Origin of the sequence: Phaeacidiphilus oryzae TH49, from assembly GCF_000744815.1 — a bacterium.
In the GTDB taxonomy this organism is placed as follows: Bacteria; Actinomycetota; Actinomycetes; order Streptomycetales; family Streptomycetaceae; genus Phaeacidiphilus; species Phaeacidiphilus oryzae.
On record NZ_JQMQ01000005.1, the window covers coordinates 6,727,300 to 6,783,855 of the forward strand.

49 protein-coding genes and 1 pseudogene (2 of these 50 cut by a window edge) are annotated in these 56,556 nt (G+C 74.3%); 34 read left to right on the forward strand and 16 right to left on the reverse strand.

Annotation, left to right across the window (positions count from 1 at the left end):
• Window positions 1-586: the 5' portion of an ABC transporter permease gene (locus BS73_RS33625; protein WP_037578103.1), read on the reverse strand. Its footprint begins 404 nt before the window's first position; only the first 586 of its 990 coding nucleotides appear in the window; it begins with the start codon at window positions 584-586; the stop codon falls past the left edge of the window.
• A gap of 84 nt (window positions 587-670) precedes the next feature.
• Window positions 671-2,242: a glycoside hydrolase family 1 protein gene (locus BS73_RS33630; RefSeq protein ID WP_084704558.1), complete on the reverse strand. Its 1,572-nt coding sequence runs from the start codon at window positions 2,240-2,242 to the stop codon at window positions 671-673.
• A 176-nt stretch (window positions 2,243-2,418) separates the two neighbouring features.
• On the opposite strand from BS73_RS33630, the gene BS73_RS33635 reads away from it, so the two are divergent.
• Entirely contained in the window at window positions 2,419-3,474 is a 1,056-nt protein-coding gene (locus tag BS73_RS33635; RefSeq protein WP_051941302.1) for a LacI family DNA-binding transcriptional regulator, read from the forward strand.
• Between the two features lie 474 nt (window positions 3,475-3,948).
• On the opposite strand, the gene BS73_RS33640 is transcribed toward BS73_RS33635, so the two are convergent.
• Window positions 3,949-5,049 carry a polysaccharide deacetylase family protein gene (locus tag BS73_RS33640; RefSeq protein ID WP_235215618.1) on the reverse strand — a complete coding sequence of 367 codons (1,101 nt, stop codon included), beginning with the start codon at window positions 5,047-5,049 and terminating at the stop codon, window positions 3,949-3,951.
• A 370-nt stretch (window positions 5,050-5,419) separates the two neighbouring features.
• Here BS73_RS33640 and BS73_RS33645 point away from each other — a divergent pair, with 370 nt between their 5' ends.
• Window positions 5,420-5,980, forward strand: a complete 561-nt coding sequence (locus tag BS73_RS33645; protein WP_063837200.1) for a hypothetical protein — start codon at window positions 5,420-5,422, stop codon at window positions 5,978-5,980.
• Between the two features lie 291 nt (window positions 5,981-6,271).
• Here the strand turns inward: BS73_RS33645 and BS73_RS33650 are convergent, their stop codons facing one another.
• The gene (locus BS73_RS33650; protein ID WP_051941304.1) at window positions 6,272-7,603 is read right to left on the reverse strand and encodes a hypothetical protein; all 1,332 of its coding nucleotides are present in this window, start codon (window positions 7,601-7,603) and stop codon (window positions 6,272-6,274) included.
• A gap of 135 nt (window positions 7,604-7,738) precedes the next feature.
• Between BS73_RS33650 and BS73_RS33655 the strand changes: the two genes are divergently transcribed.
• Entirely contained in the window at window positions 7,739-8,254 is a 516-nt protein-coding gene (locus tag BS73_RS33655) for an NUDIX hydrolase (RefSeq protein ID WP_051941305.1), read from the forward strand.
• 32 nt (window positions 8,255-8,286) lie between these two features.
• Here the strand turns inward: BS73_RS33655 and BS73_RS33660 are convergent, their stop codons facing one another.
• The 3 genes from BS73_RS33660 to dhaK all read right to left on the reverse strand — a co-directional run bounded on the left by BS73_RS33660 (window position 8,287) and on the right by dhaK (window position 10,447).
• On the reverse strand, window positions 8,287-8,709 hold the full coding sequence (locus BS73_RS33660; RefSeq protein ID WP_037578107.1) for a PTS-dependent dihydroxyacetone kinase phosphotransferase subunit DhaM: 423 nt from the start codon (window positions 8,707-8,709) through the stop codon (window positions 8,287-8,289).
• A gap of 67 nt (window positions 8,710-8,776) precedes the next feature.
• Complete coding sequence (gene dhaL, locus BS73_RS33665; RefSeq protein WP_037578108.1) at window positions 8,777-9,424, reverse strand: dihydroxyacetone kinase subunit DhaL; 648 nt, start codon at window positions 9,422-9,424, stop codon at window positions 8,777-8,779.
• 33 nt (window positions 9,425-9,457) lie between these two features.
• Window positions 9,458-10,447 carry a dihydroxyacetone kinase subunit DhaK gene (dhaK, locus tag BS73_RS33670; RefSeq protein WP_037578109.1) on the reverse strand — a complete coding sequence of 330 codons (990 nt, stop codon included), beginning with the start codon at window positions 10,445-10,447 and terminating at the stop codon, window positions 9,458-9,460.
• Between the two features lie 161 nt (window positions 10,448-10,608).
• Here dhaK and BS73_RS33675 point away from each other — a divergent pair, with 161 nt between their 5' ends.
• The 5 genes from BS73_RS33675 (at window position 10,609) to BS73_RS40210 (ending at window position 20,433) form a co-directional block, all read left to right on the forward strand.
• A complete protein-coding gene (locus tag BS73_RS33675; protein ID WP_037582437.1) occupies window positions 10,609-11,805 on the forward strand; it encodes an acyl-CoA dehydrogenase family protein in 1,197 nt (398 codons plus the stop codon).
• 121 nt (window positions 11,806-11,926) lie between these two features.
• The gene (locus tag BS73_RS40585; RefSeq protein ID WP_322987318.1) at window positions 11,927-15,118 is read left to right on the forward strand and encodes a serine/threonine-protein kinase; all 3,192 of its coding nucleotides are present in this window, start codon (window positions 11,927-11,929) and stop codon (window positions 15,116-15,118) included.
• Window positions 15,119-15,172: 54 nt separating this feature from the next.
• On the forward strand, window positions 15,173-16,279 hold the full coding sequence (locus tag BS73_RS33685; RefSeq protein WP_037578110.1) for an NAD(P)H-dependent flavin oxidoreductase: 1,107 nt from the start codon (window positions 15,173-15,175) through the stop codon (window positions 16,277-16,279).
• Window positions 16,276-17,982, forward strand: a complete 1,707-nt coding sequence (locus BS73_RS33690; RefSeq protein ID WP_084704559.1) for an acyl-CoA synthetase — start codon at window positions 16,276-16,278, stop codon at window positions 17,980-17,982. Before BS73_RS33685 ends, BS73_RS33690 begins: the two co-directional genes overlap by 4 nt.
• A 333-nt stretch (window positions 17,983-18,315) precedes the next feature.
• On the forward strand, window positions 18,316-20,433 hold the full coding sequence (locus BS73_RS40210) for a CHAP domain-containing protein (protein ID WP_051941307.1): 2,118 nt from the start codon (window positions 18,316-18,318) through the stop codon (window positions 20,431-20,433).
• Between the two features lie 266 nt (window positions 20,434-20,699).
• Here BS73_RS40210 and BS73_RS33700 read toward each other — a convergent pair.
• From BS73_RS33700 to BS73_RS33710, 3 genes and pseudogenes are all read right to left on the reverse strand, one after another.
• A pseudogene (locus tag BS73_RS33700) lies at window positions 20,700-21,035 on the reverse strand (helix-turn-helix domain-containing protein); the annotation flags it as partial.
• A 208-nt stretch (window positions 21,036-21,243) separates the two neighbouring features.
• A complete protein-coding gene (locus BS73_RS33705) occupies window positions 21,244-22,638 on the reverse strand; it encodes a dipeptidase (protein ID WP_037578111.1) in 1,395 nt (464 codons plus the stop codon).
• A 130-nt stretch (window positions 22,639-22,768) separates the two neighbouring features.
• Window positions 22,769-23,359, reverse strand: a complete 591-nt coding sequence (locus tag BS73_RS33710) for a TetR/AcrR family transcriptional regulator (protein WP_037578112.1) — start codon at window positions 23,357-23,359, stop codon at window positions 22,769-22,771.
• Between the two features lie 117 nt (window positions 23,360-23,476).
• On the opposite strand from BS73_RS33710, the gene BS73_RS33715 reads away from it, so the two are divergent.
• Together BS73_RS33715 and BS73_RS33720 are read left to right on the forward strand one after the other, a co-directional pair.
• The gene (locus BS73_RS33715; RefSeq protein WP_051941309.1) at window positions 23,477-23,905 is read left to right on the forward strand and encodes a nuclear transport factor 2 family protein; all 429 of its coding nucleotides are present in this window, start codon (window positions 23,477-23,479) and stop codon (window positions 23,903-23,905) included.
• Window positions 23,895-24,326 (forward strand): nuclear transport factor 2 family protein, encoded by a 432-nt coding sequence (locus tag BS73_RS33720; protein ID WP_051941310.1) that lies wholly within the window; start codon window positions 23,895-23,897, stop codon window positions 24,324-24,326. Before BS73_RS33715 ends, BS73_RS33720 begins: the two co-directional genes overlap by 11 nt.
• Before the next feature lie 75 nt (window positions 24,327-24,401).
• Here BS73_RS33720 and BS73_RS33725 read toward each other — a convergent pair whose 3' ends face one another.
• Window positions 24,402-25,301, reverse strand: a complete 900-nt coding sequence (locus BS73_RS33725; protein WP_235215619.1) for an ornithine cyclodeaminase family protein — start codon at window positions 25,299-25,301, stop codon at window positions 24,402-24,404.
• Window positions 25,302-25,617: 316 nt separating this feature from the next.
• On the opposite strand from BS73_RS33725, the gene BS73_RS33730 reads away from it, so the two are divergent.
• Window positions 25,618-25,896 carry an antibiotic biosynthesis monooxygenase family protein gene (locus BS73_RS33730; protein WP_235215765.1) on the forward strand — a complete coding sequence of 93 codons (279 nt, stop codon included), beginning with the start codon at window positions 25,618-25,620 and terminating at the stop codon, window positions 25,894-25,896.
• Between the two features lie 12 nt (window positions 25,897-25,908).
• Here the strand turns inward: BS73_RS33730 and BS73_RS33735 are convergent, their stop codons facing one another.
• A complete protein-coding gene (locus tag BS73_RS33735; RefSeq protein ID WP_037578115.1) occupies window positions 25,909-26,316 on the reverse strand; it encodes a PPOX class F420-dependent oxidoreductase in 408 nt (135 codons plus the stop codon).
• A 271-nt stretch (window positions 26,317-26,587) separates the two neighbouring features.
• Here BS73_RS33735 and BS73_RS33740 point away from each other — a divergent pair, with 271 nt between their 5' ends.
• From BS73_RS33740 to BS73_RS33785, 10 genes are read left to right on the forward strand one after another with little or no spacing between them, the layout of a single operon-like run.
• Window positions 26,588-27,637, forward strand: coding sequence for a hypothetical protein (locus tag BS73_RS33740; protein WP_037578117.1), 1,050 nt, complete (start codon window positions 26,588-26,590; stop codon window positions 27,635-27,637).
• Between the two features lie 49 nt (window positions 27,638-27,686).
• Window positions 27,687-28,976, forward strand: a complete 1,290-nt coding sequence (locus BS73_RS33745; protein ID WP_037578119.1) for an FAD-dependent oxidoreductase — start codon at window positions 27,687-27,689, stop codon at window positions 28,974-28,976.
• A gap of 9 nt (window positions 28,977-28,985) precedes the next feature.
• The gene (locus BS73_RS33750; RefSeq protein ID WP_084704562.1) at window positions 28,986-30,524 is read left to right on the forward strand and encodes an MFS transporter; all 1,539 of its coding nucleotides are present in this window, start codon (window positions 28,986-28,988) and stop codon (window positions 30,522-30,524) included.
• Window positions 30,521-31,357, forward strand: a complete 837-nt coding sequence (locus BS73_RS33755) for an FAD binding domain-containing protein (protein WP_037578120.1) — start codon at window positions 30,521-30,523, stop codon at window positions 31,355-31,357. The genes BS73_RS33750 and BS73_RS33755 overlap by 4 nt, the downstream gene beginning before the upstream one ends.
• Window positions 31,354-33,747, forward strand: a complete 2,394-nt coding sequence (locus BS73_RS33760; RefSeq protein ID WP_051941311.1) for a xanthine dehydrogenase family protein molybdopterin-binding subunit — start codon at window positions 31,354-31,356, stop codon at window positions 33,745-33,747. The genes BS73_RS33755 and BS73_RS33760 overlap by 4 nt, the downstream gene beginning before the upstream one ends.
• Window positions 33,744-34,244, forward strand: coding sequence for a (2Fe-2S)-binding protein (locus BS73_RS33765; protein ID WP_037578122.1), 501 nt, complete (start codon window positions 33,744-33,746; stop codon window positions 34,242-34,244). The genes BS73_RS33760 and BS73_RS33765 overlap by 4 nt, the downstream gene beginning before the upstream one ends.
• Entirely contained in the window at window positions 34,241-34,930 is a 690-nt protein-coding gene (locus BS73_RS33770; RefSeq protein WP_037578124.1) for an SRPBCC family protein, read from the forward strand. Before BS73_RS33765 ends, BS73_RS33770 begins: the two co-directional genes overlap by 4 nt.
• Before the next feature lie 38 nt (window positions 34,931-34,968).
• Complete coding sequence (locus BS73_RS40815) at window positions 34,969-36,510, forward strand: isochorismatase family protein (RefSeq protein ID WP_084704563.1); 1,542 nt, start codon at window positions 34,969-34,971, stop codon at window positions 36,508-36,510.
• A complete protein-coding gene (locus BS73_RS33780) occupies window positions 36,503-36,997 on the forward strand; it encodes a MarR family winged helix-turn-helix transcriptional regulator (RefSeq protein WP_037578125.1) in 495 nt (164 codons plus the stop codon). The genes BS73_RS40815 and BS73_RS33780 overlap by 8 nt, the downstream gene beginning before the upstream one ends.
• Window positions 36,998-37,028: 31 nt before the next feature.
• On the forward strand, window positions 37,029-37,820 hold the full coding sequence (locus BS73_RS33785) for a maleate cis-trans isomerase family protein (RefSeq protein WP_037578127.1): 792 nt from the start codon (window positions 37,029-37,031) through the stop codon (window positions 37,818-37,820).
• Window positions 37,821-37,823: 3 nt separating this feature from the next.
• On the opposite strand, the gene BS73_RS33790 is transcribed toward BS73_RS33785, so the two are convergent.
• Window positions 37,824-38,570, reverse strand: coding sequence for a uracil-DNA glycosylase (locus tag BS73_RS33790; RefSeq protein ID WP_051941312.1), 747 nt, complete (start codon window positions 38,568-38,570; stop codon window positions 37,824-37,826).
• A 113-nt stretch (window positions 38,571-38,683) separates the two neighbouring features.
• Here BS73_RS33790 and BS73_RS38000 point away from each other — a divergent pair, with 113 nt between their 5' ends.
• The 3 genes from BS73_RS38000 (at window position 38,684) to BS73_RS33805 (ending at window position 40,117) form a co-directional block, all read left to right on the forward strand.
• Entirely contained in the window at window positions 38,684-38,809 is a 126-nt protein-coding gene (locus BS73_RS38000) for a hypothetical protein (protein WP_037578129.1), read from the forward strand.
• A gap of 142 nt (window positions 38,810-38,951) precedes the next feature.
• Window positions 38,952-39,152: a hypothetical protein gene (locus tag BS73_RS33800; protein ID WP_037578131.1), complete on the forward strand. Its 201-nt coding sequence runs from the start codon at window positions 38,952-38,954 to the stop codon at window positions 39,150-39,152.
• 59 nt (window positions 39,153-39,211) lie between these two features.
• A complete protein-coding gene (locus BS73_RS33805) occupies window positions 39,212-40,117 on the forward strand; it encodes a MerR family transcriptional regulator (protein WP_037578134.1) in 906 nt (301 codons plus the stop codon).
• 28 nt (window positions 40,118-40,145) lie between these two features.
• Here BS73_RS33805 and BS73_RS33810 read toward each other — a convergent pair whose 3' ends face one another.
• Window positions 40,146-41,132 (reverse strand): cation diffusion facilitator family transporter, encoded by a 987-nt coding sequence (locus BS73_RS33810; protein ID WP_037582454.1) that lies wholly within the window; start codon window positions 41,130-41,132, stop codon window positions 40,146-40,148.
• A 139-nt stretch (window positions 41,133-41,271) separates the two neighbouring features.
• On the opposite strand from BS73_RS33810, the gene BS73_RS33815 reads away from it, so the two are divergent.
• Window positions 41,272-41,640, forward strand: a complete 369-nt coding sequence (locus BS73_RS33815) for an ArsR/SmtB family transcription factor (RefSeq protein ID WP_037578136.1) — start codon at window positions 41,272-41,274, stop codon at window positions 41,638-41,640.
• Window positions 41,641-42,037: 397 nt separating this feature from the next.
• Entirely contained in the window at window positions 42,038-42,430 is a 393-nt protein-coding gene (locus BS73_RS33820) for a hypothetical protein (protein ID WP_037578138.1), read from the forward strand.
• A 96-nt stretch (window positions 42,431-42,526) separates the two neighbouring features.
• Here the strand turns inward: BS73_RS33820 and BS73_RS33825 are convergent, their stop codons facing one another.
• The gene (locus BS73_RS33825; protein ID WP_051941313.1) at window positions 42,527-44,101 is read right to left on the reverse strand and encodes a class I adenylate-forming enzyme family protein; all 1,575 of its coding nucleotides are present in this window, start codon (window positions 44,099-44,101) and stop codon (window positions 42,527-42,529) included.
• Between the two features lie 218 nt (window positions 44,102-44,319).
• Between BS73_RS33825 and BS73_RS38545 the strand changes: the two genes are divergently transcribed.
• Complete coding sequence (locus tag BS73_RS38545) at window positions 44,320-44,472, forward strand: hypothetical protein (protein WP_161789734.1); 153 nt, start codon at window positions 44,320-44,322, stop codon at window positions 44,470-44,472.
• An 18-nt stretch (window positions 44,473-44,490) separates the two neighbouring features.
• On the forward strand, window positions 44,491-44,925 hold the full coding sequence (locus BS73_RS33830) for a MarR family winged helix-turn-helix transcriptional regulator (RefSeq protein ID WP_037578140.1): 435 nt from the start codon (window positions 44,491-44,493) through the stop codon (window positions 44,923-44,925).
• Window positions 44,926-45,017: 92 nt separating this feature from the next.
• Here the strand turns inward: BS73_RS33830 and BS73_RS33835 are convergent, their stop codons facing one another.
• Window positions 45,018-48,023: a glycoside hydrolase family 3 protein gene (locus tag BS73_RS33835; protein WP_235215621.1), complete on the reverse strand. Its 3,006-nt coding sequence runs from the start codon at window positions 48,021-48,023 to the stop codon at window positions 45,018-45,020.
• 374 nt (window positions 48,024-48,397) lie between these two features.
• On the opposite strand from BS73_RS33835, the gene BS73_RS33840 reads away from it, so the two are divergent.
• The 6 genes from BS73_RS33840 to BS73_RS33865 all read left to right on the forward strand — a co-directional run.
• Window positions 48,398-49,450 carry a LacI family DNA-binding transcriptional regulator gene (locus tag BS73_RS33840; protein ID WP_456153931.1) on the forward strand — a complete coding sequence of 351 codons (1,053 nt, stop codon included), beginning with the start codon at window positions 48,398-48,400 and terminating at the stop codon, window positions 49,448-49,450.
• 143 nt (window positions 49,451-49,593) lie between these two features.
• Entirely contained in the window at window positions 49,594-50,820 is a 1,227-nt protein-coding gene (locus BS73_RS33845; protein WP_037578141.1) for a sugar ABC transporter substrate-binding protein, read from the forward strand.
• Between the two features lie 20 nt (window positions 50,821-50,840).
• Complete coding sequence (locus tag BS73_RS33850) at window positions 50,841-51,875, forward strand: carbohydrate ABC transporter permease (protein WP_084704565.1); 1,035 nt, start codon at window positions 50,841-50,843, stop codon at window positions 51,873-51,875.
• Window positions 51,872-52,702, forward strand: coding sequence for a carbohydrate ABC transporter permease (locus BS73_RS33855; protein WP_037578143.1), 831 nt, complete (start codon window positions 51,872-51,874; stop codon window positions 52,700-52,702). Before BS73_RS33850 ends, BS73_RS33855 begins: the two co-directional genes overlap by 4 nt.
• 98 nt (window positions 52,703-52,800) lie before the next feature.
• Complete coding sequence (locus BS73_RS33860) at window positions 52,801-54,825, forward strand: glycoside hydrolase family 31 protein (RefSeq protein WP_037578145.1); 2,025 nt, start codon at window positions 52,801-52,803, stop codon at window positions 54,823-54,825.
• 105 nt (window positions 54,826-54,930) lie between these two features.
• Window positions 54,931-56,556 carry the 5' portion of an MMPL family transporter gene (locus BS73_RS33865; RefSeq protein WP_084704566.1) on the forward strand. 606 nt of this gene lie beyond the right edge of the window, so 1,626 of the gene's 2,232 nt are visible here — the first part of the coding sequence; it begins with the start codon at window positions 54,931-54,933; its stop codon lies beyond the right edge, outside the window.

Here is a 56,556-nt window from a genome sequence, read left to right on the forward strand (position 1 = left end):
CGTGCTGCAGGACGCTGGAGATGAACGGCCAGTTCCACCCCGTGGTGAGGGCGGTGCCGTGACCCGCCGTCGTGTAACCGCCGTTCAGCGGGAACCACTTGAGGTAGAAGCCGCCGGTCATCAGCAGCAGCATGGCCAGGATGAAGTAGGGGATGGACTGGAAGAAGGTCGCCGTCGGCAGCAGCGCGTCCAGCAGGCCGCTGCGCTTCCAGCCGGCGATGATCCCCAGCAGGGTGCCGAGGAGGAACGCCAGCACCGTCGCCAGGCCGACCAGGCCGATCGTCCACGGCACGGTGGCCGAGAGCAGGGCGCCGACCGGGGTGTTGCGCGAGGTCGAGGTGCCCAGGTCACCGGTGAAGACGTTGCCCAGATAGGTCCCGTACTGCGCGGCCAGGGACTGGTGGGAGAAGCCGTACTGAGCGGCCAGCGCCTGAAGCTGGCCGGGGGTCAGGGTGGCCGACTTCATGGTGCCGAGCAGGCTCTGCAGGGCGCTGCCGGGGAGCATCCGGGGCAGGAAGAAGTTGATCGTGATGGCGGCGAAGGCGGCGACCGCGTAGAAGCCGAGCCTGCGGAGCAGCGTCGTCATCGTCGGGCTGCCAATCGTGAGAGGAGCAATCGTGTGAAGGGCATTGGTCCCAGGAGCGTTGTGCGGGTGGTCACGAGCAAGGCCTCAGAATGCCGTTCGGGGCAGGGACCGGTCGGTGGGCCGGATGGGCCGTTCGCCGGGCCGCTCGGACCCCTCGGCTGGTTGCCCGGACGGCAGCTCGGCCCGGCGGTCCACCGGCGGTACGGCGTTCTGCCTGGCCGCCAGCGCGTACCAGTGGGCGCTCGCCTTGGGGATCCGCCGCTGGGTCGCGTAGTCCACATAGACCGCGCCGAAGCGCTGGCTGTAGCCGTAGGCCCATTCGAAGTTGTCCAGCAGGGACCACTGGAAGTAGCCGCGGACGTCGGCGCCGTCCTCGATCGCCCGGTGGACGGCCAGCAGGTGGTCGTGGAGGTAGGCGATCCGCTCCGGATCGGCGACCCGGCCCTCGGGGTCGACGTAGTCGTGGAAGGCGGCGCCGTTCTCGGTGACCACCAGGGGCAGCCGGGGGTGGGCGCGGTGGAGGCCGACCAGCAGGTCGTGGAGTCCGGACGGGTCGATGTTCCAGCCCATCGCGGTGACCGGGCCCGGCGGCTGGTGGTGGAGGACGTCCTCGGCGCCGGGCCAGGGCGAGCCGGCCCCGGTGCCGTGGGCGGTGCTCAGCCGCGGAGCCGGGCGGTCCTGTTCGGCGGCCGACGGCGGGGCGGACACCAGGGTGGGGGTGTAGTAGTTGACGCCGAGCTGGTCGATGGGGGCGCCGATGGCCGCGATGTCGCTGTGCTGCACCAGCCGGTCCCAGTCGACCAGGTGGGCGGTGTCGCTCAGCAGGTCCTCGGGGTAGCCGCCGTCCAGGATCGGGCCGGTGAAGATCCGGTTGCCGACCGCGTCGATCCGGCGGGCCGCCTCGGCGTCGGCCGCGGAGGGGGTCAGCGGGCGGACCGCGTGGAGGTTGAGGGTGAGCCCGGCCTCCCGGACGCCGGCCGCGCGCAGCGCCGCCATCCCCCGCCCGTGCGCCAGGTTGAGGTGGTGGGCGGCGCGCAGGGCGTCGGAGGGGTTGGTGCGGCCGGGGGCGTGCACCCCGGAGCCGTAGCCGAGGAAGGCGCTGCACCAGGGCTCGTTCAGGGTGCTCCAGGTCTTCACCCGGTCCGCCAGCGCCTCGGCGACCAGGTGGGCGTACTCGCCGAAGCGCTCGGCGGTCTCCCGTACCGGCCAGCCGCCGGCGTTCTCCAGGTCCTGCGGCAGATCCCAGTGGTAGAGGGTGGCCACCGGGGCGATCCCGGCCTCCAGCAGGGTGTCCACCAGGCGGCGGTAGAAGTCCAGGCCGCGCTCGACGGCCGGGCCGTGGCCGGTGGGCTGGACGCGTGGCCAGGAGACGGAGAAGCGGTAGGCGCCCAGTCCGAGTTCCGACATCAGCCGGACGTCGTCGCGCCAGCGGTGATAGTGGTCGACCGTGATATCGCCGGTGTCCCCGTTGTGCACCTTGCCGGGAGTGTGGCTGAACTTGTCCCAGATCGACGGGGTGCGCCCGTCCTCCGCGACCGCGCCCTCGATCTGGTACGCGGCCGTCGCCGCCCCCCACAGGAAGCCGGGCGGGAAGGAGGGCCAGCCGGGCGGGGCGGCACTGTTTCCCTGGGGTTTGAGCGATTCGACCGAAGTCATGGAGGAGCGCTCCCATCGGAGGTACGCGGATCTTGGGTATGGTGCTGCACATCTCGTGGGAGCGCTCCCACGAGGTTGGCCATAACGGTGCTGCCGGACCGGGCTTATGTCAAGAGTTGAAGCCGGATCAGTTGTCGGCCTGTAATGGGCGACCGGTGGACTGCGAGAGGTGGACGATGAGTCGGACGGATGGCGCCGCCGGGGCCCGTGCGCGGGATGGGGCCGGAGCGCGGCCGACGCTGGAGGCAGTGGCCGAGCGGGCCGGTGTCGGGCGCGGCACGGTGTCGCGGGTGATCAACGGATCGCCGCGGGTCAGCGAGCGGGCGAAGGCCGCCGTCGAGCAGGCGATCGCCGAGCTGGGGTACGTCCCCAACCGGGCCGCGAGGGCTCTCGTCACAAGTCGAACGGACTCGATCGCCGTGGTCGTCCCGGAGACCGAGACCCGTTTGTTTTCCGAACCTTACTTCTCCGAGATAATCCGCGGAGCGGTGGCGGAGCTGTCCGACGCGGACAAGCAGGCGCTGCTGATCCTGGTGCGCACCGAGCGGGAGCGGACCCGGCTGGCCGACTACCTCGCGGCCCAGCGGGTGGACGGGGTGCTGCTGGTCTCCGTGCACGGGCACGACCCGCTGCCGGGGATGCTGGAGCGGCTCGGCCTGCCCACCGTGCTGGGCGGCCGCCGGAACGACGCCGAGACCTTCAGCTACGTCCACGCGGACAACGTGGGCGGCGCGCGGGCGGCCGTCCGCCACCTCGCCGGCCGGGGGCGGCGGGTGATCGCCACGATCACCGGCGACCTGGACCAGGAGGGCGCCAGGGCCCGACTGGACGGCTGGCGGGCGGCGCTGGCCGAAGCGGGGCTGGACGCGGACGACTCGCTGGTCGGCGTCGCCGACTTCAGCGAGCGGCAGGGCGAGGCGGCGATGCGCGAGCTGCTGGCGCGGCGGCCGGAGCTGGACGCGGTCTTCGTGGCCAGCGACGTGATGGCGGCGGCCGCGATCCGGGTGCTGCGGGCGGAGGGGCTGCGGGTGCCGGAGGACGTCGCGGTGGTGGGCTTCGACGACTCCTTCATCGCCCGCCACACCGAGCCGCCGCTGACCTCCGTCCGGCAGCCGACGGAGGAGATGGGCCGGGCGATGGCCCGCATCCTCCTCTCCCAGCTGACCGACCCGGAACGGGTCCATGAGCAGGTCGTCCTCGGCACGGAACTGGTGGTGCGGGGCTCGGCGTGACGAAACGGCGGCCGCGAGGCCGCGGCCGCGGCTGCGGTCATCGGCTCGGGGGCTGCGCCTGCGCCCCCGTCGTCGGCCGGACCGGTCGGTGGCGGGCGCCTGGGCCGGGGCGAGGCGGGTGCGCCGACGGGGCGGGTGCGCCGACGGGGCGGGTGCGCCGGTAGGGCGGGCGCCACGACAGGGCGCTGCGCCGACAGGGCGCTGCGCCGGCAGGGCGGGTGCGCGGGACGGGCGTGCGGCGGGGGCCGGCGCGGAACTCGGAGCGGGCGCCGACCGGGGCACCGAGAGCGGGCCGAGGCGGCCGATGGGCCGTGGACGTCGTCGGCACGGCTGGGGGTGGCCTCGGCGGTGCAGGAGAGGTGGCCGGGGGGCGCCGTCGGGGCGGTGGTGTTAGGCCGGGGACGGGCCCGGTGGGGCTGCGGTCTGCGGGCCGGCGCGGGGGGCGGGGCTGGGCCCCAGGGCGCGGGCGCGGGGTCAGGCGGAGCGGCCGGCGGGGGGCTGGAGGCCGGAGAGGATGTTGTCGAAGCGGCGGCGCGAGGTGGTGGACTGGACCCGCAGGCGGCTGATCCGGAACGGGTCGGGTGACCCGTCCGCGGACTCGCGGTGGTCGAAGAGGGCGTGGTCGTCCAGGAAGGCCGACCGGTAGCCGAGTTCGCCCAGCACCGCCGCCGCCCGCGGATCGGCCGCGCCGTCCGGATAGGCGAAGGCGGTCGGCGCCGTGCCGGTGAGGCGGGTCAGCGTGCGGTGGGCGTCGGTGATCTCCGCGCGGACCGTCGCGTCGTCGCAGCGCGTCAGCAGCGCGTAGGACTGCGACTGGCTGCCGATCTCCACCCCGCCGTCCCGCAGCAGGCCGAGGTCCGCGGCGGTCAGCTGGAGCCGCCCCGGCGCCTGCCGGCGGGTGCTCACCCGCAGCTCGGCCAGCGTCCGGTGCCGGTCCGGATCGGGCATGGCGCGCAACTGCCGCAGCACGTCCGCCGGATCGGCGGACGGCAGGGCGCGGGCGCGTCCGCCGTTCGCGGCCAGGAAGGCCGCCTCCTCCCACCACAGCGGCCGCTCGGTGCCGAGCAGCCCGGCCACCACGAAGGCCACCGCGGGCACTCCGGCCCGGGCCAGCACCGGCAGGGCGTCGGTGACCGCCGAGCGGTGGCCCTGGTCCAGGGTGACCAGCACGGCGTGCGGCGGCAGCGGTTCGCCGCCGGCCAGGGACTCCTCGACCCGGGCCAGCGAGACCGGATTGGCCTGCGAGGCCACCCGCTCCATCTGGGCGCGGAACGACTCCCGGTCGTCCACCCCCTGGTAGGAGAGGACGGCCAGCCGCCTGGCCGCGCGCTTGCGGAGGATCGGCTGCATCGGCGAGCGGCCGAGGAGCGCGCCGAGCCCGCGCCGGCGGGCGAGTATCCCGCGCTCGCCGCGCTCGCCGGGCTCGTCGCCCCAGGTGGAGTCGCCCACCGGCCGGGCCGGCGGCGAGGTCGTGCGGTCCGCCCGTGTGGGGGCGGCGGCAGCGCCGTGCGTCGCCGCGACCCAGGGTGGCGGTGCCGCGGGGCGGTTGGCGGTCATGGTGTTCGGCTGTCGCACGGTTTCCCCTTCCGTCGAGCCGAAGCGACCGCACGGGGTGGTCGGTCGCGTATGCATGACCCGCACCCTCCGACGAAGGTTGTACGCCCGGGGGCGATATCGCGGTTGTCCGCGAGGTCTCCCCATGCTGCGCCGGTCCATCCCAGTCCCTTCGCCGGACCGCCACGCCGGGGTGAAGGCCGGTGAGCGAAGGGTGGGGGTTCCACCAGCGGATTCTTCGAGGATCGTCACGCGGGATCACCGATGGGCGACAAGGAGTGCCCGCCCTCGGCGGCCCCGCCGTAGCGTGGTCGGCGTCAGCGGCGGCGGCCCGGAGAGGGGCGGGTCCGCGGAGCGCGAGCGGGGTGTGGCGAGGCTCGGAGGGAGCGCCATGAGCAGCGGTACGGCATCGGCGGGCGCGCCGGCAGCGGCGGGCGGCGCGATGGAGTGGACGGGGAGCGCGCGCAACTGGTGGCAACTGGTGCTGGGCGCCGTCGCGGGGGTGTGCGTGGCGATCGGGGTGCTGGTGGTGCTGGACGTGCAGGACGCGGCGTCCGGTACGGCGATGGCGATGACCGCCGCCGGCAGCCTGGCGGCGGGGCTGCTCCTCGGGGCCGGCGCGCTCGCCTTCCTCTGGGTGCGGGTCGGCGTGGACGGGGAGGGGGTGACCGTGCGCTGCGGCGCCGGCGGGCTGCCGCGGGCGCGGTTCCGGCTGGCGGATGTGGCGGACGCGTCCCGCGCCGAGGTCTCGCCGCTCACCTGGGGCGGCTGGGGCTACCGCTTCCGCGGGGCCGGCCGGGAGCGGGCGTACGTCATCCGGGGCGGGCCCGCGCTGGTGCTCCGACTCGGCGACGGCCGGCGGGTGACGGTCACGGTGGACGACCCGGACGGCGCTGTCGCGGCGATCGCCGCGGCGCGGGCGGCGACGACGGCCGGCGGCCGCGAGAGCTGATCGGGCGCCCGCTTCCGGGCCCCGGGCCGTGGTCGCGGACCCCGTGCGGTGGTTGCGGACCCGTGCGGTGGTTGCGGCGCCCGTCATCCGCCCCCCAGGCGCTCGGAGTTCGCTTGCGCCGGGGGCACCCGCGCGAGGGCCGCTCGGCGGCACGATGGCTGCGGTGTCCGGCAGCCACCCTCGCCGCCTCGCCGAGAGGCCCGGGTAGGTCCCCTGCGAAGGCCTTTCGACGGTGCGCCGAAAGCACGCACCGGACGCCGAGGGCTTCGGCGCAAGGTCCGCATCCCCGCCCTAGCGGGGCGCGGCGGGTGGTGGCTCGGGGCGGGCGGTGGTGAGGCCGAGGAGGAGGCCGGTGGCGGCGGCGACCAGGGGGGTGGTGAGGGCGTCGGCGGTGGCGGCCTCGACGGCGAGGAAGGTGAGGGCCGCGGCGCCGGTCAGCGCCTGCGGTGCCGGGGCGGGGGCCAGCAGCAGGGCGTACTGGCCCCAGACGTATGCGGCGCCGAGCAGCAGCAGGCCGGGGAGGCCGAGCTGGGCGCCGGCGCGGAGGAGGGCGGGGACGGCGGTGGGGGAGTCCAGCAGTCCCGGGCCGAGGCCGCGCAGCGGGTGCGCGGCGAGCTGCGCGTACGCGGGATGCCAGGCCGGCAGGAGTCCCTGACGGGCGGTCAGCAGTGCCCCGGCGGCGATCGCCGCGCCGAGGGTGCCGAGCAGCAGGATTCCGCCGAGCCGGTGCCGGGCCCGTACGCCGGCCGCGCAGACCAGCACGGTGCCGACGGCGGCGATCGTGCCCGGTGAGAGGCCGGCGGTGAGGGCGAGCTGGGCGGTGGTCAGCAGCGCGACCAGGAAGAGTGCCCGGCGGGCTGCCCAGCGGTCGGCCCGCAGCGCGGCCAGGCAGAGCAGCGCCACGGCGAGTGCGGAGAGCGCGGCCGTGGGCGGGGAGGCGGCGATCGACGGCCGGACGGCGGGTGCCGGGACGGCGTCCGGGGCGAGGGCGGAACCCGTCAGCGCGGGGACGAAAGCCGCCAGGGCGGCGAGCACGGCCAGGGCCAGCCCCGCCGCGGCCGGCGCGGCGGCCGGGCGGACGGCGCCGGCGATCCTGCCCACCGCGAAGCCGGCGGTCGCCGCAAGCAGCGCGATCAGCGGGTCCTCGGGGCGGGCGTCCCGCCCCGCCGAGCAGTACACCACCCAGGATGCGCAGGCGACGAGCAGCAGCAGCCCGGTGACGTCGGCGGAGAGCGGCGGCGGCGCGGGCAGGCTCCTGGGGGCGTGCTGGGCCGCGGGCGGGTCGGGCCCCTCGGGCGGGCCGGATGCGCCCGCCGACGCCGGCGGGTCGGCGGCGCTGGGGCGGTCGCGGGGCGAGGCCGGAGCGAAGGTGCGAGCCGCGCCCGTGGGAGCGCTCGCCGCCTCCCCCGCGCCCTCGTCCGGGGCCGATACCGCGGGCAGCGGCGCCCCGCTCTCCGGCGAATCGTTCCGCCGCCTGCTGTGCGGGTTGTGCCGGCCGCCCGGCTCGTGCGGGTCACCCGGCGTGGGCGGGCCGTCCGGCTCGTGCGGGTCACCCGTCGGGGGAGCGGTGCTCGGCGGGGTCGGTTCGGCGTTGGTGTGCGGTGGTTGATGCATCGTCGACATGCGGCCGTCGCCCCCCGTGCTCCCCGTGCGCGGCGGTCTCGGCCCGTCGGAACGCCGCCTTTCCCACGTTAGCGCCCGGGCTCGCCGGTGGTGTCGCTCCGGAGCCGGGAAAATCCAGCACGTAGGGTCTGGCACATGCCAGTACCTGAATTCGTGCGCGAGCTGCGCCAGATGATCGGCCGGCACCCCCTCTGGATGCCCGGGGTGACGGCGGTCGTGCTCGACGACGAGGGCCGGGTGCTGCTCGGCCGCCGGTCGGACACCGGGAAGTGGGCGCTGATCACCGGGATCCTGGACCCCGGTGAGGAGCCCGCGCTCGGCACCGCCCGCGAGTGCCTGGAGGAGACCGGCGTCGAGGTGGTCGTGGAGCGGCTCACCAGCGTCACCGTCTCCCCGCCGCTGGTGCATGTGAACGGCGACCGCGCGCAGTACCTCGAACTCACCTTCCGCTGCCGGGCGGTGGGCGGCGAGGCGCGGGTGAACGACGACGAGTCGCTGGAGGTCGGCTGGTTCTCCCCGGACGACCTGCCGGCGGACGTCGGCCCGCGCCAGCGCCAGCGCCTGGCGCACGCGCTGAGCGGGGCGGCCGAGGCCTGGTTCGTCGGCGCGGACGGCGAGGCGGACGCGAAGCAGTCGCTCGCCGGCTCCTGAGCGGCCGGCCGCGGTCGGACGGACGGCGGCGGCTACTTCTGGACGCGGTAGGCGTCCTCCGCGGCGTCGATGACGGCGGACAGGTCGCCGCCCGCCGAGGCGGTGACGGTGGCCGCCACCGCCCCTTCCAGGAACGGCGCGTTGGCCAGCCTGGTGGGGAACGGCAGGCCGTTCTCGTCGGCGTCCGCCAGCAGTGTCTTCGCGGTCAGCACGGCGCTGCCGATGTCGGCGACCAGGACCACGCCCTGGCCCTGGTCGGCGCGCTTGGCCGCGGCCAGCACCAGCTCGCTGCTGGTGCCGAGGCCGCCGCCCTCGACGCCGCCGGCCGGTACCACCGGCGCCGGATCGCCGGTGCCCACCAGGGCGACGGCGAACTCGGCCACGGCCGCGGCGACGGCGCCGCTGTGCGAGACCAGGACCACGCCGACTCGGTCGGGCGAGGTGGGGGAGGACATGACGACTCCTCATTCTCTGTGCGGGTGTTGCGGGTTGAGGCGGGGGGTCGGAGGCGGGCAGCGGGGTTCAGTCGCCGCGCGCGGCCCGGACGAGGGCGTCCAGCAGCAGCGCGGAGGAGGTGGCCCCCGGGTCCTGGTGGCCGATGGAGCGTTCGCCGAGGTAGCTGGCCCGCCCCTTGCGGGCCTGCATCGGCGTGGTGGCCTCGGCTCCGGACCGGGCCGCCTCCGCCGCCGCCTCCAGCGCCTCGACCAGTCCTGCGCCGGAGCCGATCGCCTCGCGGTAGGCGTCGGCCGCCGGACGCAGCGCGTCGACCATGGTCTTGTCGCCCGGGGCCGCGCCGCCGAGCTCCTGAACCCCCGTCACGGCCGCGTCCAGGGCCTCGCCGAGGCTCTCCGGGGTGGGTTCGTCGCCCAGGGCCTTGCCGGCCCGGCGGAGGGCGGTGCCGTAGAGCGGGCCGGAGGCGCCGCCGACCTTGCTGACCAGCTGCCGGCCGGCGGCGATCAGCACGGCGGGCGGCGCGTCCGGCGGGGTGGCGGCGAGGGCGTCGAGGACGGCGGTGAAGCCGCGGTCCAGGTTGGCGCCGTGGTCGGCGTCGCCGATCGCGGAGTCCAGCTCGGTGAGGTGGCCGGCCTCCTTGTGCACCGACTCGGCGGTGAGCTGGAGCCAGCGGAGGAAGAAGTCGGTGTCCAGGGCGGGGGACTGGGGGGATGTCATGGGGGCGGGGGTCTCCTTCCGGTCGCGGGCGGGCTACCAGCGCAGGGCGGGGGTGTTCACCGGGGCGTCCCACAGCCGGAGGAACTCCTCGTCGGCCCGGCACAGGGTGAGGAGGCAGCCGGCCATGTCCAGGCTGGTCACGTAGTTGCCGACGAGGGTGCGGGCGACCCGGATGCCGCGCGCCCGCAGGATCCGGTCCACCTCGGCGTTGAGGATGTACAGCTCCAGCAGCGGCGTCCCGCCCATGCCGTCGACCAGCAGGAGCACCGGGTCGCCGTTGTCGTGGAGGTCGCCGAGGATCGCGTCCAGGGAGGCCTCGGCGATCTCGGCGGCGGTCATCATCGGGCGGCGCTCGCGGCCCGGCTCGCCGTGGATGCCGATGCCCAGCTCCAGCTGGTCGGCGGGGAGGTCGAAGGTGGGGGTGCCCTTGGCCGGGGTGGTCACCGAGGTGAGGGCGACGCCGAAGCTGCGGGAGAGCTCGTTGGCCTTGCGGGCGGTGGCGGCCACCTCGGCGAGCGGGGCGCCGGCGGCGGCCTGCGCACCGGCCAGCTTCTCCACGAAGAGGGTGCCGCCGGTGCCGCGGCGGCCCGCGGTGAAGGTGCTGTCCTCGACGGCGACGTCGTCGTCCACCACGACCTGCTGGACCTGGATGCCGTCGTCCTCGGCGAGTTCGGCGGCCATCCGGAAGTTGAGGACGTCCCCGGTGTAGTTCTTGACGATGTGGAGGACGCCGGCGCCGCCGTCGACGGCCGCGGTCGCGGCGGCCATCTGGTCCGGCACGGGGGAGGTGAAGACCTCGCCGGGGCAGGCCGCGTCCAGCATCCCGGGGCCGACGAAGCCGCTGTGCAGCGGCTCGTGGCCGGTGCCGCCGCCGGAGACCAGGCCGACCTTGCCGCTGACCGGCGCGTCGGCCCGGACCACGATCTGCTGCTCCACATCCACCCGCAACTCCGGGTGCGCCGCCGCGAGTCCGCGCAGCGCGTCCGAGACCACGCTCTCCGGACTGTTGATCAGCTTCTTCATGGCCGGGCCTTCCCTCCGGAGCTTCGACTGGACGCTGGAGCCGGTGCCACTCTCGCAGGTGATCGCCCGGCGGGGAACATCCCGCGCCGTGCGGCCCCTTCCGGATTAGTGGAACAGGTTCTAGTCTGAGCCGCCCGAGCGGAGCGGAGGGAGTGGCCGCCATGGACCTGGACTACACGCCGGAGCAGAACCGGCTGCGCAGCGAGGTGCGCGAGTACTTCGCGGAGATCATGCCGGAGGACGCGCACGGCCGGTTGAACGATCCCAAACGGCAGAAGCGGTTCTACCGCGAGATCAACCGGCGTCTGGGCAGCGACCACTGGCTCGGCGTCGGCTGGCCGACGGAGTACGGCGGGCGCGGGCTCGGCCCGGTGGAGCAGTTCGTCTTCTTCGACGAGGCGGCGCAGGCGGGCGTGCCGCTGCCGCTGATGGCGCTGAACACGGTCGGCCCCTCGATCATGAAGTTCGGCACCGAGGAGCAGAAGAACTACTTCCTGCCGAAGATCCTGGCCGGCGAACTGGACATCGCCATCGGCTACTCCGAGCCGGACGCGGGCACCGACCTGGCCGCGCTGAAGACCCGCGCGGTCCGCGAGGGCGCGGCGGACGACCCGGACGCGGTCTACGTGGTCAACGGACAGAAGATCTGGACCACCAACGGAGACACCGCCGACTGGATCTGGCTGGCCGTCAGGACCGACCCGGAGGCCCCGGCGCACAAGGGGATCAGCATCCTGCTGGTGCCGACCGACGACCCCGGCTACTCGACCACCGTCATCCGCACCCTCGCCGGGCACGACACCACCGCCAGCTACTACGAGGACATCCGGGTCCCGGCCTCGCGGCGGGTCGGCGCGGAGAACCAGGGCTGGCGGCTGATCACCAACCAGCTCAACCACGAGCGGGTGACGCTGGCCGCGCACGGCACGATGGCCGTACGGGCGCTGAACGACGTGCGGCGGTGGGCCGCGGAGACGCCGATCGCGGGCGGGCGGTATGTGATCGACCTGCCGTGGGTGCGGCAGCGGCTGGCCCGGGCGCACTCCCGCCTCGACGCCATGAAGCTGCTCAACTGGCAGATGGTGGACGCGATGTCGCGCGGCACCCTGACCCCGCAGGACGCCTCCGCGGTCAAGGTCTACGGCAGCGAGGCGCGGCGGGACGCCTACTCCTGGCTGCTGGAGGTGGTCGGCGCGGGAGGCGCGCTGAAGGAGGGCTCGGCGGGGGCGGTGCTCCGCGGCGATCTGGAGCGCGGCTACCGCAGCGCGGTGATCTTCACCTTCGGCGGCGGCAACAACGAGATCCAGCGGGAGATCATCTCCTGGATCGGCCTGGGAATGCCGAGGGTGCGGAGGTAGCGCCGGCCCGTCGGAAGCGCCCCGCGCGATAGCCGCGGGCCGGTCGCGGCCGCCATACTTGAGCCGGCGGGGCCTCCAGGGCCCCGAAGGCGGCGCGGACGGCGGGGGACACAGCGCGGTGGTGGAGGACGGGACGCTCATACAGCGCCGATACCTGCTCAGCGGACTGCTCGGGCGGGGCGGGATGGGCGAGGTGTGGCGTGCCCGGGACGAGGCGCTGGACCGGATGGTCGCCGTCAAGTGCCTGCGCGCGGCGGCGGTTTCGCGCCGCAGCGGGGGCGCCGGGCATCCGGGGAGCCCCGAGGGGACGGGGGAGCGCGCCCGGGTCGCCGAACTGCGGGAGCGCTTCCGGCGGGAGGCGCGGGCGGCGGCGCGGCTGCAGCATCCCGGGATCACCGTGGTGCACGACTTCGGCGAGTACGAGGGCGTCCCCTACCTGGTGATGGAGCTGCTGGACGGGGAGAACCTGGGGCAGGTGCTGGACGGGCTGCCCGGGCGGCGGCTCGACATCCCGTCGGTGGTCTCGATCGGCGGCCAGGTCGCCTCCGCGCTGGCGTACACCCATGCCCGGGACGTCATCCACCGGGACCTCAAGCCGGCCAACGTCATCCGGCTGTCGGACGGCAGCGGTACGGTCAAGATCTGCGACTTCGGGATCGCCCGGCTGGGCGGGGAGATCGGGCTGACCAGGCGTACCTCGGTGGCGGGCGGCCCGTGGCTGGGCTCGCCGCACTACATGTCGCCCGAGCAGATCGCGGGGGAGGACGTCGACCTGCGGACCGACCTCTACTCGCTGGGCTGCGTGCTGTACGAACTCCTCACCGGGGCGCCGCCGTTCGACGTCAGCGACCACTGGGCGGTGATGCTCCACCACCGGGACACCCCGCCGCAGCCGCTGGCCGCGCGGGGGCGCGGGGACGTGCCGCCGGGCCTGGAGCGCCTGGTGCTCGAACTGCTGGCGAAGTCGCCGGAGGACCGGCCGGCCGACGCGGCGGAGGTCGGGCGGCGGCTGGCCGCGATCGCGGCGGGCCTGCCGGGGACGATGCCGGGCAGCGGCGGTCCGGCGGGGGCGCCGGGCGGATGGACGGTGGCGCTGGATCTCGGGGCGATGGGCGGCGCGGGGGGCGCGGGCGGCGGCGCGGGCGATCTCACCCACGCCGGCGTGACGCTGGGGCGGGAGCCGGGCGCGTCCGGGGAGCCCGTGCCCTCCTGGGCGCGGGACTTCGGCGGCGGGCCGACCGTCGGGCAGCTCGCGGCGGGCGCGGCGCGGGCCTCGCTGCCGCCGGCGGACGGACTGACCGGCCACTGGACCCTGCCGCCTGCGGCGGGGGCCGCCGCCGTGGACCCCTCGGAGGCCCCGACCGTGCCGAGGCGGGCGCTGCGGTCCGGCGAGTCGTCCGGTCCGGCCGCCGTCCTGGTGCTGACCGAGCCGCCGGTGCCGGAGCCCGGGACGGGGCCGCCGCCCGCCGAGAGCGAGGCCGGGGACGCGGCGCCGTCGGAGCCGGAGACGGCGGACGCCCTGTCGGAGGCGGGCTCGGACGCGGAGGCGGGCGCTGACGCGGAGACGGGCGCTGACGCGGAGGCGGGCGCCGACGCGGAGTCGGAGCGTGCGGCCGTCGGCGGCGGCGCGGAGGCCGAGGCCGGTGGCGGCGCCGGCGCTGAGGCTGACGGCGGCCCCCGCGCCGACGAGGCCGGGCCCGCCGCCGGCGCCGCTGAGGCCGAACCCGGCGCCGCTGAGGCGGCTGAGGCCCAGGCTGGCGCTGCCGAGGCTCGCGGCGACGCCGCTGACTCCGGCGCCGGCGCCGCTCGGCTCGCCGAGGCGGGGCAGCCCGACCCGGCGTGCGAACTGCCGCACGCGCCCGCCGATTCGGCAGCCGCGCCGGGCGACGGTGCCGGGCCCGAGCCCGATCCCGATCCCGCGAGGGGCGGCCGGGCCGCAGCCGGGGCGCTCACTACGGCCGGCGAGGCCGCTCCATCCACCGACGAGGCAGCGAGGACGTCCCCACCCGGCGGCACCGAAGCCGCTGCCGCGCCCGAGGGCGCCGGCGGTGCGGCCCGGGATCCGCGTGGGTCGGACGGCGGCGAGGCGACGGGGGTGGTCGGTGCCGAGGGCGTCGGCGCCGCCGTACGGCGGGACGGTGAGGGCGAGGAGGAGGGCGCGTCCGCCGAGGCGCTGCATCGGGCCGGAATGAGTCTGGGGCGGCTCGGCCGGTGGGACGAGGCCGTGGACGCGCACGAGGCCGCCGCGCGGCGGCGGGCGGGGTCGCTCGGCGCCGGGCACCCGCAGACCCTGACGTCCCGGCACGAGGCGGCCTTCGCGCTCGCCCGCGCCGGCAGGCTCCCGGAGGCGCTCGCGGCCCACCGCGCGCTGGCGCAGGCCCGCACCCGCGCGCTCGGCCCGGAGCACGAGGACACCCTCCGCAGCCGCCAGGAGGTCGCCTTCACCCTGGCCCAGCTGGGCAGGCACGAGGAGGCCGACGCCGCCTACCGGGCGGTCCTCGCCGACCGCCTCCGCCTCCAGGGCGCGGACCACCCGGACGTGTTGCGCTGCCGGCACAACCTCGGCGTGAACCTGGGCCGGATGGGCCGCCAGGAGGACTCCCTGCGGGAGATCACCGCCGCCGCGCAGGGCCGCACCCGGGTCCTCGGCCCGGACCACCCCGACACCCTCGCCACCCGCCACGAGCTCGGCTGCTGCCTGGGCCGCGCGCAGCGCTGGGAGTCCGCGCTGCGGGTCTTCCAGAAGGTCGCCGAGGACCGCGCGGCCGTCCTCGGCCCGGGGGACCCGCAGACCGTCAACTCCCGCTACGAGACCGCGATCGCGCTCGGCCGGCTGCGCCGCTGCGCCGAGGCGGTCGAGCTGTACGGCGAGGTGGCCGCCGCCCGTGCCGCCCGGCTCGGGCCGGACCATCCGGAGACCCTGCGGGCCCGGCACGGCCGGGGCGTCAACCTCGGCCGGCTCGGCCGCTGGGAGGAGGCGCTCGACGAGGCCCGCGCGGTCGGCGCGGCCCGCCGCCGCACCCTCGGCCCGGAGCATCCGGACACCCTCGTCAGCCGCCGCGAGGAGGCCGTCGCGCTGGGCCATCTCGGCCGCTGGCAGGAGGCGCTGGTGCAGTACCGGGCGGTCTGCGCGGGCCGTACCCGCGCCCTCGGGCCGGACCATCCGGCCACCCTGGCCGGCCTCAACGACCAGGCGAACTGCCTGGAGCGGCTCGGCCGGGTCGCCGAGGCGGTGGCGCTCTACCGCCAGGTCGCGGAGATCGAGCGGCGTACCGCCCGGCAGCCGGAGTCGGCCCGCCGGAACGGAATCTGACGGATCGTCAGAAACCCCTTCCGATCGCACGCCGTCTGCGGCATCCTGCCGCCCATGCGGACAGAACTCGCGGAACAGCTGGGCATCAGGCACGCCGTCTTCGGTTTCACCCCCTTCCCCGCGGTGGCCGCGGCGATCAGCAGGGCGGGCGGCCTGGGCGTACTCGGCGCCGTGCGCTACGGCGATCCCGAGGAGCTAGAGCGCGACCTGCAATGGCTGGACGAGCACACCGAAGGCGCCCCGTACGGCGTGGACGTGGTGATGCCGGCGAAGAAGGTGGAGAACGTCTCCATCGAGGACGTGGAGGCGATGATCCCGGCCCAGCACCGGGAGTACGTCCGCGGCCTGCTCGCCAAGCACGGCGTCCCGGAGCTGCCCGAGGGCGAGGGCGGCGGTTGGCGGATCACCGGCTGGATGGAGAACGTCGCCCGCTCCCATGTCGACGTGGCCCTCGAACACCCCATCAGACTGCTGGCCAGCGCGCTGGGCTCGCCCCCGCCCGACGTCATCGAGCGGGCGCACGCGGCCGGGGTCCAGGTCGCCGCGCTGGCCGGCAGCGCCCGGCACGCCCTGCGGCATGTGGAGGCCGGCATCGACATCGTGGTCGCCCAGGGGCACGAGGCCGGTGGGCACACCGGCGAGATCGGCACGATGGTGCTGGTCCCCGAGATCGCCGCGGCCGTCGCGCCCCGCCCGGTGCTGGCCGCCGGCGGCATCGGCAGCGGCGAGCAGGCCGCGGCCGGACTCGCCCTGGGCGCCCAGGGCGTCTGGCTCGGCTCGGTGTGGCTGACCACGGAGGAGGCCGGGCTGCGCTCGCCGGTGCTGAGGGAGAAGCTGCTCAACGCCGGTTCCGGCGACACCGTCCGCTCCCGGGCGCTCACTGGCAAGCCCGCGCGCCAGCTGCGCACCGAGTGGACGGACGCCTGGGACGATCCCAGCGGTCCCGGCACCCTGCCGATGCCGCTGCAGGGGCTGCTGGTCGCGGACGCCATCGACCGCATCCAGCACTACGAGACCCCGCAGCTGATCGGCACCCCGATCGGGCAGATCATCGGCAGCATGCGCGAGGTGCGGCCGGCCGCCGCCGTGGTGGAGGACATCGTGACCGGCTTCGAGCGGGCCGTCGACCGGTTGGACGCCATGCGAGGTGAGGCGAAGTGACGAGCTCTCAGCGGACGGACGAGACGACGCGGGCTGGGCAGGCCGGGCAAAGCCAGCAGGCCGGGCAGGGCGGGCAGGCCGAGCAGGCCGGGCAGGCCGGGCAGGCCGGGCCGAGCCAGCAGGCCGGGCAGACGGCGCAGACGGCGCCGGCCGTCGCGGCCGAGCAGGCCGGCTTCTGGCGGCAGGCCGCCGCGGACCCGGACAGGATCGCGCTGGTCGCCCCCGACGGCGAGGAGTGGACCGCCGGCCGGCTGGTCGGCGACGCCCATCGGATGGTGCACGGTCTCCGCGCGGCCGGTCTGGGCCGCGGTGACGCCTTCGCCATCGTGCTGCCCAACGGCCCGGAGTTCTTCGCCGCCTATCTCGCCGCCACCCAGGCCGGGATGTACCTGGTGCCGATCAACCACCATCTGGTCGGGCCGGAGATCGGCTGGATCGTCTCGGACAGCGGCGCCAAGGTGCTGATCGCCCACGAGCGGTTCGCGGAGGCGGCCACCGCCGCGGCCGACGAGGCGGGCCTGCCGGCCGACCACCGGTACGCGGTCGGGGAGATCGACGGTTTCCGCCCGTACGCCGAACTGCTGGCGGGCCGGTCGGCGGAGGAGCCGGCGGACCGGGAGTCGGGGTGGGTGATGAACTACACCTCGGGGACGACCGGCCGGCCGCGCGGCATCCGCCGTCCGCTCAGCGGGCGCTCGCCGGAGTCGGTCCCGCTCGGCGGGTTCCTCGGGATCTTCGGGATCCGGGCCGGGGAGGGCCACGTCCACCTGGTCTGCTCGCCGCTGTACCACACGGCGGTCCTCCAGTTCGCGGGCGCCGGGCTGCACCTGGGGCACAAGGTGGTGGTGATGGACAGGTGGACCGGGGAGGAGATGCTCCGGCTGATGGACCGTCACCGTGCCACCTACACCCACATGGTGCCGACCCAGTTCCACCGGCTGCTCGCCCTGCCGGAGGAGGTGCGGGCACGGTACGACGTCTCGGCGATGCGGCACGCCATCCACGGCGCCGCGCCCTGCCCCGAGCATGTGAAGCGGGAGATGATCGAATGGTGGGGCGAGTGTGTGGAGGAGTACTACGCGGCCAGTGAGGGCGGCGGGGCGTACGCCACCGCGCGGGAGTGGCTGGAGCGGCCGGGGACGGTCGGGAAGGCCTGGCCGATCACCGAGATCAAGATCCTCGACGACGACGGGTACCCCGTCCCCACCGGCGAGTTGGGCACGGTCTACATGAATATGAAGACCGGCGGCTTCCAGTACCACAAGGACGCGGAGAAGACGAGGAAGGGCCGGGTCGGCGACTTCTTCACGGTCGGCGACCTCGGGATGCTGGACGAGGACGGGTATCTCTATCTCCGCGACCGCAAGATCGACATGATCATCTCGGGCGGGGTCAACATCTACCCTGCGGAGGTGGAGAGCGCCCTCTTCAAGCATCCGGCGGTGGCCGACGCGGCGGTCTTCGGCGTGCCCAACGAGGACTGGGGCGAGGAGGTGAAGGCGGTCGTCCAGCCGGCCGACGGCTACACCCCTGGCCCGGAACTCGCCGAGGAACTCCTCGCCTTCAGCGCGCGGGAGCTGGCCCGGTACAAGTGCCCGCGGACGGTCGACTTCCTGCCGGAGCTCCCGCGCGACCCGAACGGCAAGCTCTACAAGCGGCGGCTGCGGGCGCCGTACTGGGAGGAGCGGGACGCGAAGTCCTAGGGCCTGGACCGCGATTCGGCTCGCCGCGACGGCGACGGCGACGGCGGAGGCGGGGCGAGAGCGGGGACGGGTGTGAAGGCGGAGGCGGGGGCGGAGGTTTGACGGTATGTCGACTTCCGCCTCCGCCTTCGGCGTGCCCGGGGGACGGCCGGTTCGCCCCCGACGCGTGTCCCGCCCGGCCCGAGCCCGCGACGGCGCCGGTCCGCCACGGGGGGCGGGCGGGGAAGCGGAAGGCGGCCCTGCGGTTCTGCGACTGATTGCTAACGACAGGGGGCGGTCCGGCGGGCACCGTGGGAGGTGGATGTTGTCGAACCACGAAACGGGGGTTTCGGAGTGGGCGACGAACAGCAAGCCGATGCCGCGGTCAGAAAGAGGATCGCGGACATCGCGCTCTCCCAGAAGGGCGACACCGCCACCTCTCACGGCGGTTACTTCTCCAGTGCGCACGGCGACCACGGTGCGCCGGAGGAGTGGTGCGCCGACTTCGCCAAGTGGGTGTGGCAGCAGGCCGGCGCGGACGTCGACGGCCTGACGGCGGCTGCCGGGAGCTTCTACCTCTACGGGAAGAACCACGAGTCGTACGCGGAGAAGCCGGCGGTCGGCTCCGCGGTGGTCTTCGGCTACCGCGGCGGCGGCACTGCCCAGCACGTCGCCATCGTGACCGAGGTGCGGCACGACGGCACCATCGTCACGGTCGGCGGCAATGAGGGCCACAGCGACCCGACGGAGGTCAAGGAGGAGGGCCCGTATCCGTCGGCGCTGGGCCCCAACGCGTACATGGGCATGGACATCTCGGGCTACATCGCCCCGGTGGTCCCCAACAGGCCGGTGGGCGGCCAGCCGCCGCCCGGCTGGTGGCACCGCCTGTTCCCGCCGAAGAAGCCGCACCCGGCACCGCCCCACACCACCACTCCTCCGGACCAGTCGAAGAAGGGCACCGTGGCCACTCGGGGAAACGACAAGAACGGCTACAACCTCGACATCGCGCAGACCGTGTACGACGTCGGCAAGCAGATGAACGTCGACGACAAGGTGATGCTGGCCGCGTTCGAGACCGGCATCGTCGAGTCCCGGATGCAGAACCTGAAGGGCGGTGACCGCGACTCGGTCGGCGTCTTCCAGCAGCGCCCGTCCCAGGGCTGGGGCACGGTCGCCCAGTGCGAGGACCCGTCCTACGCCGCCCGGCAGTTCTTCCTGCGGGCGGTGAAGAACGACAAGGACAACCCGAAGTACACCGCCGGCCAGCTGGCGCAGAGCGTGCAGCGCTCGGCGTTCCCGGACCGCTACGACAAGATGGAGAGCTCGGCGAAGCAGCTGCTCGCGGAGGTCGTCGGAGCGCCGGCGCCGAAGCCGACGCCCACTCCCACGCCGACCCCGACACCGCCGCCGAAGCCGACACCCACGCCTACGCCCACCCCGACTCCCACGCCCACCCCGACACCGACACCGACACCGAAGCCCACGCCCACCCCGCAGCCGGCGCCGGCGCCCGACCTGGTGAAGGTGCTCTCGCAGCTCGTCGCCGTGCTGTCCCGGGTGGAGAACGACGAGGCGCGGCTGGCCGGGGCCGCGGAGGCGGTGGACCTCGCGCTGATCGACCCGGCGGCCGTGGGCTCCGGTCTGGTGGAGTCGCTGTCGACCCTCGGCTCCCGGCTGTCGCGGCTGCGGCAGATGGAGGAGGTGCTGGCGGCCGGCCGTACCGCGGTCACGCTGTGGCAGCAGGCGGTGGAGGGCTCCGGCCGGATCGAGGTCCCGCTCGCGGCCCTGCCGCAGGCCGGACCGGGCGAACCGGTCGGCCCGGCGGATCCGGCCGAGCCCGCGGTATCGCTCGAAGTCGCGGACGCCGGAGGCCCGTTGCAGGCCGGCGAGCCCGCCGGGCCCGTCGCGACCGCCGCGACGGCCGCGACCGCCGGGCAGGTCGAGCTCTTCCGCCGGATCGCCCAGGCGGAGGCCGTCGCGGACTACGAGAGCCGGCGCTTCGTGGCCGCCCGCACGGATCTGACCGCGGCCAACGAGGCGGCCACGGTGCTCGCGGCCGAGCTGGAGAACACCAGGGTGGAGCTCTTCCGCAGCAGGGAGGAGTTCGAGGAGGCCCGCACGCTGGCCGCCGAGCTGCGGGCCGAGCTGGACCGGGTGCGGGCCGAGGCCGCCGTGGTGGTCCGGGAGGCACAGGAGAGCCTGGGCGAGCGGGACCGCGAGCAGGCCGCCGCGGACCAGTTGGCCGCCCGCGCCGAGCTGGTGCAGAGCGAGCTCGCCGAGGTGCGTGCCGAGGCCAGGGCCGAGGCGGAGCGGCTGCGCGAGGACCTGGCCGCGGTCCGGGCCGAGGCGAAGGCCGCCAGGGAGGCCGAGCGGGCCGAACTGGCCTCCGCCCGCGAGCGCGCGGACGCGGCGACCGCCCGCGCCGACCGGCTGGCCGAGCAGCTCGACGGGCAGCGCGGTCAGCTGGTCTGACCGAGCCGCCCGAGCACGATCGGGGCCCGCTACTCCCTCCCGCCTTCCCCGTGGGGAGGGGGGAGGCGGGCCCGCCGCGCGCCGGGCTTCCGCGCGGGCGCGGTCCCGCCCCGCGCCCCCGCTTCACCCTGCCGGCTGACCGGCCCAGGGCCGGGAACCCGGGCCGTGGCCGTTGCAGTGGCCGTGGCCGGTACCCGGGCCGGGGTCAGAGCCGCAGCCCGAGGTGCCCCCTCAGCCTGCCGCCGGCGTCACCGGCGTCACCGGCGTCACCGGCGTCCGCAGCGCCCCAGCGCCCGCAGCGCTCGCGACCGGTGGGCGCTGGGCGGCAGTTGGTACGCGCTGCGGAAGGCTCGGGTGAAGTCCGCCGCCCGGGGATAGCCCCAGCGGGCGGCGATCACATGGATGGGGGTGCCGCTCTGCGCCGGATCGCCGAGGTCGCGCCGGGCCGCCTCCAGCCGCAGGCGCCGGATGTATCCCGCGACGGTGGTGCCCTCCTGCTGGAAGAGGCGGTGCAGCTGGCTGCGCGAGACGTAGTGCGCGGCGGCGATCCGGCTCGGGGTCAGCCCGGGGTCCTGGAGATGGCGCCGGATGTACGCCTTCAGGTCCCCGCTGCGCGGAACGGAGCCGGCGCCCCCGAGCCGGTCGCCGATCGGTAAGGGCGCCTGGTTGCAGCTCATCTGGTCCCCCGACGGAGAATGGCGCGCTGGTGGTGAGGTACACCAGTCAACCGCCCGTCGATCAACGGGGGATCAATGCCCGCACGGCTGACCCACCGTCAACTGCCGTACGGGCAAAGCCCTTTCCGTCGCGTCAGTCGGCCGTCCGGGCGTACCGCAGGAGGAAGCGGGCCTCGGCCAGCGCGAGCCGGCGGATCTCCTCCGGGTGGACGCTCTCGTTCGGGGCGTGGATCAGGCAGGTCGGCTCCTCGACGCCGATCAGCATGATCTCCGCCTCCGGGAAGGCCTCCTGGAGCGCTCCGCAGAGCGGGATCGACCCGCCCTGGCCCTGGAACTCCAGCGGCTTGCCGTCGAAGGCCTCGGACATCGCCGCGCCGAGCGCCGCGTAGCCGGGGCCGTCGGTACGGGCCCGGAACGGATCGGCGATGAACTCCGGCTCGATCTCCACCCGGGCGCCCCACGGCACCGCCGCCCGCAGGTGCGCGGCCAGCGCGTCGTACGCCCGCTGCCCCGCCAGCCCCGGCGGGACGCGCAGGCTGACCCGCGCCTTCGCGGTGGCCGGGACGGCCGCGGCCGAGCCGACCACCGGCGGGCAGTCGATGCCGAGCACCGTCACCGCCGGCCGCGCCCACACCCGGTCGGCGACCGAGCCTGAGCCGATCAGATGGATCTCGTCGCCGAGCACCCCGGCGTCGGAGCGGAAGGTCTGCTCGTCATAGCCGGTGCCGTCCCAGGTGGCCTCGGTGAAGTCCGCCAGGCCCTCGATGGCGGTGGTGCCGTCGGGGCGGCGGAGCGAGTCCAGGGCGCGGATCAGCGCGGCCAGGGCGTCCGGGGCGGCGCCGCCGAAGGCGCCGGAGTGCTGGTCGGCGGCGAGGGTGGAGACCGCGAGGGTCAGGTTGGCGGCCCCGCGCAGGGTGCTGGTCGCGGTCGGGACGCCGACCGCCGCGTTGCCGGAGTCGGCGATGACGATCGCGTCCGCGCGCAGGTCCTCGGGGTGCTCGGCGAGGTAGCGCTCCAGGCCGCCGGTGCCCTGCTCCTCCGAGCCCTCGATCACGATCTTCAGCCGGACCGGGATCTCACCGCCGTCGGCGAGCAGCGCCCGCAGCGCGGTGAGGTGCATCACCAGGTTGCCCTTGCAGTCCGCCGCGCCGCGGCCGTACCAGCGGCCGTCCGGGCGCTCGGTCAGCTCGAACGGCGGGGTGGTCCAGCGCTCCTCGCCGAGCGGCGGCTGCACGTCGTAGTGGGCGTAGAGGAGGACCGTGGGGGCGCCCTCCGGGCCGGGGCGCTCGCCGACCACGGCGTGGGTGCCGTCCGGGGTGAGCGCCAACCGGGCGTCGGCGAAGCCGAGTTCGCGGAAGGCCTCGGCCACCCAGCGGGCCGCCCGCTCGCACTCCTCCGGCGGGAACTGCCGCGGGTCGGCCACCGAGGGGATGGCCACCAGTTCGCCGAGATCGGCGCGGGCGCGTCCCATCAGCGCGTCCACGCGCGCGGTCAACTCCTCGACGGACGGTGAGAGCTCAGCGGTCATGGGGTGTCCTCTCCTCGGGCCTCCCGCTGGGGCGTGCGGACTTACGTTAACCGCCGCCCGCCCGGTCGCACTCGGCGGCTCGGCGGGGGGCTCGGCGGAGGGCTCGGCTGAGCGCCCTGCGGGGGGCTCTCTACCGTGGGCGTAGCCCGTCTGAGATCAGCGCGGCGACGCGGGCCCGGGCGGCCCCGTCCTGGCCGGCCTGGGCGGCCGCCTGGCCGGCGCCGATCAGCACCAGCTTGAACTCCTCGGGGGTCACGTCGGAGCGCACCGCGCCGGACTGCTGGGCGCGCCGGAGCAGGTCGTCCATCACCTCGCGGAGCTGCTGGGCGACGGCCGGGGCGCTCTCGTCCGTGCTGCGGTTGGCGAGCTCGACCGGGTCCAGTCCGTGGGCGGCGAGCGCCTCGGCGAAGGCGTTCTTGCCCTGGGCGAGGTCGACGGAGAGCTGGAAGAAGTCGAAGAAGGCCTGGCCCGGGTCGTCCCGGGCGGCCAGCCTGCGGCCCTCGTCCGCGGCCCGGCGCAGCCGCTCCAGGAAGACCGCGGTGAGGAGGTCCTCCTTGGTGGGGAAGTGCCGGAAGACCGTGCCCACCCCGACGCCCGCCTGCCGGGCGACCTGCTCGGTGGAGGCGCCGGTGCCGTGCTCGGCGAAGACCTCCTCGGCGGCGGCGAGGACCCGCGCGCGGTTCCGTCGGGCGTCCGCGCGCAGCGGCTTTCCGGTACTCAATACGGCTCCCGGGCTTGCTTGGCTCTGGACAAACGGAGTCGCTAGTCCGTATCGTCCTCCACAGGGACGAAACGGAGTGACTACTCCGATCCTACCGGTCGGCCCAGGAGGTCCACCATGAGCGAGAACCGGGTACCCACTCCGCGCGAGGTCGCGGAGGAGCAGCTCCGGCGGATCGACGCGGCGGAGTTCGACACCGTCGCCGAGCTCTACGCCGAGGACGTCCGCGTCGAGACGCCGTTCTCCAGGCCGCGCCGGGTGATCGAGAGCCGGGCGCAGGTCGCGGACGGGTTCCGGGCGGCGGCCGGACAGGTGCGGCTGAGCCTGAAGAACCAGGTCCTCTACACCACCGACGACCCGGAGGTGGTGGTCGCGGAGTACGACCTCCGCGGCGAGGTGCTGTCCACCGGGCGCGAGTTCGAGGGCCGCAATGTGCTGATCTACCGGGTGCGCGACGGGCTCATCGTCGAATCGCACGACTACCACGACCATGTCGCGGTCGCGGAGGCGATGGCCGCGGGGGAGGAGAAGGACGATGAGCGCTGAGGGCGTGCGGACGCCGCGCGAGGTCGCCGAGGAGTGGGTGCGGCTGCGGCGCGAGTGGAACACCGAGGAGACCCTGAAGGCGCTCGTCGAGCTGTACGCGGACGACGTCGTCATCGACGTCCCGTTCGCCAAGCCGCGCGGACGCGTCGAGGGCCGCGCGCGACTGGAGGAGATGACCCGCGGGACGGTCGGCCGGCTGCGGGCCAGGCTGACCGACGCGGTGCTCCACACCGCCGCCGACGACCCCGAGGTGGTCGTGGTCGAGTTCGGCACCCAAGGCGAGGTCCCGGCCACCGGCCGGAGCTTCGACACCCGCAATGTGGTGGTGATGCGCGTGCGGGACGGGCGCATTGCCGAGTCGCACGACTACCACGACCACGTGGCACTGGGGGAGGCGATGGGGGCCGGCGCGGACCACTGAGCACCGCGGCGCGCACTGAGCACCGCGGCGCGGCGCCGGGGCCCGGGGCCCGGGGCAGGGGCCCGGCTAGCCCGGCTACTTCACGGCGGGGTGACGCCGGGTGAGCGCCTCGGCCACGGCCACCTCGGTGCCGGCCAGGCCGACCGAGTAGAAGAGGGTGAGCTGGTCGGCGGAGGTGCGGGCCTCGGCCTCACCGGCCAGCACCGCGCCGAGCTCCAGCATCCGCTCGGCCGGGACCAGCGGCTCGCCGGGTCCGGAGGCGGCCTGCGCCGCCGAGTCGGTGAGGACCACGTCGGCGCGCTCGGCGAGCGCGGGCGGGATCTCGTGCCGCTCGGCGGTCTTCAGGCCCAGGCAGGAGACGTGGGTGCCGGAGGAGATCCAGTCGGCCTCCAGGACCGGCTGCTTGCTGCTGGTGGCCGTGATCACCACGTCGCGGTCCCGGACCGCGTCCTCGACGGAGTCCGCCGGGTGCGCGGTCACGCCCAGTTCGGCGGCCAGCCGGCCGGCGAACTCCCGGGCCCGCTCCGGGCGCCGGGAGGCGACCCGCACCTCCGCGATCCCGCGTAGCGAGAGCAGCGCCCAGATCTGCGCCCAGGCCTGCGCCCCGGCGCCGACCAGGCCGATCCGCAGCGGCTCCTCGGTCGGGGCCGCGGCGTCCACGGCAAGCGCGCCGATCGCGCCGGTCCGGCGCGGCCCCAGCTCGTTGCCGTGCACGATCGCGCTCAGCCGCGGCCCGCCGCCGTCCCTGCCGCGCTCCTCCCAGACGGCGACCAGGTGCTCACCGCCCACGAAGTCGTTGTACGCCCGAAACCCGAACACCCCCCGGTCGGCCAGCCGCCCACTGGTGAAGACCAGATCCCCGGGCCCGAGCGCCGCCCGCGACCGCGCCGGCGCCACCAACTCCCCAGCCGCATGGGCAAGCAGTGCCCCCCGCACCGCCTGCACGGCGGTCCCGGCATCCAACCGCTCACGCACCTGCGCATCCCCGAGAACCACGGGTCCGGCATGTGTGCTCATCAAGACTCCAATCCGCGCTTCGCCTGCCAGTATCTTGATCCCCGGCCCCCCGGACCCGGGAACCCGCCCCGGTCGGCGCGCCTTCGCGGCCGGTTCCGGCGATGACCTGGGTGCGGAGGCCGGATCCTGTTTCCGGCCGCGCCGGGCTTCCACATATGAGGGGTGCGGCTCCGGGCTGACAGGTGGGTGGGGGCGGGGCAGGGTGGGGTGTATGGCGGAGCGCGGTAGTAGGACGACGATCGAGGTCGGGCGGGATGTCGCCACGTTGATCAACGTGTTCGAGGTGGCGCCGGAGCGGCAGGCCGAGCTGGTTCGGGCCTGGGTGGACATGACGGAGAGGATCATGCAGCACTGCGCAGGGTTCATCTCGGCCAACGTGCACGCGAGCACCGACGGGCGGCGGGTCGTCAACTACGCGCAGTGGGAGAGTGAGAAGCACTTCCAGGACCTGCTGCGGGACCCGGAGGTGCGGGCTGAGTTCGATCGGCTGGGGGCGATCGCCGAGCGGATGGACCCGCATCTCTACACGGTGGAGTCGATCCACCACAGCTGACCCCGGGGCGGCTCAGGCCTCCTGCGCGGCCGTGCCGACGACGCGGGTGGGGGTTATCCGGAGGATGACCCGGACGACCTCCGGCGGGAGCGCGAGGTACGCGTCGCCGGAGCCGGGGCCCTCGTAGGTCTCCTCCAGGGCCACGGCGAAGGCCCGGCCAGCGTCCTCCTCGATGCTCGCCGTGCCGCGGATCTCGGCGTAGCGCTGCGGGTCCGCGCGGTCGTAGACGGTGAGCGAGACGCGCGGGTCGCGGGCGATGTTGCGCTCCTTGCGCCGGCCGGCCGTGGTGGACAGCAGCAGCTGGTCGCCCTCGCGGCCGACCCACACCACCGAGGTCTGCGGACTGCCGTCCGGATTGAGCGTGGCCAGCACCGCGGGGTTCGGCTCGTCGAGCAACTTGCGCACGGCATCGTTGATCATGCCGCCGAGCGTAGCCGGTGGGTCTGACAACCGCGGCGGCCGGAAAGCGGGAAATCCGTGTGAAACACGGGGACCTCAGGGTTTACCCGATGGTGACGGGTGAGCGGCGTCCGGGGGGTTGCGCGGGGGAGTTGTTACGTGTTCGGATTATCTCGTCGGCGCGCGCCGCCGCGCCCCACGCGCTGCACCTGCCGCACACGCCGCACGCACCGCACTCGCTCTTCCGGCCTGACTGCTCCACAGCGCATCGACCCAGAGGAGACCGCCCCCCATGTTCGACTACGCATCGGCAGATCTCGTCGACGCCTTCACCCGTGAACTCCGGCTCTGCCGGCTCGCCGAGGGCGAGCACGCCGTCGTCCTCAGCGAGCCCGGCAGCCGCGGCGACTACGTGGCCGCCGCCTTCGCCGCGGCCAAGTCGCTCGGCGCGCACGTCGTGGCCGCCACCGTCCCCGGCGGGTCGCCCGCGCCCATGCCGTCCACCCATACCGGCGCCGGCCCCGGCCTGGTCTCGGTGCTGGAGGACCGCACCGCGCAGGACCTGCTGAAGTCCGCCGACCTGGTGGTCGACCTGACCCGGGAGGGCTTCATCCACGCCCCCCTCCAGCAGGAGATCCTGGACGCGGACACCCGGATCATCTTCGTCTGCGACGCCCCTGACGTGCTGATCCGCAACCTGCCCGACCCCGGCGACCGGGAGCGCGCGGAGGGCGCGGCCCGACTCCTCAAGCGCTCGCGGGAGATGACGGTCAGCTCGGCGGCCGGCACCGAGCTCACCGTCTCCCTGGCCGACAGCCACCCCGGCTTCCAGTGCGGCTATGCCGACACTCCCCGGCGCTGGGACCACTGGCCGAGCACCATGGTGCTGTGCTGGCCCGAGGTCTCCAACGGCCGGATCGTGCTGGGCGAGGGGGACATCCTGCTGCCGTTCAAGGAGTACGTCCGCCGCCCGGTCAGCCTGGAGGTCGTGGACGGCCGGATCGAGAAGGTCGAGGGCGGCGCCGAGGCGGAACTGCTGTCGATGTTCTTCGACGACGCCGAGGAGAAGTGGGGCGACCGCTGGGCCCGCCATCTCTCCCACATGGGCTGGGGGATGATGCGCAGCGCGGACTGGTTCGCCACCGCGATGTACGGCAAGGACGAGCTGATGGGGATGGACGCCCGGGCCTTCGCCGGGAACTTCCTGTGGTCCACCGGACCGCATCCGTTCCTCCGGCGCGAGTCCTACGCGCACCTCGACATCGCGATGCGCGGCTGCACTGTCCGGGTGGACGGGGCCGAGGTGGTCGTCGACGGCCGACTCGCCGAGGACGCGGGCTGAGCGTGCGCCGCCTCCTCCCGTACCCCACAGAGACAGAGAGGCTTCGCAGATGGCAATGAGCCAGTCGTACCGCGTGATCGTGGTCGGTGGTGGACTCGGCGGACTGACCACGGCACTGGCCCTGAGGCACCGCGGGCTCCGGGTCACCGTACTGGAGCGCGCGCGCCAGTTGGGCGAGGTCGGCGCGGGGATCCAGACCGCTCCCAACGCGAGCCGCATCCTGATCGGACTCGGCCTGCGCCGGCAGCTGGAGGCGATCCGCACCCAGCCGGAGGACCAGGTCCGCCGCCGCTGGCAGGACGGCAGCGTCATCGGCCTGACCCGGCTCGGCGCCGAGGTCCAGGAGAAGTACAACGCGCCCTACTGGCACTACCACCGCGCCGATCTGCACCGGGTGCTGCTGGACGCCTGCCTCGACCCGGAGGGCCCAGGCCCGCTGGTGGCGGTGCACACCTCCGCGCAGGTCGTCGAGCTGGACCGGGGCGACCCGCGGCAGCCGGCGGCGATCACCGCCGACGGCCGCCGCTTCGAGGGCGACCTGGTCGTCGGCGCGGACGGAGTCCGTTCCCAGGTGCGGGACCTGATCGGCGCCGAGGACACCCTCGTCTTCTCCGGGGACATGTGCTATCGCGCGCTCATCCCCGGCGACCTGCTCGCCGCCGACCCGGCCACCCGCTTCCTCTTCGACCGCTACCAGTCCACGATCTGGTACGGCCCGGGCCGGCATCTGGTCCACTACCTGATCCGGGGAGGGGAGTGGCTGAACGTGGTGGCCTGCGTCCCCGCCTCCGAGGAGGTGGCCAGGGCGGTCGCCGGCGGCGAGGACTGGACCTCGACCGCGAGCGTCCGCGAGCTCTCCGAGGCCTATCCGGGCTGGGACGACCGGGTGCCGGCGATGCTGTCCAAGGCCAAGGAGGAGGTGGCCTGCTTCGCCCTCTTCCACCGCCGCCAGGACCCCGTCTGGGTGGACGGCCGGGTGGCGCTGCTCGGCGACGCCGCCCACGCCATGCTGCCCTACCAGGCGCAGGGCGCCTCCCAGGCGATGGAGGACGCGGCGGTGCTGGCCGAGGAGCTGGGCGCGGTCACCGTCGACCGGGTCGAGGAGGCGCTGCGGCGCTACGTCGACCGGCGGGCCAAGCACGCCGGGATGGTCCAACAGGCCTCCTTCCGCAACCGCACCTTCTACCGCCTCCCCGAGGGCCCCGAGCAGCAGGCCCGGGACGCCATCCTGGCCGAGCGCTTCGCCGGCGAGTCCGACGTCTCCTACGACTGGCTGTGGAGCGGCACCCCGCTCGACCAGTCGGACCGGGAGTCCTTCCGCTACCCGATCCACCGTTGAGGTGACGCCATGTCAGTAACGTCAGGAACGGCCGGCAGACCACCGGAGACCCCCGTCCAGGGAGCGCGCGACAACGCGAACAACGCGAACAACGGGGCCGCGCTCTCCGCCATCGTCCAGGAACTGCCGTGGAAGTGGCGGGTGCAGGGCCGGATCTTCGTCATCGGCGGCCTCGGCTACCTCTTCGACGCCTGGGACGTCACCCTCAACGGCTACCTCACCCCCCTCCTCGGCACCGACTTCCATCTCGGTATGGGCCAGCGCAGCCTGGTGGCCACCGCCAACCTGGTCGGGATGGCGGCCGGCGCGCTGCTCTGGGGCGCGATCGCGGACCGGATCGGACGCAAGCGCGCCTTCTCCATCACCCTGCTGGTCTTCGCGCTCTTCTCGGTGCTGGGCGCGGCCGCGCCCGACTACCCGGTCTTCCTGGTGCTGCGCTTCCTCGCCGGGGTCGGCCTCGGCGGCTGCATCCCGGTGGACTACGCGCTGGTCGGCGAGTTCAGCCCGCGGAAGTACCGGGGGCGGGTGCTGACCGCGATGGACGCCTGGTGGCCGATCGGCGGCACGTTGTGCGGGCTGGTCTGCACCGGGCTGGTGAGCCTGGCCGGGGGGAGCGAGGGGAGCCACGGGGTGTGGCGCTGGCTACTGGTGGTGATGGTGCTGCCCGCGCTGCTGCTCTTCTGGATCCGGCGCGGGGTGCCGGAGTCGCCGGTCTTCCTGGCCCGCAACGGGCGCGAGGCGGAGGCGCGGGCCGTCATCGCCCGGCTGGTCGAGGAGACCGGGGCCGGTCCGGTGACGTACCCGGCGCCGGCGCCGTCGGAGCCCGGGCCGAGGGAGGAGCGGGCGGACGGCGCTGTGCCGCCGCCGGCGGGTCGGCCGCTGGCCGCCGGCTGGGCCGGACTCCGCTCCGGGCTGGTCCAGTTGGGCCTGGTCTGGCGCAGCGCGCCGCGGATCACCTCGGTGGCCTGGGCGCTCTTCGTCACCGTGATGCTGGTCTACTACGCCGCGCTCAGCTGGATGCCGACCATCCTCGCCGACCAGGGCTACGCGGAGACCGCGGCCTTCTCCGGCACCACGCTGATGAGCGGGGTCGGGATCGTCGGCGTGCTCACCGCCGCCTGGCTGGTGGACGTGGTCGGCCGCAAGCCGCTGCTCGGGCTGGCCGCCCCGGTGGCCGCGATCGCGCTGGTGCTCTTCGCCGTACTGCTGCACACCCAGTGGGCGGCGCTGACCCTGCTCGGGCTCTTCGGGTTCCTGGTGCAGCTGGCCATCCCGCCGCTGTACGCGTACGTGGCCGAGCTTTACCCGACCCGGATCCGGGCCAGCGGCTTCGGTGCGGCCTCGGCGGCCAGCCGGGTGGCGACCGGCTTCGCCCCGCTGCTCTTCGGCAGCGTGCTGTGGCCGGTGCTGGGGCTGCCGCTGACCTTCGCCGTGCTGGGCGCGGCGGTCGTCCTGGCGGTGGTCTGGATGGCCTTCGCCGCCCCGGAGACCAAGGGACGCGAACTGGACGCAGAGGAGACGGACATGGGAGAGGGGGTGCCGTCGTGAAGCCCGCGGCGTTCTCGTACCACCGGGCCCGGGATCTGGCCGGGGCGGTCGGCCTGCTGCACGAGCTGGGGGAGACCCGGGGCGAGCAGGCCAAGCCGATCGCCGGAGGGCAGAGCCTGGTCGCGATGATGAACTACCGGCTGGCGCGGCCCGCGCATCTGGTGGACATCGCCCGCGTTCCCGGCCTGTCCGGCCTGACGCTCGGTCAGGACGCGCTGCGGATCGGCGCCCTGACGACCCATCATGAGGTCGAGCACGCCACCGATGCCGAACTCGGCCCGTTCCGCGTGCTGCGCGAGGCGATGCGCTGGATCGGCCACCCGCCGATCCGGGTGCGCGGCACGGTCGGCGGCAGCCTGGCGCACGCCGACGCGACCGCAGAATGGTGCCTGCTCGCGGTGGGTCTGGACGCGCAGGTCGAGGCGCACGGCCCGGGCGGGACGCGGACCATCCCCGCCGCCGACTTCCTCCGCGGCTGGTACAGCACCGCGCTGGACCCGGACGAGCTGGTCACGGCGGTGCTGTTCCCGCGGCCCGGAGCGGCGCGCGCCGCCGTCACCGAGTTCGCGCTCCGGCACGGCGACTTCGCGGTCGTCTCGGCCCTGGTCGACCTGGACGGCGGCCGGGTCGCGCTCGGCGGGGTCGCCCCGGTCCCGATCCGGGTCCCCGAGGCGGAGGCGGTGCTCGCCGCCGGCGGCTCCTACGCCGACTGCGCGGAGGCCGCCGCGGCCGCGGTGGACCCCCCGTCCGACGCCCGTGCGAGCTCCGCCCACCGGCGGGCCCTCAGCCGGAACCTGGTCCGCGCAGCCTGTGAGGAGGCGGCCGCCCGATGAACGATTCGACAACCAGCGCCACCACCGCGAGGGCCGCCGAAGGCGGTCTGGTCGGCCGGTCCGTGCGGCGGCGGGAGGATCCCCGCCTGCTCAGCGGGCGGGGGAGGTTCACCGACGACATCCACCTGCCGGGGATGCTGCACGCGCAGTTCGTGCGGAGCACACAGGCGCATGCGCGGGTCCTCGGGGTCGATCTCACGGCGGTGCGGGCCGTGCCGGGGGTCGTCGCCGCGTACACCGCCGAGGATCTCGCACTGGGCCCGATCACCGCCGAACTCGACCGCCCGCCGGAGGAGTTCGCCCGTACCGAGATGCCGGTGCTGGCCGGGGAGCGGGTGCGGTTCGCGGGGGAGCCGATCGCGATCGTCCTCGCCGAGGACCCGTACGCCGCCGAGGACGGGGTGGAGGCGGCCGTCGTCCGGTACGAGCCGCTGCCCCCGGTCGTCGACGCCGGCCAGGCGCTGACCGCCGGGGCCGGGCAGCTGCACCCGGAGGCCCCCGGCAACACCCTGGTCGACGTCACGCTCTTCCCCGGCGAGGGGATCGAGGAGGTCTTCGCGCGGGCGGACTGCGTGGTCCGGGTGGAGAGCCGCACCGGCCGGCAGAACGCCCTGCCGCTGGAGACCCGCGCGGCCGTGGCCGAATGGGACGAGCGCGCCGGGCAGTTGGTGCTGCACACGCCCAGCCAGGTCCCGCACCAGGTGCGGACGGTGGCCGCCGGCTCGCTCGGGCTGGACGAGCAGGCGGTGCGGGTGGTGGTGCCCGACATGGGAGGTGGCTTCGGCATCAAGTGCGTGGTGGGCCGGGAGGAGATCGCCACCGCCGCCGCGGCCCGCCGGATCGGCCGGCCGGTGAAGTGGATCGAGGACCGCAGGGACGCGCTGACCGCCTCCTTCCTGGCCCGCGAGCAGCACTACCGGCTGCGGGCAGCGTTCTCCGCCGAGGGCAGGATCCTCGCCCTGGACGCGGACGTGGTCTGCGATATGGGCGCCTACTCCTGCTATCCCTTCACCGCCGGGATCGAACCGCTGATGGCGGCGGCCGAGATGCCGGGCGTCTACCGGGTGCCGGCGTACCGGGCGCGCGGGCGGGCGGTCGCCACCAACAAGGCGCCCAGCGCGCCCTACCGCGGGGTCAGCAGGCCCCAGTACGTGATGGCGGTGGAACGCCTCTTCGAGCGCGCGGCAAGGGAGTTGGGCATCGACGCGGTGGAACTGCGGCGCCGCAACCTGATCACCGAGTTCCCGTACCGGGGCGTCAACAACATCACCTACGACCCCGGCTCCTACGTCGAATCGCTCGACCTGTGCGAGCGGCTGCTGCGCGAGGAGGGCTGGTACGACCGCAGGGCGGCGGCGGAGGCCGAGGGCGACTGGCTCGGCATCGGCTACTCCTGCTTCAGCGAGCGCACCGGCTACGGCACCGCCGCCTTCGCCCAGCGGAAGATGGCCGTGGTCCCCGGCTACGACCTGGCCGAGGCCCGGATGGACCCGGGCGGCGCGGTCACCGTCACCACCGGGACGCTCAGCCACGGCCAGAGCCACGAGACGACCATGGCGCAGATCGCCGCCGACGAACTCCGGCTCCCGCTGGGCAAGGTGATGCTCCGTCAGGGCGACACCGACCGCGTCCCCTACGGCTGGGGGACCTTCGCCTCCCGTTCGATCGCCATCGGCGGCAGCGCCGTCCGGCTGGCCGCGCGCAACCTCGGCGAGCGGCTGCGGACGCTGGCCGCCCGGCTGCTGGACGTCCCGGTCGAGGAGACCGTCCTCGACGAGGGCGCCGTACGGGCCTCCGACGGCCGGGCCCTGCCCTACCCCGAGCTGGCCAGGATCGCCCACCTCCGCGCCGACCTGTTGCCCAAGGGGATCGAGCCGGGGCTGACCGCCACCGCCTCCTTCGACCACTTCGGCGACGGCACCTTCTCCAACGCCACCCACGGCGTGGTCGTCCGACTCGACCGGGACAGCGGGCGGGTGGAGATCCTCCGCTACCTCTGCGTGGAGGACTGCGGGGTGGCGGTCAACCCCAAGGTCGTGGAGGGCCAGTGCCGGGGCGGGATCGCTCAGGGCCTGGCCGGGGCGCTCTTCGAGGAGGTGCGGTACGACGCGGACGGCCAGCCCCAGTGCACCGGCTTCCTCGACTACCTCACCCCGACCGCGCTGGAGATCCCGGAGATCTCCGTCCACCACCTGGAGACGCCCTGCGCCTTCACCGAGACCGGCGCCAAGGGCGCGGGGGAGGGCGGCACCATCGGCGCCCCGGCGGCCGTGCTGAACGCGGTCAACGACGCCCTGCGCCGGACCGGCGTGGAGCTCGACGACACCCCGATCCGGCCCGAGGCCGTGTACTTCGCCATGGACAGGAACAGGGAGCAGACCGAATCATGACGGATCGTCAGCTGATCACCCTCACCGTCAACGGCCGCGACCACGAGCTGGCCGTCGACCCCAGGCGCACCCTCGCCGACGTGCTCCGGCACGATCTGCTGCTCACCGGTACGCACATCGGCTGCGAGCACGGGGTCTGCGGGGCCTGCACGGTGCTGCTGGACGGGCAGTCCGTCCGCAGCTGCCTGGTCTTCGCGGTGCAGGCCGAGGGCCGGGGCATCCGGACCGTCGAATCCCTCGGCGAGCCGGGCGAGTTGAGCGACCTCCAGGAGAGCTTCGCCGAGCACCACGGACTCCAGTGCGGCTTCTGCACGCCCGGATTCCTGATGCTCGCCGAGGGCTTCCTGGCCGAGAACCCGGCGCCGAGCCGCGAGGAGATCCGCGAGACCGTCGCGGCCAACCTCTGCCGCTGCACCGGCTACCAGACGATCACCGATGCCATCGAGTCCTGCGCCGCCGCCCGGCTGGCGCGGGCCGCCGAGGGGAGCACCCTTTGATCCTCGACCACGAGACCGCCGTGGCCGCCGCGCCCGACGAGGTCTTCGACCTGATCTGCGACGCCGAACGGGTGGCCGGCTGCATGCCGGGCGCGACGCTGGAGGGGCGGGCGGGCGGCGAGAGCGGTGAGGAGGAGGCCTGGAGCGGCCGGGTGACCGTCAAGGTCGGTCCGATCACGGCGGGTTACGCCGGCACCGTCCGCTTCCTGGAGACCGACCGGGAGCACCGGCGGCTCCGGCTCCAGGCGCGCGGCGCCGACACCCACGGCGGCGGGGACGCCGAGGCCGGGGTGGAGCTGGAGGTGGCGGAGAGCGCGGACGGGAGCGGCTCGGTGCTGCGGGTCAAGACCGACCTGGTGCTGAGCGGCCGTATCGTCCAGTTCGGCAAGGGGCCGATCCTGGCCGTCTCGGACCGGATACTCCGTCAGTTCGCCGACAACCTGGGGCGGTTGCTCTCCGCCGCGCCGACGGCGGAGGCGGGCGCGGCGGCGGGCCGGGCGCCGACCGCGGTCCGCGTTCCCGCCGCCACTGCCGCTGCCGCGCAGGCTCCGGCCCCGGCCGAACTCGACGCGCTCGGCGCCCTGTTCGGCCCGAATCTCGGCAGGTACGCCCCGATCGCCGGGGCCTTCGCCTTCGGCGTCGTCGAGGGCTGGCTGATCTCCCGCGCCTTCGGCCGCCGTTCGTGACCCGGAGTACGCGAAGCCCCCGGAACCAGGAGTCAGAGATGCCCCAGCAAGCAGAGCCGGACCCCTCGGCGGAGATCGCCGCCACCTACCGGCGGGCCGGCTTCGGCGCCGCCGTCCGCCGCGGGCGACGGCCCGCGCTGATCGTCGTCGACCTCACCCGCGGGTTCACCGAACCCGGCTTCGCCACCGGCGCCGACCTCACCACCGAGGTCGCCGCCGCGGCCGAGCTGGTCGAGGCCGCGCACGCCGCCGGCGCGCCCGTGGTCTTCACCGCCATCGCCTATTCGGAGGCCGAACTCGCGGGTGGCGTCGCCTGGTTGGAGAAGTCCCCGGGGATGCGCGCCCTGCGCGAGGGTGACCCCGCGGTCGAACTCGACCCGAGGCTGCCGTACCGCCCGGGCGCCGACCATCTGATCGTCAAGAATGGCGCCTCCGCCTACGCCGGGACCGGTCTGGCCGCCCTGCTGGCCTCGCTCGGCTGCGACACCGCCGTCGTCTGCGGCGCCACCACCAGCGGCTGCGTCCGGGCCACCGCCGTGGACGCCGTGCAGTCCGGCCTCCCGGTGCTGGTCGCCGCCGCCGCGGTCGGGGACCGGGCGCGGCCGCCGCACGAGGCCGCGCTCTTCGACCTGGACGCCAAGTACGCCGACCTGGTCGGCCAGTCCGAGCTGCTGGAGTACTTCGCCGGCACCCGCGCCGCCCAGCGCCTCCTCGGCCAGCGGGCGCTGGCCGACCTCGCCGACGCGCCGGCGCGCAGCCGCTGGGTGCGCACCGGGGACGGGCTGCGGCTGCACGTCCTCGACTACGGGCCCGCCGACGGCGCCGGAGCCCCCGACCACCGGCCCGCCGCCCTGATCCTGCCCGGCATCACCAGCCCGGCCGTCACCTTCGACTTCGTCGCCCGCGAACTGACGGACCTGGTAAGGCCGCTGGTGCTGGACGTGCGGGGCCGCGGGCTCTCCGACGCCGGGGCGGGCTACACCCTGGAGGACTACGCGCGGGACACCGAGGAGGTGATCCGCCGACTCGGCCTGGAGCGGCCGCTGCTGGTCGGCCATTCGATGGGCGCCCGGATCGCCGCCGCGACGGCCGCCCGCGGCCGGGTGCCGGTGGCCGGCTCCGTGCTGGTCGACCCGCCGATGAGCGGGCCCGGCGGGCGCGGCCCGTACCCGACCACGCTGGCCGCCTTCCTCGGCCAGCTCGACCAGGCCCGCCGGGGGACGGACGCCGAGGAGGTGGCCCGCTCCTGGCCGCGCTGGCCGCGGCCCGAGCAGGAGCTGCGGGCCCGCTGGCTGGCGAGCTGCGACCGGGAGGCGATCGCCGCCACCCACCGCGGCTTCGAGGAGGAGGACTTCTTCGAGCTGTGGCCGTCCGTCCCCGCGCCCTGCGCACTGCTGTACGGGGAGGAGAGCCCGGTGGTGACGGCGGCGGGCGCGGCCGAGGCGGCCGCGGCCAACCCGGCGGCGCGGGTGGCCGGGGTGCCGGGGGCCGGGCACATGGTCTTCTGGGACGAGCCCGGGGCCGGTCTCGCCGCCCTGCGTGAGGCGCTGGAGAGCGTGGGAAAGTTGGCGCATGGCTGACCATGCACCCGCTGACTCCCCGTCCACCGCCGCCCCCCGCTCCCGCGCGCCCGAGGTGCCGGCGCAGCTGGCCGACGCGCCCGGCTTCCTGGCCCGCCGGCTCTACCAGGCCTATCTCGCGGTGTGGGTGCGGCATGTGGACTCGGCGCTGACCGGTCCGCAGTTCGCCGTACTCCAGCTCGCGGAGGCCAACCCGGGTTCGGACCAGCGGTCCATCGCGGCCCTCGCCGCGCTCGACAACTCCACCATGACGGATGTGGCCCGCCGCCTGGAGGGGCGCGGGCTGCTGGACCGCAGAAGCGATCCGGCGGACGGACGGCGGAAGATCATCTCGCCGACCGAGCGCGGCCTCGAAGTGCTGCGCACGGCCAATCGGCACGCCCGCGAACTCGACGAACTCCTTCTCAAGCCGTACCCCACCGACAGGCGCGCCGAGCTGGTCCGCGAGCTCCAGGCGCTCGCCGACCACTGGGAAGGCCTGACCTGACACCCCGCGACACCCCGCCTCGGAGGCGTAAGTGACCACCCATCACATCGGGATGATCGTCCCCAGCTCCAACCTGACCATGGAGACCGAACTGCCCCGGATGCTGCGGGCGCGCGAGACCCGGCAGCCGGAGGACCGGTTCGTGCTGCACAGCAGCCGGATGCGGATGAAGCAGGTGACGCCCGAGCAGCTGCGGGCGATGAACGAGCAGACCGAGCGGGCCGCGGCGGAGCTGGCCGACGCCCGGCCGGACGCGGTGGCCACCGCCTGCCTGGTCGCCATCATGGCGCAGGGGCCCGGCCACCACTGCACGGCGGAACGGCAGATCGCCGAGGTGCTGCGGGCCGAGGGCGCGGAGGCGCCGGTCGTCTCCAGCGCGGGCGCGCTGCTGGACGGGATCGCCGCGCTGGGCGCGCGCCGGGTGGCGGTGATCACCCCGTACCTCAAGCCGCTCACCGCCAAGGTGGTCGAGTACATCGAGGACGCCGGTACGGAGGTCGTCGACGCGCTGAGCCTGGAGGTCGCCGACAACCTCGAGGTCGGCCGGCTGGACCCGCAGGACCTGACCGGGCACTGGCGCCGCCTCGACCTCTCGCGCGCGGACGCGCTGGTGATCTCCGCCTGCGTCCAGATGCCCTCGCTCGCCGCGATCCCGGCGGTCGAGGCCGCCTGCGGCCTGCCGGTCCTCTCCGCGGCGACGGCCACCACCTACCGCCTGCTCGCCGAACTCGGCCTCGACCCGACCGTCCCGGACGCCGGCCGCCTGCTGTCCGGCGACCTCCCGGCGGCCCGGAGGCCGACGCCGGCCTCTCGGGTCAGCTGACGGTCAGCTGACGGAGAGGTCCGCCGATCGCGCGGCGGCGGTCAGGACCTCGCGGAGCATGGCCGGGGTGAGGCGGCCGGTGAAGGTGTTCTGCTGGCTGACGTGGTAGCAGCCGTAGACGTGCAGCGGGGGTTCGGCCGGGTCCATGGCGCGGAGTTCGACGCGCGCGCCGTGGCCGAACCGCGGGCGCGGGCGCGGGATCTCCCAGCGGCGGGCGGCCGCGAGCACCGGGAAGAGCGCCTGCCAGCCGAAGCCGCCGAGGACGACGATCGACCGCAGGGTCGGTTGCAGCAGCTGGAGTTCGCGGGCCAGCCACGGGCGGCAGGTGTCCCGTTCGGCGGGGGTGGGGCGGTTGTCCGGCGGGGCGCAGTGCACCGGTGAGGTGACGCGGACGCCGTGCAGCCGCAGGCCGTCGTCGGCGCGGACGGCGGTGGGCCGGCTGGCCAGGCCGAGCGCGTGGAGGGCGGCGTAGAGGACGTCGCCGGAACGGTCGCCGGTGAACATCCGGCCGGTGCGGTTGGCGCCGTGTGCGGCCGGGGCGAGGCCGACGATCAGCAGCGAGGCGTCGACCGGCCCGAAGCCGGGGACCGGGCGGGCCCAGTACTCCCAGTCCGCGAAGCCGCGCCGGCGCACTCGGCCGATGTGCTCGCGCCACTCCACCAGCCGCGGACAGGCGCGGCAGTCGATCAGCCGCGCGTCCAGCTGGGCGATGCTGTGCGCCTCCGCGCTCTCCTCCTGTGGGGACTCCATGGCTCCATCCTGCCTCGTGGCCGCGTCCGTCCGCCCGCCCCCGCGTCGCCCGCGCGCCCGCCCGCCGGCCGGCGGTTGCGGCCCGGTCGCCCCCTCCGGGTGCCGGGCCGGGGATGTACTTCGTCGGCGCGATCCTCGCCCATCTGCGGGTCGGCTCCCGCGACATCGTGGGCGGGACCGTCTTCCTGCTGACGGCCGCCGCCGTCCTCGCCCTGAACCTTCTCGCCAACGGCGGCTGACGAAAGCCTGCGGGGGCCTGGGGGTCTGGGGTCCTTGGGTCCAGGGATCCCCCGAAAGGGTCTGCCGCCGTGACCTGACCCGCGGCGAGGTCGTTTGGATCACGACCGGCCGACCCGGGCGGGTGGCGGTGAGGGAGGATCCATGGCAACCGCGGCACCCGCGTCCGCGCTGGTCGTCCTGGTCGTCGCCGCGGGGCTGGGCCTCGCCGCCGGCGTGACGGTGGCGGTCCGCACCGGCGGCGGCCGCCTCGTCCGCAGGCCCCGCCCGGTCGGGTCCGGCCGCTGCGCCGCCGCGCCCGTCGACCGGCCGGCGGCGGCGACCGGTGAGACCGTCCGTACCTGAGCGGCGGCCCGCCCGTGCTTGACTCTGACACCGTGTGAGGCGGTGGAGTCGGGGGCGTCATGTTGAGTATCGGAGACGTCGCCCGCTACGGCCGTGTCTCGGTCCGGATGCTGCGTCACTACGACGCCACCGGGCTGCTGCGCCCGGCCCGGGTCGACCCCGTCAGCGGCTACCGCTTCTACGCGGCCGGTCAACTCGCCCGGCTGAACCGGGTGATCGCGCTCAAGGAGCTCGGCTTCACCCTCGCCCAGGTGCGGGCGATCGTGGACGAGGCGGTCGGCACCGAGGAGCTGCACGGCATGCTGCGCCTGCGCAGGGCCGAGCTGGCGGAGGCGATGGCCACCGCCGAGGCGCGGCTGACGCAGGTCGAGGCGAGGATCCGAGCGATCGAGAGCGAGGGGCGCATGCCCGACCAAGACATCGTCATCAAGAGGATCCCACCCGTCCGGGTGGCGGAGCTGACCGCGACCGCCGCGAGCTACGACCCGCGGCACATCAGCCCGGTCATCCAGCCGCTCTACCGCGAGCTGTTCGCACGGCTGGCGGCGGCCGGAGTGCAGCCGTCCGGGCCGGGGATCGCGTACTACGAGAACGCGCCGGGGGAGGGCGAAGCAGCGGAGGGCGAAGGCGCCGGCGAGGGCCGGGTCCGGATCCACGCCGCCGTCACCGTGCCCGGCTCCGTGCCGCTGCGGCACGACGCGCACGACGGGCACGACGGGGATGACGGAAGCAGCGTGGGCGGCGGCGGGTTTCGCGTCCTCGACCTGCCTGCCGTGGAGGAGGCGGCGACCATCGTCCACCGCGGCTCGATGGACGCCGTCCTCCCCACCGTGCAGGCGCTGGCCCGCTGGCTGGACGCCGGTGGCTATCGCTGGACGGCCCACGCCCGCGAGGTCGGCCTCGCGTGCCCGGAGGACCGCGAGGAGTGGGTGACGGAGCTGCAGGTGCCGATCGCCCCGATCTGAACGCTCAGACGTTCGGGCTCAGGACCGTTCAGGCCACAGCGGTGTGGTGGGAGAGGCCGGCGTGGGCGTCGGGGGCGTTCCGCGTCTCGGGGAGGTGGTCGGTGTGGACGGTGGCGGCGGTCAGCCGGGGGACGGCGTGGATCAGGGCGTGTTCGGCGGAGACGGCCAGGGCGTGTGCGCTCACCACCGTCAGGTGCGGTTCGACCACGATGTCCGCCTCGGCGCGCAGCGCGTGGCCGATCCAGCGCATCCGCACCTGGCCGATCCCGAGCACGCCGTCGACCTCGCGGAGCGCCGCCTCGGCCGCGTCCACCAGCGCCGGGTCGACGGAGTCCATCAGCCGGCGGAAGACCTCCCGGGCGGCGCCCTTCAGCACCATCAGGATCGCGGCCGTGATCAGCAGCCCGACCACCGGGTCCGCCCAGCGCCAGCCGAGGGCGGCGCCGCCGGCGCCGAGCAGCACGGCCAGTGAGGTGAACCCGTCGGTGCGGGCGTGGAGCCCGTCGGCGACCAGGGCGGCGGAGCCGATCCGCCGTCCGGTCCGGATGCGGTAGCGGGCGACCCACTCGTTGCCGGCGAAGCCGGTCAGCGCCGCTGCCGCGACCGCCCAGAGGTGGCTGACCGGCTGGGGGTCGAGCAACCGGGCCACGGCCTGGTAGCCGGCGAGCGCCGAGGAGGCGGCGATGGTCAGCACGATCGCGATCCCGGCGAGGTCCTCGGCCCGGCCGTAGCCGTAGGTGTAGCGGCGGTTGGCCGCGCGGCGGCCGAGGAGGAAGGCGAGGCCGAGCGGCAGCGCGGTGAGGGCGTCGGCGGCGTTGTGGATGGTGTCGCCGAGCAGTGCGACCGAGCCGGAGAGGGTGACGATCGCGGCCTCCACGAGGGTGGTCAGACCGAGGATCCCGAACGACAGCCACAGCGTCCGCATGCCCTCGCGGGAGGCGGTGACGGCGGAGTCGACCTTGTCCATCGCCTCGTGGCTGTGCGGGGTGAGGGCGTGGGCGAGCCGATGGCGTATCCGGGCCCGGCGGGACGGCCGGGGGTGGTGGTGATGCCCGTGCTCATGCCCGTGCTCGTGGGGGTGGGAGTGCTCGCTCACGGTGGACGCCCTTCGGACTGGACTGGACTCGGCCTGCTGCCTCCCCCATTATGTGCGTATGAACGCACGCATGCACCTATCAACTGCGCATGCCTCGCAGGAGCACAAGGACGGCGGCGAGCCCGGAGAGCGCCTCGCCGTGGCGGTGGAGGTGCTCGGACTCCTCGCCGACCGCACCCGGCTCGCCCTCCTGCTGCGGCTCGGTGAAGGCGAGGCCGACGTCGGCACCCTCACCGAGGCCTCGGGGGCGAGCCGTACCTCGGTGAGCCAGCACCTCGCCAGATTGCGGCTGGCCGGGATGGTCGGCACCCGCAAGGACGGTCGCCGGGTCGTCTACTCCCTCCGCCACGGCCACCTCCGCCGCCTGGTCGACGAGGCCCTCAACGTCGCCGACCACCAGCTCCGCCGGCTTCCGCCGCACGACTGACCTCCGGTTGCGCGGTTCGCGTCGAATTACGGTGCGGAATTCGTGAGCTGTTCTTGAGGAAACGGTCGTTATCCGGCTCGTAGTAGCCTGGCGAATCTGCTCCGGCCGGGAGTACGAGTCGATCCAGGAAGGTATGGCGCAAATGATTCGCGGTAATTCACGTTGGAGGGCCATGGGATTGGGCGGCGGCGCTCTGCTGCTCGGCGGACTGCCGCTGCTGGCGGGTTGTTCCAGCGGGTCGTCCGCCTCCGCCGGTGCCAGTGCCGCCCCCAGCGCGAGCGGGAGTGCGTCGTCCGGTGCGGCGGGCGGGTCGCGGGCGCCGGGTTCGGCGGGGGCTCCGGCCTCCGGGGCTCCGGCCTCCGGGACGCCCCTGGACCGGGGGACCGCGCAGGGAGCCGTGGCCACCTGGATCACCGCGATCATCAAGAACGACTCGACGCAGCTGTGCTCGGTCATGCTGAATCCGGGGCAGGGCTCGGCCTCCCCGCAGCCGGTGAGTCCCCAGCAGTGCGCGAGCGGTGCGCCGCAGATTCTGAAGACCTATCACCCGATGCTGACGCCGAAGGGCGAGTCGGGATCGCCGGAGGTGAAGGTCGCCGGGCCCGCGGCCACCGGCGACACCGCGAACTTCCCGGCCCGGGAGATCCATGTGGACGGAAAGCCCCTGCGGGCGGTTCTGAACGCCACCTCCTCCGGGCTCACGCCGGCTCAGCAGAACAAGCAGAAGTTCGTGGTCAACGCGAGCCGCCACGGCAGTTCCTGGTATGTGACGGGAATCGACGGAATCTGAAACGGATCCGGTCCGCGGTCCGTCTTCCGCGGTCCGCGGTCCGCCGTCCGCGGTCCGCCGACCGCCGACCGCCGCCCCGTCGTCCGCCGTCCCGGTTCAGTCCTGGAACCGCTTGCGCAGTTCCGTCTTGAGCACCTTGCCCAGGGTCTCGTTGCGCGGCAGCCGGTCGACCACCTCCACCTGCTCCGGCAGTTTGTAGACGGCCAGCTGACGGTCTTTCAGGAAGCCGGTCAGCTCGGCGAGATCGGGCAGCGCCGCGCCGGCCGCCGGTTCGAGCACCGCGCAGACCCGCTCCCCGCGCTCGGGGTCCGGCAGGCCGATGACTGCGGCCTCGGCGATCGCGGGGTGCTGGGCGAGGAGGTCCTCTATCTCCTTGGCCGAGATGTTCTCGCCCTTGCGGATGATGATGTCCTTCCGGCGGCCGGTGAGCACCAGGTGCCCGGACGGGGTCAGCCGGCCGACGTCGCCGGTGATCAGGAAGCCGTCCCGGTCGAAGGACTCGGCGGTCTGGCCCGGGTCGAGGTAGCCGCGGCAGACCGCATCGCCGCGCAGCCGTACGTCGCCCTCGGTGCCCGGGGGCAGCGGCCTGCCGTCGGGGTCCACGATCCGGATCTCCATGTCGGCGGCGGGCCGGCCCTCCGTGCCGGCGAGGTTCTCCTCGGTGTCGTCGGGGGAGTTCATGGTGATCATCGGGGCCTCGGTCATCCCGTATCCGTGGCAGAGCCCGCAACCGAGCTCGCGGACGACGGCGCGGTAGAGCTCCGGCGGCTTGGGGGCGCCGCCGCCGGCCAGCAGCCGCAGGTCGGGGAGGAGTCTGCGGCCGGGCTGCCGGCGCTGCTCGGTGAGGAACATCTGGTAGAAGGCGGTGGATCCGCCGGCGATGGAGACCCGGTGCCGCCGGTAGCCGTCCAGCGCCTCGGGCATGGCGAACCGCTCGAACATCACCGCGGGGAAGCCGCGGAGCAGCTGCATGACGAAGTAGTCGGGGCCGGCGATATGGGCGTAGGGAAAGGCCATCGACCCGACGTCGGCGCCGGTCGCCCGCAGTGCGTCGGCGAGGCAGCGGCCGCCGGAGATCAGGGTGCGGTCGGTGTGGAGGACGCCCTTGGGCGCCGAGGTGGTGCCGGAGGTCCAGTAGACCCAGCGGTTCTCGGCGGCGTCGGCCGGGGGCGGCGGCAGTTCGCCGGGGACGGCCTCGGGAAGGCCGTTCGGGAACTCCAGGACGCGGGGCGCCGGGGCGAGCCCGGCCGCGAGCCGGTGCGCCATCGCGGTGTGGTCGAAGCCTTTGGACTCCCCGTGGGCCACGTGGTACTCCGCGCGGAACTCCCGCAGGATGTGGCCCACTTCGCGGTCCCGGTAGCCGGGGATGACGGGTGACTGGACGGCCCCGAGCCGGGCCAGCGCGAGGGAGAGGACCGCGGTGTCGATCCGGGTGGGCAGCTGCCAGGCGACCCGGCTGCCGGGGCCGATGCCGAGCCGGTGCAGCCCGGCGGCCACCCGCTCGGCCCGGGCCGGCAGGGCGCCGAAGGCGATCCGGCGGTCCTCCTCCGGGGTTCGGCCGGCCTCGATCAGCGCGGTGACGTCCGGGGAGGCCTTCGCGCGCTCCTTGACGAGCCGCCAGAGGGTCGTCTCCGGACCGGGGGTGAGCTGCTCCGAAGGCTGCGACGGCATGGCGGCTCCTTCGCTCGCGGCGGCGGCCCGGGGCGGCGGGCGGATTCCCTATCTGTACCTGATGGGTCGTCAGATCACCACGTCCCGGACCTCCGTGAGAAGAAACCGACCAGTCGGGCGGGCCCGGTGGCGCCGGGGTCCTCTGGGCGGCGGCGCTCGCCGTCGCGCTGGCCTTCAGGGGTCGCGGGCGGCTGCCGGCGGCGGGTGTCGCCCTCGCGGTGCTGCCCGGCGCTCTGCAGTTCACGGTGCCGCTGCTGGACCCGTTCCTGCCGGTGGGAGGCGTGGCGCTGCTGCTGGTGGCGCTCGGCGGGGCGGTGTCCCTGGTGCTCGGGGCCCGGAAGCGGCGCGTCGAGATCGACAGTCTGTCCTGAAGGTCTTAGCATGGGGAGATGACCGAGATCTCGGAGACCGCGGCGCGGGGCGCCAGCGCCCTGCGGGTGCTGATCGGACGGCTGCGCAGGCGGCTTCAGGAAGTGTACGACGTTTCCGACTTCACCCCGTCGCAGACCTCCGTGCTGTCCCGGCTCTCCAAGGACGGCCCGGCCTCGGCGAGCGACCTGGCCGCGGCCGAGCGGGTGCGGCCGCAGTCCATCGCCGCCACCCTGGCGGTCCTCGGCGAGCGGGGGATGATCCAGCGGCGGCCGGATCCGAACGACGGCCGCCGCCAGGTGATCTCGCTCAGCGAGAACGCCCACGAGCACATCCGGTCCGGCCGGGCGGCCCGCAACGAGTGGCTGAGCCGCCAGCTGGAGGACCGCTACACCGAGGAGGAGCGCCAGAAGATCCTCGAGGTCCTGGCGCTCCTCGAACGGCTCACCGACTGACTGGCTGCCCGACCGACCGACTGCCTGCCCCACTGCCTGCCCGACTGGCTGCCCGGCGACTGTCGGGCGGCCGTCGGCAGCCGTCGGGCGCCTCAGCCCGTGGTCAGGCGGAAGGTCGAGACGTCCGCCTGGCCGTCGAAGCTGAGGTAGAGCGTCCGGTGGCCGGCCGACGGCAGTCCGGTGAGCGCCGAACCGACCGTCGTGTACTGGTACTTGCCGCCGGTCGGTGGCACCGTCAGCCGGCCGGCCACCGGCCCGGAGGTCGGGGAGTCCAGCCGGACGGTGACGGTGACGGGGGAGTCGCCCGGGTTGGCCGCCTGCGCGGTGATCCCGGTCAGTCCCGGGCGCAGCGCGGTGTCCGCGAAGGACACCCAGCCGCCGGCCGCGCCGGCCACCGAGGTGCCGGCCGCCTTGCTGGTGTCGGTGAGGGTCACCCCCGCGTAGTCGTCGAAGTTCTGCGCCTCGGTGGTGCGGGTGAGGTCGCGCGGCGGAATGGTGCTGCCGTGCACCGCGAGCGAGGCGCCCAGCGGCAGGTCGTCGGCGTTGGAGCCGATCCGCAGCCGGTAGTCGCCGGACTCCACCACGTACCGGCTCCGCGTCACGTCCCAGACCCGCAGCTGGGAGGCGTCCAGGGTGACGGTCGCGGTCCGGGTGGCGTGGGCGGGCACGGTCACCCGGGCGAAGCCGGCCAGCTGCTCGGCGGGACGCCCGGTGACCCGGGACGGGCCGGTCCGGCTGGTGTACAGCTGGACGGTGTCGGTCCCGGCCCGGTCGCCGGTGTCGGTGACGTCCACGCTGGCCCGGACCGTTCCGGCGGCGCCCACCGAGGGGGCGGAGAGCCGCAGGTCCGAGTACCGGAAGCCGGTGTAGGAGAGGCCGTAGCCGAACGGGTAGAGCGGCGTCCCTCGGTAGTACTGGTAGGTCATGCCGGACTTGGAGATGTCGTAGTCGGACATCGGGGGCAGGTCGGAGTCCGAGGCGTACCAGGTCTGGGTGAGCCGCCCGCTCGGGTCGTAGTCCCCGAAGAGGACGTCGGCCAGCGCGTCGCCGGTCTCCTGGCCGGCGTGGGTGGTGTGGAGGATGGCCGGGACGTGCCGCTGCTCCCAGCCGATGGTGTCCGGGTAGCTGTTCTCCAGCACCACCACGGTCCGCGGATTGGCCGCGGTGACCGCCTTGACCAGCGCCTCCTGCGCGGGCGGCAGGGCGGTGGAGGTGCGGTCGTCGGCCTCCCGGCCGTTGATGAACGGCATGCTGCCGACCACCACCACAGCCGCGTCCTTGCCCTTGACGGCGGCGACCGCGCTGTCGATCCCGCTGCTGACCACCGTCCTGCCGAAGTGGGTGGCGGCGGCCGGGGTGGCCGCGCCGACCGTCACCGTTCCGTCCGCGCCGACCACCGCGTACCTGTTCGGACCGAACCAGGACTGGCTCGCGTCGTTGCCCGCGTACTCCAGGACGTAGCTGCCGTCGCTCTGCGGGTCCAGCTTGAACTGCTGCTGGACGAACCAGCCGTTCGGCTGCTTCTCGCTGTTGACCAGGGTGTGGTCGGAACCCAGGGTCAGGTAGCGGGAGTTGGCGGCGGAGCGCAGGGTGAGCAGGCCCGAGCCCCAGTCGAAGACGTCGAAGGACTGGTCGGTGCCGGCCGAGTCGCCGCTCGCGGTGAGCGCGGCGCCGCCGGCGGCCGTCGAGGCCGTCAGGTACCTGCCGCTGGAGAGGTCCTTGAGGGCGATCCGGTCCACCCCCTCGGTCGCGCTGACCCGGCCGCCGGAGCCGAGCCGGGCGGCGATGCCCTGACGGGGCGTCACCGCGTAGGGGAGCGAGCCGGAGTACCAGTCCGTGTAGAGGGTGTCCTCCAGCGGGCCGACCACCGCGACCTGCCTGTCCTTGGCGGCGTCCAGCGGCAGTGCCCCGGCGGAGTTCTTCAGCAGCACCATCTGCTCGTCGGCTGCCTTGCGGGCCAGCGCGCGATGGGCGGCGTCGTCGATCACGGACGGGCCGATGCCCGCGTACGGGTTGGTGCCGGGAGGATCGAAGTCGCCGAGGCGGAAGCGGACGGTCAGGATGTCGGTGGCCGCGCGGTCCACGTCCGCGGTGCTCAGCAGGCCCTGGGAGAGCGCCTGTTCGACGGCGTTCACGGTGATCGACGAGTTGGTGTCGTCGGTGGTGAAGCTGTCGATCCCGGCCTTGATCGCGGCCGCGTCGGCCTCCGGCTGGGTGGCGTAGTAGCCCTCGGAGCCGGTGAGGTTGTTCGGGGCTCCGGCGTCCGTGACGTTCATCAGGGTCTGCCCGGACTTCGCGGCCCACTGCCGCTCGACCGTCGCCAGATCCGGACTCACCGTGTCGGGCCGGCCGTTGACCAGGTTGTAGGAGGCCATCACGCCGGTGGCGGCGCCCGCCGCCAGGGCGGGCTGGAAGGCCGCCTGGTCGTAGTCGTGGAGGATGCTCGGCGGGACGATCGAGTCGGAGGTGTCCCGGTTCGTCTCGTTGTTGTAGGCCAGATAGTGCTTGAGGGTGGGCGCGGCCTGGAGGTGGTTCGGGTCCGGGCCCTCGATCCCGCTGCCGTACGCGGTGGAGATTTGGCCGGTCAGGTACGGGTCCTCGGAGTAGCCCTCCTCGTTGCGGCCCCAGCGCGGGTCGCGGAGGAGGTTCACCACCGGCGCCCACAGATTGAGGCCCCACACGCCGGGGTTCTCCGCGTGGAAGCCGCGGGCCTCCTGGCCCACGGCGTCGCCGACCTGCTTGATCAGCGCCGGGTCCCAGGTCGAGGCGAGGCCCACGGCCTGCGGGAAGACCGTCCCGTCGGCGGTCACCACAGCGCCGCCGTTGGCGACGTCGGTGGACCAGGCGATCCCGTGCAGTGCCTCGGTCCCGGTCTTGAACGCGGGGACGCCGAGCCGGGGAATGGCCGGTTCGTACTGGTGGAGAAGGGAGACCTTCTCCGGCAGTGTGAGCCGGGACAGCAGGTCACCGACCCGCTGGGCGAGCGGAAGACGCGGGTCCCGGAAGGGATACGGATACGTGCTCGCGCTCGTTCTCGCGCTCGCGCCGGTGGCGACCGCCGTCCCGGGCGCCGCCAGTGCCAGGCAGGCGAGCAGCACGGTGAGGATGCGCAGCCGTATGCGGCGCCGCCCTCTTCGCGGGGAATTCGGGTGTGCACGGCCGGACAAGGTGGACCACCTCCGAATCGCGGCCGGCGTCCGGCGCACGTCGTGTTGAAGCGGTTCGACGGCGCGGCGCTCGGCCCAGGCGGGGTGACGGGTGGTGGAGTTCGGCCAGGACTATCCCAGCGTTGCGGAGCAGCGGTCAAGGGTCTGCGGGGAATTGCGGGGCGGGGAGGGCCGCCGCGGTTCGTGGTCGAAACGCTTGCCTGCGATATTCGACAACAGCCTTTTCCGGCAAGGGTCTTGTCCTCCGCTTCCGGTGCTCCTAGATTCACCGGTCGTCGATGCGCTTCGAAGCGGGAGGGCCCGTGGTGACGATCGTGGACGTCGCGGCCGACGCCGGAGTGTCCCCCAGCACGGTCTCGTATGTGCTCTCCGGGAAACGCTCCATCTCCGCGGAGACCCGCCGCCGGGTGGAGCAGTCCATCCGCCGGCTCGGCTACCACCCGCACGCCGGGGCCCGCGCGCTGGCCAGCAGTCGCAGCAACATCCTGGCGCTGGTGGTGCCGCTGCGCGTGGACCAGAACGTGCCGGTGGTGATGCAGTTCGTCGAATCCGCCGTCACCGCGGCCCGGGCGTACGACCACGATCTGCTGCTGCTCACCAAGGACGAGGGGGCGGACGGGCTGCGCCGGGTCGCCAACTCCTCCATCGCCGACGCGCTGATCGTGATGGACGTGGAGGCCGCCGACCCCCGGGTGCCGGTGCTGCGCGCGCTCAACCGCCCGGTCGTGCTGATCGGGGTGCCCGACCAGCCGGCCGAACTCACCTGTGTGGACCTGGACTTCGTGGCGGCCGGCGCGGTCTGCGCCGCCCATCTGGCGGACACCGGGCATCGCGAGATAACCCTGATCGGTCCGTCCCCCGCGGTCTACGCCCGGGGCACCAGCTACGCCGGGCGCTTCCTCAAGGGCTTCGACCGGACCGCCCGGGAACGCGGCCTGCGGGCCGCCTCGCACGCCTGCGCGCCCTCCTACGACGCCGTCCGGGCCTGCGTCGACCGGACCCTCGCGGAGCAGCCGGGCACCACGGGGCTGGTCGTCCACAACGAGGCGGTGCTCCCCGCCGTCCTCTCCGACCTGCGGCAGCGCGGCCGGACCGTGCCGGACGACATGGCGGTGGTCGCGGTCTGCCCGGACGACATGGCCGAGAACCAGTCCGTGCCGCTCACCTCGGTGGCCATCCCGGCGGCCGAACTCGGCAGGACCGCCGTGGAGATGGCGATGCGCCAGCTGAACGGGGAGAGCTATCCGGAGATCCGGCTCCTCTCGCCCCGCTTCACGATCCGTGCCAGCGCGCCGGGCGGCGACCTCGGCGACCCCGCAGAACACGACGACCCCCACCGAAGGGAACAGGGACGATGACCGGACCCGAGACACCCGCGAGGGCAGGGACGCACGCGAGGCCAGAGGCGCTCGCGAGGCCAGAGGCCCACGCGAGGCCAAAGACCTCGTCGGCCCCCGGAAGCCCCCAGAGGTCTCCCCGGCGGGCCGCCGCCTGGGCCTCGGTGGCAGTGGGGGCGGTGGTCGCCCTGACCGCGACCGCCTGCGGCCCCGGTACGGCCCCCGCCAAGTCCGGTTCCGGCGGCGGCGGAAGCACCGCCGCGGCGGGCTCCATCACCGAGCTGGACTACTACACCGACGCCGCCGGCAGCGCCGCCTGGCAGCAGGCGCTCTCCGGCTGCACGGCCAAGACCGGCGTCAAGGTGAAGCGGCAGAGCGTGCCCACCGACCAGCTGATCCAGAAGGTGCTGCAGGGCGCCGCCTCGCACACCCTCCCCGACCTGGTGCTGGCGGACAACCCGACGCTGCAGCAGATCGCCGCCACCGGCGCCCTCACCCCGCTCTCCCAGTACGGCATCTCCACCGCGGGCTACTACGACAGCATCGTCAAGGCCGGCACCTACCAGGGGAAGGTCTACGGGCTCGCGCCCGGCGTCAACGGCCTCGCCCTGATCTACAACAAGGACCTGCTGTCCCGGGCCGGCATCAGCGCCCCGCCCGCCACCTGGGCCCAGCTCAAGGCCGACGCCGCCAAGCTGACCAAGGGGTCCACCTACGGACTGGCCTTCTCCGCGGTCAACTCCGAGGAGGGCACCTGGCAGTTCCTGCCGTTCTTCTGGAGCGACGGCGGCGATCTGAGCAAGCTCGACAGCGCCCAGGGCGCCCAGGCGCTCGGCTACGTCCGCGGCCTGGTGGCGTCGGGCTCGGCGTCCAAGTCGGTGGTGAGCTGGAACCAGAACGACGTGGCGGACCAGTTCACCTCGGGCAATGCCGCCATGATGGTCAACGGCTCGTGGACACTGCCCGCGCTGGACCAGCAGAAGAACCTCCACTACGGCGTGGTGCCGCTGCCCACCCCGCAGGCCGGGCAGAAGCCGGTGGTGGCCCTCGGCGGCGAGGTCGGGGCGATCCCGGCCACCGGGACGGCCACCCAGAAGGCCGCGGCCAAGGTGCTCTCCTGCATCCTCTCCGAACCCACCATGCTCGCCTGGGACAAGTCGCACGCGTACATCCCGACCCGGCAGAGCACCGCGCAGACCTTCGCCCGGCAGAACCCCGAGCTGTCCTCCTTCGTCGCCGAGGTGGAGACCGCCCGCTCCCGCACCGCCCAGCTGGGCACCGCGTACCCGAAGATCTCCACCGCGCTGGCGACCGCCCTGCAGTCCGCGCTGACCGGCCAGCAGTCCCCGGCCGCCGCCCTCGCCCAGGCCCAGAAGCAGGCCTCGGGCTGATCCCGGTGAGGAACGGTTCGATGGACATCAGCAGAACCGAGCCGGGCGGCCACCCGGCCGAGGCGGCGGCGACCGGGCCGTCCGCCCAGCCCCCGGCCCGGACCGGGCGGAGCGGACGGACCGGGCGAGCCGGAGGGCCCGGGCGGCCGCGTACCCAGCGGTCGCGGCAGCGGCTGGCCGCCTTCGGCTTCCTCGCGCCCGCACTGGCCTACCTGGCGGTCTTCTTCGGCTATCCGCTGGTGCAGAACATCAGCATGGGCTTCCGGGACTACACCGTCGCCTCCTTCTACACCGGGGCCGCCCCCTTCACCGGGCTCCGCAACTACACCGAGGTGCTGGGCGATCCGGTCTTCGTCAAGGCACTGGTCAACACCGCGGTCTTCACCGCCGGTTCGCTGGTCTTCCAGTTCGGCATCGGGCTCGCCCTCGCGGTCTACTTCAACGGCCGGTTCCTCGGCAGCGCGCTGCTCCGCTCGCTGCTGCTGCTGCCGTGGCTGCTGCCGCTGGTGGTCAGCGGCGCGGTCTGGCGGTGGATGCTGGACCAGGACCACGGGGTGGTCAACACCGCCCTGCGCGCCCTCCACCTGGCCGGCGGCTCGGCCGGGGTGCCGTGGCTGACCAGCCCCAGTTGGGCGCTGCCGGCGGTGATCCTGGCCAACGTCTGGATCGGCATCCCGTTCAACCTGGTGCTGCTGCACGGCGGACTGCGGGCCATCCCGGACGTCCTGTACGAGGCCGCCGAGCTGGACGGCGCCGGGCCGTGGCAGCGCTTCCGGCACGTCACCTGGCCGCTGCTGAGGCCGGTCAGCGGCGTGGTGCTGATGCTCGGGCTGGTCTACACCGTCAAGGTCTTCGACGTGATCATGGTGGTGACCAGGGGCGGCCCGGCGAACGCCAGCCAGACCCTGACCACCTGGTCCTACCAGCTCTCCTTCCAGCAGTTCCAGTTCGGGCAGGGGGCCGCGGTGGGCAACCTGCTGATCCTGATCACCACCGGGTTCGGGCTGCTCTACCTCCGCTCGGCCCGGGCCGGACTCGCGGAGGCCGCGTCATGACCCTGCTGACATCCGCCGGCCGCTCGCGGGCGCGCACCGCCGGGGCGGTCGTGATCACCGCGGTGCTGCTCTTCCCGCTGTACTGGATGGTCAACGCCTCCTTCCAGCCCAGCGGTGCGCTGCTCAAGGCCAGCCCGGACTGGTTCCCGGTGCACGGCACCCTGGCCGGCTACCGGGAGGCGTTCTCCGGCCAGACCGGGCACCTCCTCACCAGCCTGGTCGTGGCGCTGGGCACGGTCGTGGTCTCGCTGGCGATCGCCCTGCCGGCCGCCTACGCGCTGGCCCAACTCCGGGTGCCGGGCAACCTGCTGGTGGTCTTCGTCTTCCTCACCGTGCAGATGATCCCGGGGATCGTGATGGCCGACGCGCTGTACACGGTCTTCAGCCGGCTCGGGATGATCGACTCCTATCCGGGGCTGATCCTCGCCGACTCCACCGCGACCGTGCCGTTCGCCGTGCTGGTGCTGCGGGCCTTCATGGTCTCGCTGCCGAGAGAGCTCTCGGAGGCGGCGCGGGTGGACGGGGCCGGGTACTGGAGGGTGTTCCGCTCGGTCGTCGTCCCGCTCAGCCGGAACGCGGTGGTGACGGCGGGGCTCTTCTCGTTCCTGTTCGCCTGGGCGGACTTCCTCTTCGCGGTGACGATGACCACAGGCCAGACCATCGAGCCGATCACCGTCGGCATCTACCGCTTCGTCGGCAACCAGACCGCGGACTGGAACGGGATCATGGCGACGGCGGTGCTGGCCTCGGTTCCGGCGGCCGTCCTGCTGGTCATCGCCCAGCGCTACGTCGTCGCGGGCGTCACCGGCGGCGCGCTCAAGGACTAGCGGGCCGCGGCGGCGCGCGGGAGACGCGCGGCCCGCGGGCCCCCGAGGCGGCCGGGGGACAGGCAGAGGACCGTCACCATCCAGGAGAGGAAACCGAATTGCTCAGCATCGCCGAAAGCGGTCGCGCCGTCGAGGTGTCCGTCCGGCACGAGCGCATCCGCGTGGAGCCCTGGGGCACCGACTCGCTCCGCGTCCGCGCCGCCCGGCACCGCATTCTGGAGGACCTCCCGCACGCCCTCCTCCCGCCCAAACCCGCCGATCGCGACCCCGACATCGAGATCGCCGGGGACGGCACCGTCGCCCGCATCCGCAACGGCGCACTGACCGCCGTGCTGGAGATCGAGGAGACCGACACCGGCCCCAGCCCCCGCCTCCGCTTCCTCCGCACCGGCACCGGGGAGGAACTCCTCGCCGAGCAGCGCGCCCACTTCTGGTGGCCCGGCGCCCGGCTCTTCATGCCCGCCCCCGGCGCCGGCGGCGGGGCGCACCGCCTGGAGCAGCGCTTCGCCGCCTACCCCGGCGAGCGCCTCTACGGCCTGGGCCAGCACGGCCACGGCCGCCTCGACCAGAAGGGCCTGGTCCTCGACCTGGTCCAGCGCAACGGCGAGGTCTCGGTGCCCTTCCTCCTCTCCAGCCGCGGCTACGGCCTCCTCTGGAACTCTCCGGCCACCGGCCGGGTCGAGCTGGCCGAGAACGGCACCCGCTGGGTCGCCGACAGCGCCCGCCAGATCGACTACTGGATCACCGCGGGCGGTACTCCGGCCGACATCCTGTCCCACTACGCCGACGCCACCGGCCATCCGCCCATGCTCCCCGCCTGGGCGGCCGGCTTCTGGCAGTGCAAGCTCCGCTACCGCAGCCAGCGGGAGCTCCTCGCGGTCGCCAGGGAGCACGTCGTGGAGCGCGGCCTGCCGCTCTCCGCGATCGTGGCCGACTTCTTCCACTGGACCCATCTCGGCGACTGGCGTTTCGACCCCGCCGACTGGCCGGACCCGGCCGGCATGGTCCGCGAACTCGCGGAGATGGGCGTCCAGTTGATGGTCTCGGTCTGGCCCTCGGTGAGCCCGCTCAGCGAGAACCACGGCCCGATGCAGCGGGCGGGCCTGCTGGTCGGCACCGAGAGCGGCGTCCCCTTCCACGCCCCCTGGCTGGACAAGGGGTTCGGCACCGAGATGCCGGTGGCCTTCTACGACCCCACCAACCCCGAGGCCCGCGCGTACGTCTGGGAGCGGGTCCGGCGCAACTACCTGGAGCTGGGCATCCGCGCGTACTGGCTGGACGCCTCCGAGCCGGAGCTGCAGCCCGGCCACCCGCAGAACCTGAGCTTCCACGCCGGCCCGGGCTCCGAGGTCGCCAACGCCTACCCGGCGGAGAACGCCCGCACCTTCCACGAGGGGCTGCGGGCCGCGGGGGAGGAGGAGTCGGTGCTGCTCAGCCGCTCGGCCTGGGCGGGGATGCAGCGCTACGGGGCCGCCCTGTGGTCCGGCGACATCGGCGCCGACTGGGAGTCGCTGCGGGCGCAGGTGCGCGCCGGGCTCAACACCGCGCTCTCCGGCATCCCGTGGTGGACCACCGACATCGGCGGCTTCCACGGCGGCGACCCGGACTCCCCGGAGTACCGCGAGCTGATCGTCCGCTGGTTCCAGTACGGGGCCTTCTGCCCGCTCTTCCGGCTGCACGGCTTCCGCGAGCCGCGCAGCGCCTTCGGCCCGGAGATGACCGGCGGCCCCAACGAGGTCTGGTCGTACGGGGAGGAGGCCTACCGGCTGATCACCGCCACCCTGCGGCTGCGCGAACGGATCCGCCCCTATCTGCTGGAGCAGATGCGGACGGCGCACGAGCGCGGCATCCCGCCGATGCGCCCGCTCTTCGTGGACTTCCCGGATGACCCCGCCGCCTGGGAGGTGGAGGACGCCTTCCTCCTCGGCCCGGACCTGCTGGCGGCGCCGGTCCTGACGGCGGGTCAGCGCGCCCGCGCGGTGTACCTGCCGGCCGGCACGGCCTGGACGGACGCCTGGACCGGCGAACGGCACCCGGGCGGCGGCACCGTACAGGCCGAGGCGCCGCTCGACCGCATCCCGGTGTTCCTGCGGGAGGGGGCGGATCTCCCCCTCCGCGGGTGAGGCCGGCCGCCCGCCCGGGCGGCTTGACTTGACCTCCGTGCCCGACGCACGGTAGCCGCGAGCCGGCCACTCCGCGGCCCGCGCGGGCGGCCCGGGGGGTGCCCGATGACGTCCAGCAACGCTCCCACGCCCGAACCTGACGCCGGGTCCGGTTCCGCCTCCGGCGCCGGCTCCGGCGCGGGCTCCGCCACGGGCCCAGGCACCGGCCCCGGCGCCGGCCGCGGTTCCGGGCTCCGCCCCGGCGCCGCCCGGCTGGCCGCGGCCCTCTGCGGCCGCCGGGGCAAGTGGGCGGTGCTCGCGCTGTGGATCGCCGCCCTGGTGGTGCTCGGCCCGCTGGCGGGCAAGCTCAGCGGGGCGGAGAACAACGAGACCGCGAGCTGGCTCCCGGCCGGCGCCGAGTCCACCCAGGTGCTGAAGCTGGAACAGCACTTCGGTATCGGCGACACCGCCAGTGCCGTCGTCCTCTACACCCGCAGCCCGGCCGTCACCCCGGCCGACCGCGCCAAGGCCGCCGCGGACGCCCGCTCCTTCGCCCGCCTCCACAACCTCACCGGCGAGGTGACCGGACCCGTCTCTTCCGCGGACGGGCAGGCGCTGGTCACCACGGTGCCGATCGACACCAGCGGCAACGGCTTCCGCGACCTCAAGCCCACCGTCGACGCCATCAGCTCCACCGCGGGCACCGGCGCCGCGCCCGGCCTCACCCTCCACATCACCGGCCCGGCCGGCTACGGCGCCGACGAGGGGAAGGTCTTCAAGGACATCGACACCACCCTCCTCTACTCCAGTGCCGGGGTGGTGGTGTTCCTGCTGCTGGTCACCTACCGCAGCCCGATCCTCTTCGTCCTCCCCCTGCTCGCCGTCGCCGCCGCGCTCTTCGCCTCCCAGGCCGTCATCTACCTCCTCGCCGCCCACGCCGGGCTCACCGTCAACGCGCAGAGCGACGGCATCCTGATCGTCCTGGTGATGGGCGCCGGCACCGACTACGCCCTGCTGCTGACGGCCCGTTACCGGGAGCAGCTGCGGCTGCGCGCGGACCGGCACGAGGCGATGGCCCATGCGCTGCGCGGGGCCACGCCGGCGGTGAGCGCCAGCGCCGGCACGGTCAGCCTCGGGATGCTCTGCCTGATGGCCGCGAGCGTCCGCTCCACCAGCTCGCTCGGGCCGGTCTGCGCGATCGGGGTCGCGATCGCCCTGCTGTCGATGCTCACCCTGCTGCCGGCGCTGCTGGTGGCCACCGGCCGCTGGGCGTTCTGGCCGAGGGTGCCGCGGTACGGGTCCGCCGACCCGACCGCGACCGGCTTCTGGTCGGGCGTCGGGGCGCGGATCTCCCGGCGGCCGCGCCTCACCTGGATCACCACCGCGCTGATCCTGGCCGTCTTCGCGCTGGGCGCCACCACGCTCAAGGCGGACGGGCTCACCAACGCGGGGCTGTTCACCGACACGCCGGAGTCGGTGGTGGGGGAGCGGGTGCTGGCCGCCCACTACCCGGCCGGGTCGGGGGTGCCGGTCCTGGTCGTCTCCAAGGCGGACTCGGCCCGCACCGCCGCCGCCGTCCGGGCCGCGCTGGCCCGCACTCCTGGTGTCACCGGCACCACTCCGTCCCGGCTCCGCGACGGCTACGCCCTGACGACCGGAACACTCACCGCGCCCCCTGACAGTCCGGCCGCCCACGACACCGTCGACCGGGTCCGCGACGCCGTCCACGCGGTGCCCGGCGCGGAGGCGAAG

What these genes read in the sequence shown, in the direction of transcription:
- BS73_RS33745 (WP_037578119.1), top strand. Translation starts at nt 27,687, where the DNA reads ATGGCAATGAGCCAGTCGTACCGCGTGATCGTGGTCGGTGGTGGACTC.
- BS73_RS33790 (WP_051941312.1), bottom strand. Translation starts at nt 38,570, where the DNA reads ATGGAGTCCCCACAGGAGGAGAGCGCGGAGGCGCACAGCATCGCCCAG.
- BS73_RS33650 (WP_051941304.1), bottom strand. Translation starts at nt 7,603, where the DNA reads ATGTCGACGATGCATCAACCACCGCACACCAACGCCGAACCGACCCCG.
- BS73_RS38000 (WP_037578129.1), top strand. Translation starts at nt 38,684, where the DNA reads ATGTACTTCGTCGGCGCGATCCTCGCCCATCTGCGGGTCGGCTCCCGC.
- BS73_RS33855 (WP_037578143.1), top strand. Translation starts at nt 51,872, where the DNA reads ATGACCCTGCTGACATCCGCCGGCCGCTCGCGGGCGCGCACCGCCGGG.
- BS73_RS33720 (WP_051941310.1), top strand. Translation starts at nt 23,895, where the DNA reads ATGAGCGCTGAGGGCGTGCGGACGCCGCGCGAGGTCGCCGAGGAGTGG.
- BS73_RS33765 (WP_037578122.1), top strand. Translation starts at nt 33,744, where the DNA reads ATGACGGATCGTCAGCTGATCACCCTCACCGTCAACGGCCGCGACCAC.
- BS73_RS33645 (WP_063837200.1), top strand. Translation starts at nt 5,420, where the DNA reads ATGAGCAGCGGTACGGCATCGGCGGGCGCGCCGGCAGCGGCGGGCGGC.
- BS73_RS33750 (WP_084704562.1), top strand. Translation starts at nt 28,986, where the DNA reads ATGTCAGTAACGTCAGGAACGGCCGGCAGACCACCGGAGACCCCCGTC.
- BS73_RS33715 (WP_051941309.1), top strand. Translation starts at nt 23,477, where the DNA reads ATGAGCGAGAACCGGGTACCCACTCCGCGCGAGGTCGCGGAGGAGCAG.
- BS73_RS33830 (WP_037578140.1), top strand. Translation starts at nt 44,491, where the DNA reads ATGACCGAGATCTCGGAGACCGCGGCGCGGGGCGCCAGCGCCCTGCGG.
- BS73_RS33705 (WP_037578111.1), bottom strand. Translation starts at nt 22,638, where the DNA reads ATGACCGCTGAGCTCTCACCGTCCGTCGAGGAGTTGACCGCGCGCGTG.
- BS73_RS33660 (WP_037578107.1), bottom strand. Translation starts at nt 8,709, where the DNA reads ATGTCCTCCCCCACCTCGCCCGACCGAGTCGGCGTGGTCCTGGTCTCG.
- BS73_RS33760 (WP_051941311.1), top strand. Translation starts at nt 31,354, where the DNA reads ATGAACGATTCGACAACCAGCGCCACCACCGCGAGGGCCGCCGAAGGC.
- dhaK (WP_037578109.1), bottom strand. Translation starts at nt 10,447, where the DNA reads ATGAAGAAGCTGATCAACAGTCCGGAGAGCGTGGTCTCGGACGCGCTG.
- BS73_RS33815 (WP_037578136.1), top strand. Translation starts at nt 41,272, where the DNA reads ATGAACGCACGCATGCACCTATCAACTGCGCATGCCTCGCAGGAGCAC.
- BS73_RS33630 (WP_084704558.1), bottom strand. Translation starts at nt 2,242, where the DNA reads ATGACTTCGGTCGAATCGCTCAAACCCCAGGGAAACAGTGCCGCCCCG.
- dhaL (WP_037578108.1), bottom strand. Translation starts at nt 9,424, where the DNA reads ATGACATCCCCCCAGTCCCCCGCCCTGGACACCGACTTCTTCCTCCGC.
- BS73_RS33740 (WP_037578117.1), top strand. Translation starts at nt 26,588, where the DNA reads ATGTTCGACTACGCATCGGCAGATCTCGTCGACGCCTTCACCCGTGAA.
- BS73_RS33635 (WP_051941302.1), top strand. Translation starts at nt 2,419, where the DNA reads ATGAGTCGGACGGATGGCGCCGCCGGGGCCCGTGCGCGGGATGGGGCC.
- BS73_RS33850 (WP_084704565.1), top strand. Translation starts at nt 50,841, where the DNA reads ATGGACATCAGCAGAACCGAGCCGGGCGGCCACCCGGCCGAGGCGGCG.
- BS73_RS33780 (WP_037578125.1), top strand. Translation starts at nt 36,503, where the DNA reads ATGGCTGACCATGCACCCGCTGACTCCCCGTCCACCGCCGCCCCCCGC.
- BS73_RS33800 (WP_037578131.1), top strand. Translation starts at nt 38,952, where the DNA reads ATGGCAACCGCGGCACCCGCGTCCGCGCTGGTCGTCCTGGTCGTCGCC.
- BS73_RS33805 (WP_037578134.1), top strand. Translation starts at nt 39,212, where the DNA reads ATGTTGAGTATCGGAGACGTCGCCCGCTACGGCCGTGTCTCGGTCCGG.
- BS73_RS40815 (WP_084704563.1), top strand. Translation starts at nt 34,969, where the DNA reads ATGCCCCAGCAAGCAGAGCCGGACCCCTCGGCGGAGATCGCCGCCACC.
- BS73_RS33825 (WP_051941313.1), bottom strand. Translation starts at nt 44,101, where the DNA reads ATGCCGTCGCAGCCTTCGGAGCAGCTCACCCCCGGTCCGGAGACGACC.
- BS73_RS33685 (WP_037578110.1), top strand. Translation starts at nt 15,173, where the DNA reads ATGCGGACAGAACTCGCGGAACAGCTGGGCATCAGGCACGCCGTCTTC.
- BS73_RS33655 (WP_051941305.1), top strand. Translation starts at nt 7,739, where the DNA reads ATGCCAGTACCTGAATTCGTGCGCGAGCTGCGCCAGATGATCGGCCGG.
- BS73_RS33735 (WP_037578115.1), bottom strand. Translation starts at nt 26,316, where the DNA reads ATGATCAACGATGCCGTGCGCAAGTTGCTCGACGAGCCGAACCCCGCG.
- BS73_RS33675 (WP_037582437.1), top strand. Translation starts at nt 10,609, where the DNA reads ATGGACCTGGACTACACGCCGGAGCAGAACCGGCTGCGCAGCGAGGTG.